This window comes from Nostoc sp. DedQUE04 (genome assembly GCF_034530995.1).
Classification (GTDB): domain Bacteria; phylum Cyanobacteriota; class Cyanobacteriia; order Cyanobacteriales; family Nostocaceae; genus Nostoc.
The window spans coordinates 43953-101623 of the sequence record NZ_JAVRCA010000021.1; the positions used below are offsets into that span (position 1 = coordinate 43953).

Consider the following 57671-nt stretch of genomic DNA (forward strand, 5'->3'; position numbering starts at 1 on the left):
TTCTGAGCATGAACTTCCGAGTTCTGAACTTGAACTTCCGAGTTCTGAGCTTGAAATTCTGTGCTTTCGTCAAGGGCAGTTCCCCCTGCCCCCTGCCCCCTGCCCCCTTCCTCTTCTTCAGGTAGCCAACGTAAGGCTTCTTCAACAAAAGCGTTTGCAGTTACAGCCGACGATGCCAGTGTAGAGGCAACCCAAATTTGGTCGGCGGGTAGATGGGCGATTCCGGTGGGGATGGTGACGGTGAAGGTTGTGCCTTGGTCTACTGCGCTCGTAACCGCGATCGCGCCGCCGTGCCGCTTGACGAGTTCCTGCACCAGAGACAAGCCAATGCCTGAGCCTTCATAGCTGCGCCCCTTCGCGCCTTTGACTTGATAGAACCTCTCAAAGAGGTGAGGCAGTTCGGAAGCGGCAATACCTACGCCCGTGTCGCTGACCATCAATTCAACTGTGTTTGCTTTGGATTTGAGCGAGACAGAAATCATACCCTCGAAGGTAAATTTTAAGGCATTGGAGAGCAGGTTTAGCACAATCTTTTCCCACATTTCGCGATCGACGTAAATGGGATCGGGCAGGGGAGGACAATCGACGACTAACTGCAAATTGGCATTCTCGATCGCCGAGCGGAAAACACTTGCCAGTTCCGCCGTGTAGGTGGATAAGTCGGTGGGTTCGTAGTTTGCCTTCAGGCGATCGGCTTCGATGCGAGAGAAGTCGAGCAGGGTATTGACCAGTTTCAGCAAACGCAAGCTATTGCGATGTGCTAGTTCTAGCCGTTCCCGTTGTGAAGAAGTTAGGGGATTTACCGAATCGCTCAAGGCATCTTGCAGGGGAGCGAGTATCAACGTTAGCGGTGTGCGAAATTCGTGGCTGACGTTGCTAAAGAAGAGGGTTTTGGCGCGATCGAGTTCTGCCAGAGATTCGGCGCGTTGGCGTTCTTGTTGAAGGGCAGCTTGTTCCTGAATCAAGCGAATTTGATCGGCTTGTGCCTGTTTGCGATCGGTAATGTTGTTGAATACGACGACAATGTGGTATTTATCTTCGTCGATGCGCGACACCAAAATATCGAACCAGCAATCTACACTGTCGATGTAGTGTTCAAACCGGGCCGATTCCCCTGTTTGAGCCACTGTGCCAAAGGTTTGCAGCCAGTTCTGATTCAACGGTTGATTCAGTTGAGTGGCGTTTTTACCTGCGACATCGCGCAGTCCGGTTAGGGACTCGAACGCTGGGTTGACCTGCAAAATTTTCCAGTCGATCGCCTTTTCATCGTCGTCATACAGCAGTTCGCAGAGGGCGTAACCTTCGTTGATCGAATTGAACAGCAGCCGATATTTTTCTTCTGATTCGCGCAACCCTACTTCGGCGCGGGCGCGTTCAAGCCGCGTCCAGATGCGGTTGGCGAGTTCGCGGGTCAGTTCGATTTCGTCGTCGCGCCAGTCATGGGGTTCGCTACGATAGATAACGAGCAGGAATTGCCACTCGCCATTGCGTATAAGCGGTATGCTGAGGAAAGAGCCGATATTCAGAGTCGCAAACTGCTCGCCATCGGTCAGGGGGTCGTCGAACACGTCGCGGATGACGATATCAACTCCTGCGAGACAAAGTTGCATAACTTCGGGCGTTAAAAACTCTTGCATGCGATACGTGCCACGCAGGCTCGGCACGTCGCTGCGATGCCAGTTGTAGTCGATGACTGCAATTCCAGCCGACCCATAAAGTTCGGCAAAGGCGCAGGCTGACAGGCCGAAATGTCTGCCGATTTTTTCGCCCAGCGCATTCATCGTCTCGTCAATGTCCGTCAGACGCGCAAGGTCTTGGCTGACTTCGGCTAAAAAGGCGAGATTTGCATCGTGCCGTTTGCGATCGGTGATGTCATTAAAGACAGTGCAGATTTGACGACTGCCCGCTTTGCCGACGCGCGAAGCGTAAACCTGATACCAACGCCCGGTAAATTGGTTGTAATTTTCAATACGCTGGGGTTTTCCCGTCTTTACCACATCGTTGTATGCTTCAAGCCAGTAGCTTTCAGTGTTCGGGGCAATCTCGCTTGCCAACTTGCCCACCACGTTTTCGAGTCCCGTCTGCTGCTCGAAGACTCGATTCACTTCCAAAAAACGGTAATCAACCGCCTTTGGGATTTCGTCATAAATCATCTCGAAAATACAGAAGCCTTCGTCAATCGAATCGAACAGCGATCGATATTTTGCTTCCGATTCGCGTAGGGTGACTTGGGCTTGTTTGCGATCGATGGTATCTTTGTCAAGTTGCTGCGCTTCTTGCAATGCTCGTTGTACCGATGGCACCAACCGCCCTAAGCGTTGCTTGAGTACATAATCTGTCGCGCCTTGCTCGATCGCTTCAATCGCTAATTCTTCGCCCAAACTGCCAGAGATGAAAATAAACGGTATCTCAGGACGTAGGCGACGGGCGATCGTTAGTGCCGCAATCTCATCAAAATTAGACAAGGCATAGTCTGCCAAAATCAGGTCGATGGCGTTGCTCTCCAGTGCCCTAATAAAAGCAGCGCGAGTCTCTACCCGCAAGAGTTCACAGTTAATACCGCCCTCGATCAGCGTGGCTTGCACGACTTCTGCATCGGTTAGATTGGCTTCGAGCAAGAGAAACTGAAATGCTGACATTATTTTCTTTTTACTGTTTTGGTAGTACCCAGTGACCAAAAGGCTCTTGAGCAGGGGGCAGGGGAGCAGGGGAGAAAGATACGCTCATTCCACATTTCATGGTTTCAGAGCAAATAAATTTATATATATTTTGCCAATTTAATGCAAAATTTTAGAAGCTGTAACTAATGATTTTGTGTTGTTATTTCAAGGTTTTCTCAATTTAAACAAACCATTTGACTGGACTTCCCACGATTGTGTAGCGCGGGTGCGAAAGTTGTTGCGCCTCAAACGTGTAGGACATGCAGGAACCTTAGATCCAGCTGCTACAGGAGTTTTACCGATCGCACTTGGTAAAGCCACAAGATTATTGCAATATCTCCCAGAAAACAAAGCTTACAAGGCTACAATTCGTCTGGGTGTGCGGACTACAACCGATGATTTAGAAGGTGAAATCATTAGTTCTCAAGCTTGTGCTGGATTGAGTTTGGCAGAGGTGAAAACTGCACTGGCACAATTTGAAGGCAAGATTGAGCAAATCCCACCGAATTATAGTGCAATTCAAGTGGATGGGAAACGTCTTTATGACTTAGCGCGCCAAGGAAAAATAGTGGAAGTTCCAGTGCGAACAGTGGAAATTTTTCAGATAGATATTTTGGACTGGAGAGAAGGAGATTTTCCCGAATTGGATGTGGCGATCGCCTGTGGTTCTGGTACATATATTAGAGCGATCGCTCGTGACTTAGGTGCAATCTTAGAAACTGGTGGCACACTTGCGGCTTTGCTCCGAACTCAAAGCAGTGGTTTCGATTTAACAAATAGTCTCACTTTTTCCGACTTAGAAGCTAAATTGCAAGGCGGGACGTTTCAACCTCTTGCCCCTGATGCAGCGTTACAACATTTGTTGTCTGTGACTTTACCAGCAATACCTGCTCAAAAATGGTGTCAAGGTCAGCGAGTTTCTCTGAACTCTGATGTTACTGGGATAGTAAGAGTTTATCAAGAAGAGACTCGCTTTTTAGGTATTGGACAATTACAAGATGAAGTGTTGATTCCGCAAATGGTTTTTGAGCCGATTTCTTGAAGAAGAATTCAGGAGCAGAGCCGGAGACGCTTTCTACCAGACGCACAGAATTCAATTCTGAATTCTGACTCCTCACTCCTGAATTCTTTCTGTTATGTCATGTCCGCTTGATTGCTTATTAAACCCGAAGAACCCCACCCCACCAAAGCTATGCTTTGTCTCCCCTCCCCGCAGGCGGGGAGGGGTTGGGGGTGGGGTTCTTTTATTATGGGTAATTTGGCGGACATGATATTAAACCAAATAACTCGTATTAGGTACGATCGCAAAGAAAGCATACTCATACCAAGCAGTCCAGATGAAACTGCGAATCCATCGCTGACGCTTGTCGAAACTCAATTCATATTCAAACGCCCCACGAGATACATCAATGGAAGATAAATGAGAATTGCAACCGCAGCCATGCTGATAAGTAAAACCATATTTAGAAGCAATACTTTGCACCTTCATTTGAATAGCAAATACCTTACCTGCATGGAGTATGGCATCCCAAGCACGTTTATGCTCAATATCACGTTTATCGAATCGCAAAGCACGTTCTTCAAAAACATGATCGCGGTAAATTGGGGCTAAATGCACCTGATAAAAGCTAGCAGGTAGTTCATAACCAAATTCATTAAATAAATCTATGCCGATGCGAGCCACTTTTACTTCATCAGCGTAATCGATTCCTTTTGACTCCAGATCGCAAAGAATTTCTGCAAAGTTCGGATAGCTGTGTTTGAGAAAGTCTTGTCCAAAAAACTCTAAGGTTTCCCATGCTAGTTGTGCAAATAGCTGAGAAAATGATGGTATTAGGTGAGCTAGTTGGGGGCGATCGCTAAATAAATCAACATCACCACATTCTAATTTATACAAAAATAGCTGTGCCATCTCAACATAGCTTTGGGGCTGGGAAAGTCCGACACTCGTGGTTCCTCTAGCAATGTCTTGCCATATAGAAGGTAGTTGAGAAACATGAACCGCATTTTCTCCAGCAATGACTGCAACAGGAGGACATTCGAGAAGTTGCATCGACAATCTCCTTAAATACTTTAATGTGTAATTTACCTTAAGCGATCGCTAAATCTATCTTCTGAACACAATAAAAAATGTTTGACAGACTGTCTTTTGACAACGAGCGCAATTTTATTCCTAATTTTCGGGGTATTGGTTATTAGTTATTTTAGGATAATTCATAATTGATAATTCAATTATCCATTTCAAGCATTCTTTTCACTTACCTGCTATTTTCCTATATATTTTCTCTCCCTTGACTAACTCTTCATAGTAAGGCTCATAAGAGGTGAATCTGATAGATTCTTGTCTTCCTAAACCCAAGATACCAAAGGTGCAAAGGCTATTATAAAACAGTTCGTGTACGCGTTTTTGAAGTGCCTGATTAAAATATATGAGGACATTACGACAAAGAATCACATTAAACTCATTAAAAGAACTATCAGTGGCTAAATTGTGCTGGGCAAAAACAACATTTTCTCTTAGGGACGCTCGAAAAATAGCATTGTCATAAGCTGCTGTATAATACTCTGAGAAAGATTTCTTGCCGCCTGCTTTTAAATACAGGTGAGTATATTCCTGCATCATTTTCAGGGAGAAAATCCCACTTTTGGCATTTTGTAATACCTTCTCATTCGTATCAGTGGCATATATACGGCAACGGTGATAAAGTCCTTCTTCTTGCAGTAAAATTGCCATTGAATAGACCTCTTCACCAGTTGAACATCCAGCGTGCCAGATCCGAATAAACGGATAGGTTTGTAAGAAGGGAATAACCTGATTTCTGAAGGTATTATAAAAGCTGGGATCGCGAAACATTGATGTGACATTCACCGTCAGAGCCAGCAAAAATCTTTCTAAATAAGCGCGATTATGTAGTAATCGCTCTTGCAATGCAGAAATATTTGCTACCCCTTCTAATTGCATGAAGCCCTGAATACGGCGCTTGAGTGATGAAAGAGCATAATTGCGAAAGTCATAACCGTAATATTGATACACACCTTCCAAGAGTAGGTGTATTTCTATGTCCTCTAAGATCGGTTTGGGCAGAGGCATGATATTCATAATTCATCGGTTTCAGTTTAACCAAGTGGCTTTTATTACTAAAACAGCGATCGCAATTATTGAAATTCCAGCTAGCCATCTAACCTGATAGCGCAGATTTTTTATCTCTTGGCTCAGGCTTTCTCTTTGTGGGATGGAATATGGTTCTAGTTGTACAACTTCAATAGCTACTTGTTCGGGTGTCTTTTGGAGATTTTCAAACGAGACTTGCGTGTGTAGCCAATTAGTAATCAGTTGCGGACAGTTCTTTTTAAACCAATTTAAAGCTATGATTCTAAAAACTGGTTTAGACATTCGGGCAATTAATTTCATCACCCTGTTTAAGGGTTTCAGGCGAAGCTTTTGATTAATCAAATTGACTGAACCAACATCATAAAGACAATCCAGAATTAGTTTTACAGTGGCTTCTTCACTGTTAATCAAGTTTTGCAGTAAAAGCACAACATCACGCATCCGCTCTGCTTCTGCATACTTTTCTGGCAAGTTTTCTGGAGGATTTACTGAAGGATTTACAGTTGGATTTAGGGTGTTTTGTCTTACTATCGTCATATTGGTAACATACCAGTCATAATAATATCAGTACACCTATCTGCCGAGAGAAAGGTTTTTTATCTAGAGAGAGAACCTAAAAGCCAAAATTTATTCGTGAGAAACATGACTATATCGTGTTTGTAAAAAATTCGTTTGTCTAGTTCTAATAAATCTTTTATCTACTTCTGGGTAAATAAATTTTTTATGTAGATGCTAAGACTTCAATTTCCGAAATCACCCGTTCTAACTCCTCAATTATTAGAGTGCTTTCAGTTTTTTTAAAAGCCTCTAAAAGCGCCCGATAATACCAAAGAGTACCTTCTTTACGCCCATGAAAACGTTCCCAAAGTGATTCGCCCAAAATGCGATAATCTTTGAGAATAGACTGGGCATTGTAAAGTTTATCAGCGGATGACACCAGCAGTACTGATGGGGAAGCTGTAGGAATATGAGCAATGTATGCCTCCTTGCGCTGTCGCCAAGGGGGTTTTGGAGTTGTATCAGCGTCAGTACAACCATCTACAATTGCCGTTACATTGTCACCAAAGCGACGGCGAATTTCTTCTCGTGTTGCAGCGCCGCCTTGATCTTCGATCGCATCGTGTAACAGAGCTGCGATCGCTTCATCTTCATTTGCGCCGTATTCTAAAGCAATACTGGTGACACCTAATAAATGGGCAACATAAGGGACACCTGAACCTTTACGAACTTGGTTAGCGTGTAGTTGGGTGGCGTAGATCAAGGCTGCGGTAAAACGTTCTGAGAGCATTGTATAAATAAAAAAGTTTTAGCAGTCAGAATAACTCAACTGAAATATTGGGTTTGTGTCAATTTTATAACAAATCGCTCCAAGTGCAGAGGCAGTAAAGGATAAAAGTAGTATATAAGTAAAATTTAAATTTGAAATTAGATAGATAACATTTAAATCTATATTCCATCGACAGATAGATAAAACTCTGCTGTTAGTTTATTAAATTTACTCAAGGATGTGCTTTTAACTAGGAGTTAATTTACATAATGCCAGACAATCCTGGATTAGGAGAGCAAGCTCTCAATAAAGCGGCAGAAATAGGATTATCTAGTCAATTAGATGAAGTAGAAAATTTAGATGTAGACATCAAAACAGACCCGCTGAAACTGGTTCAGGGAGAGGTGGATGAAGTCACGATTGCAGGTGAAGGTTTAGTTATGCAGAAAGACCTCCGTATGGAGGAATTGGATATGAAAATGACTAATGTTGCCATTAATCCTCTAAGTGTGGCTTTTGGTAAAATTGAACTAACTAAACCGACAGAAGCTAATGCACAGGTTGTGTTAACCGAAGCTGATATTAATCGTGCTTTCAACTCCGAATATGTGCGATCGCAACTGCAAAGTCAAAAAATACATATTAACGGACAACTAAAGACAATTGAACCTCAAAATGTAGATTTTCGATTACCGGGTGATGGAAAAGTAGCACTAAATGCCAGCATAAAATTAGTAGAAACTGGGGAAAATCAGCAAGTTGCTTTTTCCGCAGTCCCCAGGATTAGCAGCAATGGAAAAAGTGTTGCTTTGGAAAATGTCGAGTATGGCGAAAGTGAGGAAATATCGCCAGAGTTGACCAAAGCTTTGGTAGATCAAACTAGTGAAATTTTGAATCTAAGTAACTTTGATTTAGACGGCATAAGTTTGCAAGTCAACCAACTAAAAGTAGAAGTAGGTAAACTAATATTACAGGCTGAAGCTTATGTGGAAAAAATTCCTTCAGCTTAAAATAGTAAAGCAAGGTTCATAAATTCAGGATACTAATAATGGAAACTACAGAAACAACGCAAACAGGTTCAACACCTTTTCCAAATATTCCACCAGTTATTGAAAGTAACGACAGTGAGTATCGTGATACCGGTGTACCCAGTACAGTTGCGATCGCCGGACATCCCCTACACCCCTTGAGTGTGATCTTTCCCATAGCCTTTTTAGCCGCCGCCTTGGGTAGTGACATTGGTTACTGGTTAACTGGCGATTTCTTTTGGGCTAGGGCTTCGCTATGGTTAATCGGACTTGGATTAGCTGGAGGCGTTCTTGCATCTGCGATCGGTCTGAGCGACTTTGTGAAAATTGAACGCGTCCGCAAGCGCACCGCCGGTTGGACGCATTTGATACTTAACGTTTCTATACTAGTTTTATCACTCGTTAACTTTCTTTTACGTTTAGGTGACGCTGAATCCCGAATATTACCTTGGGGACTGTTAATCTCGCTTGTTGTCGGTACGCTAACCAGTGCTTCTGGTTGGTTCGGTGCTGAACTCTCCTATCGCCACAAAATTGGTGTAGTGGGTGGAGGTAGCAGAAGATATCCTTAAAAAAGGTGTAAGGCACTGTTTCGACTACGCTCAACAATCAGACAGGAGGCAGAAAGCAAGTGGTCACTGAGCGTAGTCGTTGCCACAGCCTCTTGTAAAGAAGTTATGCAGAAGATAGGAAAAACGCAGCACTTAACAAGATAGTTACCTGAAGCTAAAAACCCAGTGACAGATTATTATTTACAGCTTCCGCTAAGAATATTTAGTAGTTATCCTTTGTATTTGATACAGTTTTGATACATCTTGTGGAATGGATATAAGTCCGATCTAACGTTTTTATAAATCAAAATTTGGGAAGATATTTCCCTTGTCTAGCAAGGCTTTTGAACTCAAATTACAATCAAAAATATAGTTTGTTTAATTAATAACTGTATACTTTATCTGTGTGGTGAAAAAAATTACATCCTGTTAAATACTAAATAGTTATATACACAAACTTATAAAAATTGCAATTATACAAAAGAGTGAAATTGCAATATTGAATTTCATACTAAATTAAGTTTAAAAAAGTGCGCGAACGGTAACTTTCAGACTTTAAAGTGTTTTAATAAAGTTATTACCGAAAGTTTAGAGAAGCAAAAACATGAAAGGTTTCAGGAAGTTATCTTCAATAGCAGTATTGCTATTTGCCTTTGTGTCTCCGCCTTCATTAGCTGAAGCGAAAGATATTTCTCTAAGTAATACTCTGAATGAACAGAGCGTTGCACCAGATGCTAACCTGGTTGGAAATAAAACCGGAGAGCTTTTGATTGCTCAACGGTCGTCAAGACGATACCAGAGAATCCGAGGACGGCAGAGAATCCGAGGACGGCAGCCCTATGGACGATACCAGAGAATCCGAGGACGGCAGCCCTACGGACGATACCAGAGAATCCAACGATGGCAGCCCTACGGAAGACGGCAGATAATCCAACGACGGCAGGGCTTTGGACAACGCCAGATTATTGAACGACGGCAGCCCTACGGACGATATCAGATTATCCGCCGACGCTATTAGAGATAGAAGTGAAAATGACGTAGGCATAATACCCTTCTCCTAACGGAAAGGCTACGCGTAGCTTGCTTGCAGAAAGTGCTATGGGAAGCCTCCAGCTACATGAATTTTGCCTACTAAATATTTCGGATAACACATATTTAGTTCACCAGATGTCTAATGGTTAGTAATGGCGTGACAAGACTAAAATGTTGCAATAAATTTTCTTGTGGGGCGGGCATCTAGCCCGCTAATTAGGACGGGCTAGAAGCCCATCCCACAAGAGTTTGCTAATGCACAAATTTAGCCTTGCCACGTTAGTAGTTGTTCTATTAACCACTAAACATTAACTATGGTGGCTCACTTCAGCCTGGGATTAATCGCTGATATCACCTTAAAATTGGCGATTTTCCAAGGTTGTATCATCAAATTTTGTTGCTGAGATGAAAATTCAGTACTGGCGGAGCGCTCTAATAAATCTACTGTATTTCCAAGATTTAACCCTAAATCACTTTGCAAAGATAACTCGGCTGTTTCCCCGTGAGATTCATAACATCGCAGAATTAATTGCTGTGGATCGTCTTCAGATGGCTTCAAGGCCATTAAGATTAAATTTTCAGCTGATAAATCTAGGAAACTTACTCCTTCAATAGTGCCGATAGCGGAGGGTTTAGCCAGTGGTCGATTGAATATCACTTGCAACGGTATATTCAATTCATAGCCACGCCGTACTGTGTGGGCTGATTCCCAACTATCAGCATGAGGATACAAGGTATATTTGAACTCGTGAAAGCCTCGGTCAGCTTTTGAGTCTGGCCAATTAGAACTGCGTAGCAGTGTTAGACGGAGTTGATTTGGTTTGCTGTCATAACCGTATTTACAATCATTGAGCAAACTGACACCATAACGATTTGGGATTGCGGTATCTTCTGTCTGTGTGTTTTCTGCTGTTAAATCAGCCCAACGCAAAGCAGGAACTTCCCATTTTGCTTGTTCTGCGGGAGTTTGCGGTTTAGTTGGGCGGCGAATCGCGCCACAGGGAATTTCATAAGTAGCAAAGTCAGCTTCAATATTTAGAGGAAAAGCAGCTTTCACTAATACATGATTTTCTTGCCAATTGACAGTTGTAGCAATGTTCAGCAGAGGTGAACCAGCTTGCAAAATATAGTCTTGGCAAAATTCCGATTCACCCAACTGACGCACTACGCGCACACGACTTTGCACTGGGCCTTGTTCTAACCACTGAATAAATTGAAGATTTGTTGAGGGTAAGGGATGTTGAGCATAATTGGGGTCTATATTCCAAGCATCCCAATATTGCCCACTGTCTTTAAAAGCTTGCAGTTGATTCCCCGCCCCACTTAAAACTTCTCGCTGATAAGTTTTGTCAAAAACACTTGATAAATCTCCGGTGTCGGGATCTATAACAACTCGCAAGAATTCATTTTCTAAAATCCAGTCTGGGAAGAGTGCGGGAGATGAGGGAGAAACACGATTCATCTCGTCTGGATTGGAGAGTGAAGGGGAAAGCCAAAATATGCGGTAGCCTACGGGTGGAATTTCGGTGGCAAGAAATAGTAGGGTTGATGGTTCAGATAATTGGGAGACAAGCTGGTTTCCAGAAGCATCGTAAATCTGCCATTCCTGGTTAGTTGCTGGTGGTGTAGGTAAGGCTACAGAGATTACCTCAGAACGTTGCCAATTGAGAGAATTGAAAACAAAAATAGGCAGACTATCGGGTTTTGGTGGTTCTGATAGGGTAATGTGAGATGCGATCGCTAAAAGTGATTCCTGTAATATTTTCGTTCCCATTTGTTCCACTTGCTGCCATTGAGGCAACGCATCTGTGTAAACTTGGGTAATTGAAGAACCGGGTAAAATATCGTGAAACTGTTGAAATAAAACTAATTTCCAAGCTGCTTCAATTTCTGCTTTTGGATATGTCACACCACAGCTTACAGTTGCCAAGGTAGCAAATAGTTCAGCTTGATATAATAAATTTTCACAACGACGATTCCAGCGTTTTTGATCTCCGTGGGTAGTGTAGCAACCGCGATGAAATTCTAAGTATAGTTCGTCATTCCAAGTAGGGAATGAAGGGGATGGGGAAGCAGGGGAAGAATCATAATTATTAACAGACGCGATGAATCGCGTCTCTACAACTTGCTGTAAATACTTTTCAGGCGTCGTAAATTCTAAGTCTGGGAACAAAGGTGACTTTTGCCAGCGTTGGGCGGTTTCTAACATATCACGGGTGGGGCCGCCGCCGTGGTCGCCGACACCGGGAAGCCAGAGGGATTCTGGTAAACTAGTTTGGGTTTGCCACTCAAGAGCATAAGTTGCCATTTTAACTGGGTCTATAGCTTCACCGATGGGTGCAGACATCAAACTAAAGACTTCGCTGCCATCAGGCGATCGCCACCAAAAAGCCCCATAATCAAATTTAGTAGTATCATTCCACCGCAACTTCTGCGTCACAAAATACTCAATTCCGGCATTAGCGAAAAACTGCGGTAAAGTGGCACAAAAACCAAAAGAATCTGGAACCCATTCTACAGTTGAAAGCTTGCCAAATTTCTCCTGGATGTAGCGCTGACCATACAATAACTGACGGACTATTGATTCACCTGCAATGATGTTGAGTTCTGGTTCCACCCACATTCCGCCGACAACTTCCCAACGCCCGGTGGCTACCTGTGCTTGAATTGCCCTAAACAAATCCGGGCGATGTTCTTCAATCCAAGCATAAAGTGCGGGGCTTGAATGACAGAAAATTAACTCAGGAAAATCTGCTTGCAACTTCAAAACCGACTCAAAAGTATTTTGCGCCGCATTCCAAGTTTCACTTACAGGCCATAACCATGCTAAATCTAAGTGAGCATGACCCAGTAAAAAAATTTTAGATTTTTGATCCCCCCAACCCCCCTTGAAAAGGGGGGCTAAGATGTCGGATTGAATTAGGTTTTGACGTAGAGACAAAAACGATCTTACTAACTCTTCCTTGGCGTCCTTGGCGCCTCTGTGGTTCGTAACCTCCCCCACCATCGCTGCCAAAACATCCAACTTCTCCGGCGCAAATTTTTCCAAATAAAGTTGCACCACAGCTAACTCATCAGCCACAAAACCCGGATCGGGATTATTATCAACATAAGACTCATAAACTAGGAGCGATCGCACTAAAGCACCATCACAATGTCCCGGACTCACTAACCGCAAAGCCACAGTAAATTCTTCCCCTGGCGTCACCCCCTGACACAGAAGCACTCTCGGCGAACAATCAAATAAATCACCCTCCAGCACTAACTCGCCATTTACATAAATCTCAGCAGAATCCGCCCACCAAACCAGCGCCAGCCGCAAAGATAACCCAGCTAAGGGATAACCCTGTAAATCTTGGGGAACCACCAATCTTTGCACTAGCCATAGCACTTTTTTCCCGCCCGTCCAAGCAATATGTTCTTTAGCATTCAACTGGACAGGTTGCCAATCAGACAAATCAGCAGCTACAACATCAGTAATAACTAAGTCAGATTCCTGATACAGCCACGTAGACTGGATATTAACTTGACAAAAAGAGCGCAGTTGCTCAATTGTTTGTGAGATAAGTTTGGTCTGGGATTGAGAGACAGTCGGGGTCATATATTCGCTAAGATGGGGTGTTGGTCGTTTTTATTGTTTGGCGCGAGTCTCACAACTTAACAAGACTTGAACTAAAAAATTACTACTATGTCTTCTGGTTCCTCTGGTCGTTATCAAAGCAGACTATTTAACTTTGTCCACCAGCAATCTCGGCGGGTGACACAACAGTGGGAACATACCTTTCGGCATTTGCAAGTCGCCACTAAGTGGGGTGTCGAGGTACTACTTTACCCAGTGTATCTACTGTTTCAGTCATCTGAATCATCTGGGAAAACGCTACATACTAGAGAACCACAAACTAGATTAAAGTTACAACCAAATGATACCGATTTCCAGCCTGAAACTCTACCCAATGCTGATAGTCCCATTCAAAATGTACTAGAGGCAGTCAATTACCTGTCACCAGATGAACCCGCCTCCACTCCTACGAAAGCATCTGAACATTTCAATCCCTTGGCTTTATTGGGAGTTTTTCGGCTGAAATTCGTTGAAAAGAACTCTAATCTTACTCAATCATCAAATATTACGGCTAATCAAGCTCTCAGTCTCAACTCTTCACAATTAGACAATGCCCTTCAACAGCGTCTTCCAATAGTGCAAGGAATCGCCACAAATTTGATGAATCGAAATTTAGTACTTGTTACTGCCGACAATGAAATTCTAGATATCTTAACACGGGAACAACAGGCAAAATTAGAAGACCGAATTATTAACGAAGTTGCTAATTACTGGCAATGTTGGCGTTTGATTATAGCTAAAAAAGAAACGCAGTTATTACCACAAATTGACCGATTATTAGCAAAACTCACTGACGTAAATCCAGCTAAAATTCCAGTTTTAGCCGAGAGTATACCAAAAAATTTACTTAATACAGATAGATTATTAGCATTTCTAGATATAGCCGTTGCTAAGTTGGAATCGAATGCTTTAGTCCCAGCGCAAAAACGTAGCCAGGAAGTTATCCAAGTTGCCCAAACCCAGTTAAACATATTTCTTTATGGCAAAGATCAATTAGCTGCCAAAGGAGAGATTGCCCCCAACGCTGATGCTTTAGAAACTCATTCACAGAATTTTCAGGCTTTGATTGAGGCAGCGCTTAATTACTTTTTTGGTGTTGGTAATAGAAAAACACTTGAGACAACGATTAGTAATGAGATGCCAGGTAAACTCTTTTCGTCACGCCTTAGAAAAGCCTTATCCAAAAGCCCTCTAGGAGAGAACCAGGATTTCACAAACGATCCTTGGCTAACGTGGAATGATTTATTTGGTGACACCGAAACCACTGCTGACAAGCCAGTTACACTTTCTGAAGAAAAAAATCCTGCTTTAGCCCCAAGTTTATCAATAAAGCATTTTCCACAAAAGAATTTGAGTGTAAAACAACCTAAATTTGGATCGGGTTTGATACAAAGAAAACAACCAAGTAGTAATCTCGCCTCAAGTCAAAAAACATCTGGAAAAGTCGCCTCTGTAAAACAAATTAAAACCCGTATTTCCCAAACTAAAAGCGAGAGTCGTAAAGGGGAAATGTTGAAACAGCAGTTTCACCAAAGCAGTCAAGTTGAGGCGCAGCCAGACTGGATAGAAACCACAGCAACTTCAACTGGCTATGAAAAGCACCCCTTAGAGCAACTTTTGGAATGGCTTGATTATATTATGGTCTGGCTAGAAGAAAGATTTGTAAAGGTTTTTCAGTCGTTGCGGCAGCTATGGCAAGGGAAATAAGTTAAGAGATATTTTTTCAAAATTTACTATAATATTCACAATTTTCCAATTCAGATTTTTGGAATAAACGTAGGGTGCGTTAGTAAAACGTAACATACCCTACATTTACTCTTAAATTTTGAATTTTGAATTTTGAATTCTTATTGGTGGTTGTCTAAGTGAAAATTATTGTTTACTGTAAATACTTCAATTTCAAAAATCCATTAGATAAACCGAAAATTGAGACGTTTGTGGTAAATCTGCCTCAAATCCCTAAGATAGGTGAAACAATTGTAGTCGAAAGAATTTCACCGCAAAAGCAGTTTGTAATTATCTTTGAATACATTGTAACGGCAGTGCAATTTAATGCATCTAGGGAATCGGCTGATTCAGTAGATGCCCAGGTAAGTGCATTTCTGAATCACTGTTGGGAGGGAACATCAAATTTCAAAGTTACAAACTTTTTAGAAAAATAATCTCTTACCACAATAGATGATTGAGTAAATATTGTTTGAATTTCCTCATACTTGTAGCCTTGATAAACCAGCTTAACTTGCCTTACGCTTTTCTCACCTCACGGGCATCTGGGCGATTATCTATAAATTCTTGTAGTTCTGCCTTAGCGAAGCTCACCGTTCGCGTAGCGTCTCGTAGAGAAGGTATCGCAGGTTGTAGATGCTGGTCTATCATTGTTCGCTCTTAGACAGATATATTCCTCCGTATTATCTCGTACATTTTTTCAGAAATCAAATATGATTCCTATATATTCAATTAAAAACTACTATAGTTGTTTATGAATAATATTTCGACAAGCAATAATTGGGACACTTCGCTTTACGAAGATAAACACGCCTTTGTTTGGCAATATGGCGAAGACTTGTTGCAATTACTCAACCCTCAACCAGGAGAATCCATTTTGGATCTCGGCTGTGGTACTGGACAACTCACAGAAAAAATTGCCCAAGCTGGGGCTGAAGTAATGGGAGTTGATTATGCATCTGAGATGATTGAGAAGGCAAGACAAAACTATCCCCATATTCGCTTTGATGTTGCTGATGCTAGAAACTTTCAAGTAGATAAGCCATTAGATGCTGTATTTTCCAACGCTGTACTACATTGGGTAAAAGAAGCAGATAGCGCGATCGCTTCTATCCATCAATCCCTAAAACCGGGAGGGCGTTTTGTCGCAGAATTTGGTGGTAAAGGGAATGTAAAGGCGATCGCCACAGCTTTATACAGTGCTTTAGAGTCCATTGGTATCCCTCAAGCACAAGTAGAGAATCCTTGGTATTACCCCAGCATTGGCGAATACGCCAGCCTTTTAGAACATCAAGGCTTTGATGTCATTTATGCTATCTTGTTTCCTCGCCCAACTCCTCTAGCAGAAGGAGAAGCTGGCATCGCAAACTGGATTAAAATGTTCGCCAGTCCATTCTTAACCGGACTTTCACCTGAGCAACAAATACAAATAATTCCCGTCGTTGAGGAATATCTGAAGCCAACACTATATCAACAAGGAACTTGGACAGCAGATTATCGAAGAATTCGTATAGTTGCCATTAAACTTTAGATTGTGCCCTAATTACGAATTATGAATTACGAATTACGAATTAGTATCAGTTATGCATATACCTAAATTGTGCGATCGCCCTACAGCCCTTTGGGCATCCTACGGCAGGCGTTGGCTGTGCCATCGCCAAACATCATTTTCATTACTATTAACTATTAGTCTCACCACTTTACTAGTCCCACCCTCACTAGCGCAAACCCCCTCAATACCGTCGCCTTCTAGTGCGCCTTTAGAATTAGACTTATTGACCAAGCCAAAAGACTATATAATCACAGCCACCACCATTCATCCAGAACGATTGACCGTTCCCAGTTTATGGTGGGCACAACAAAACTCTGAAAAAAAGCTATTGGATAATTGGATCGCATATCCACCTTCTAACAAAGAACCTGCACGAGTAGACTTGATCGTAAATCAGCAAATTTGGAGCTTACTAGAGTATATAGAGCGCTACGACTTCGTAAATCGCTTGGGTAGCGCTGCACGGAACTTTGGTTACAACGTCCGGGTATTTAATTATCAAAAAGAACCCTTGGCAAGCTACACTTGCAACTTTAGTATAAGTCCAGCTTTATGCAGTATCCAAACCACTATTAAGAACAAGATAGGGTTACAGCGTTCTTTGTAGGGACTGGGGACTGGGGACTGGGGACTGGGGAAGATGAGGGAGATGAGGAGGATGAGGGAGAAATAATTAATGCCCAATGCCCCATGCCCAATGCCCCATGCCCAATCCCCAATTAAACTTTAATTTTGGCGAATAAAGACTCGTATTGTTTTATTGCTGATGGAGGTAAAGGAAGTAAAAATTCACTCTTATCGAAAACTTTGCGATCGCTCTCTAACAAACTCCATAATGGTTCTTGGATATCGGAAGCGGCAATATTTGTAGAAATTGGCGAATTAGTTTTAGTCAGCACCGAAATTTGTTTAGCTGTGCTTGGTTGCCAACAAAAATCAATCCATTGATCTGATAAACTATCCTTAGTAATCCCTGCGGGACGTACCCATAAGTCCGCCCAAATTGCTGTTCCTGACTGGGGGATAACTGCGGCAAGCTGCGGATAACGTCCCAAAATAGGCAATACATCGCTTGACCAACCAACCGCTAGCCAAGTGTCTTCCATAATTAGAGGTTCCAAATAATTATTAGAACTGTAAAACTTGACCTGTTGGTTTAAAATCTGTAATTCCTTTTCCAAGTCTGGTACTTGGTCAAGATTGTCTGTATTATAAGATTTTCCTAACTTTTTTAAGACCAAACCAATAACTTCTCGTGGTTGATTGAGTAGAGAAATACGCTGCTGCATTCCATCTCGCCACAAATCACTCCAATCTTTGGGTGTCCATCCCAATTTTTGCAATTTGTCACGGTTATAAACAATTACTGTACTACCCCACCTGTAAGGCGCACCCCATACCTTCCCTTGAGTATCCAAAATACCCTGGTCGTTGCGCGTTACCAGTTGTTTCCACCTTTCATTTAAAGTAGACCACTGCTTTAATTGGTTTCCCTGCATTTCTTGGAGTGGTTGAATCAATTTCTGTTCAATAGCTGCTTGTAGCCAGTAATCTCCCAATGTCACTAGGTCTGCGTCAGCGGCTTTTTGACCTTGCCTAAAAGGTATAAAGCGTCTCCATCCCTGCTCATCGCTGGTCTTTGGCTTCTGCTGCCAATTTTGTAATTGGTGAAATAAATCCTGTATATGCTCAACTGGAGCAAACTTTAACTGCACCTGTTGCTGCAAACCTTTGTGGAACCGATTCACCACCTGACCAGGTATAGAACCTTTTAATAACTGTACTTTTAGTTGCGTTTGCTTGTTTCCACCACAGCCAAAAAGCAGTTGTGAAAGCGCCAGTGTGCTTGTACCCAGCAAAAAAGACCGTCGATCCATTGATTTTGGATTTTGAAATTTTTGATTATACCTAATATTAAGCAGAGATTCACCAGTGGCTGACTAGCTGAAAAAGTGAATCTGGAGAATTATCAGGATTTTTTCTTGGTAATACGGGTAATTTTGAATATTTGACTCAAATTAGCGAGTTTTTAGCAAATTTATACCTCAAGATTAATTATTATCCATAAATTTACTTCGTGGTACTTATGGTGAAACCTTACTTGTATTTAGAAGTAATGATTTAAATGTCACATTTTCACCAAAAATTATCAATACTTAAATAATCCATAAGTATCGTTAAGTTTGAGAGTAAATTGAATAACATAGAGAAAATGTACGAATAAAGGTATTAAATGGAGCTATTACAGCAGCAGATCCTGACTTTAAGCCAAAAGCTGGATGACCTGTGCCAAGTAATTGAGCAGCTTGATGGTAAAGTCACTCAAACTTTCTCAGAGTGTTCTTTAGCCAATACACAAGCAAAGGATAATTGCCAAAAAAATGACGCGGCTGGAGGCTACCAGTTTAAAGGACGTAACAATTTAAATCCAGAAATGGAACACAAGGATGTATTGACAGATGGCATTTATCTAGACATGCATCGTCAAAGTGGAGATAATATAACACCAGAAATTCAAATACAACGACTGACAGCGCAATTAACAGCAGCGTACAATCGCATTGCTGCTTTAGAAGAACAATTACTTAGAGAGAGAATTCATTAAATTTAACCTGAAGTTCAACGAATTAAAAAAATGGATTGAGGTAGGTCAGACAAGCCTTTAGGTTCAGTTTCGAGTGATGGTTTGATAAGCATATACTTAGATACAAGTAAGTAACCTAGCCATCAAATTGATAAAAAAGTTAAACATTTACGTAGTAAAACCGTCCCTCTCCGAGCCGGAGAGGGAAAAACAAACTTTAATCTTTAGTTCAAGGCAGTACTTAGGCGTTCAAGTTGGGCTTCAATGGCTGCCAAAAGTTGGTGTTGCTGCCAATCTTGGCTAAGATGAGCGGCTATGCAAGCAGCTCCAGCGCCCATGCCTTCTTTCACAAAGCCCTGCTCATATGCTCTCAGTTGAGGATAACGAGAATCAGCAAAGCTCAGATAAGTTGCTAATAAAGGAGGAGTTCCTCCATTCTGAGTTAAGCTGTTTTTTCCTAAGTTAAGGGCTAAGTCAACTGTAGCGCCAGTTGGATCTTCTGCTACCCAGCGGGTTGTGCCTACAACTACTGCTTCTGGTTGCCATGATAAAGCGTAAGCTTGAGCGATCGCACTCATTAGCGCATAAACCGCCAGCATTTGCGTCCCTCCAGCCAGCATTACACCACAACTACGGCTAGCAGCGATCGCCATCCCAGCTACCACCACTTGCATCGGATCGCCTACGGCGGCGACGAGTTGTAGCGGATCGACAGAATTTTGGATTTTAGATACTTCTCTACGAGAGGCTGCGCCAACGACTTCGCTCAGTACAAGTTTTGGATTTTGGATTTGAGATTGGAAGTTTATCTCCCCCTGCCCCCTGCTCTCCCTCATCTTCTCCAGTCCAGCTTGCACTAGTGCCCACTTTTGCGCGTGGTTACAAACAGGGTGGCTACTGTTAACTTTTCCGGCAGCATCTATACCTAAACCAGTTAATATTGCCAGGGCAGTTGTAGTACCTCCGACAACGCACTCACCGACAATCAGATACTCCTGTTGGATATTGGCAGCTAGGCGTTCTCCCCAAAGTAATCCTTGTTCAAACAAGTGATGTACTGTTGTAATTTCCATAGCAGCCCCTTGACTTAAACACTTAGCAGGAGCGCCACCCAAATCAATTACTGGCACAGCAGGAGCTTGGGGTAAACCAGCATTAAATAAATAAATTGGTATCTTTAATGACTCAAATACAGCGCGAGAAATCAGCACAGGTGAAGCGCCAGCGGTCAATGGTGGTAGGGGATATTGGGCTTTATGTTCTGGGCCGTAATACAAAAACTCTGCATCGGCACAAGCTGTATATTTTCGATCGTCTGGAGTGCGACCAGCTGCTGAAATCCCTGGAATTAAACCAGTTTCAGTAAATCCTAAAATACAAGCAAATACGGGTAGACAACCACGATACCTTCGCAGCCATTGTTCACCTAGTTCTTTTTGAGTATAAATACTAATTTGGGAATTGGGCATGGGGAATTGGGCATCGGGCATTGGTTATTAATTAGAACCGATCGTTTAACCAATGACAAATGACAAATGACAAATGACTAATAATTATCCTTCATAATCCATGAGAACTTGTACCCAGTGTGGTGGGCGGGGAATAGGGTTGCCCAAGCGGTCAAAAAGCAACCATGCTGCCAGGTGTACCACAAAAAGGTAGATAAAGTTGTTGAGTATAATTAAAGCGATCGCTCCCACTTGAATCAAAAATACACTGGGACTCGCCAATAAACTCAAGTTAAAAAATACCCACTCAATGAACTCAGTCACTTGGGTAATTACATAAATCCATAGGTCTTCACCCGACAAAACAGACAACAACCACAGCCTAAAAAAGACTCCTAAAGTACCCAATAGCGTACCCAAAGTGATAGAAACAATCCAGGGAAGACGACGACGACACCATGTAGCGCCTAAAAGGACGCCCATGAACCCGTAGGGCATGACATACAGCAAACTGCGGGCTGGCCCCATCAGTACCGTCAGCAGTAACCCAGAGGTGAGTGCTGCCATCCATGCCGCACGTTTGCCCCAACGCAGATAAACTAGAGCGATCGGCACTGGAAAAAATATCCGCAAAACTGGGCCCAAAGGAAAGTAAAAATTAATAAACCAAATTAAGCTAGCGGTACTGGCTAAAAATGCTGTTTCCACCATCCTCAAGGGCGCATCAGCTTTGATTTGAGGAGGCATTAACTGCTGTTCTTTATCTAACCAATGATTCTGAGGAGTTGGAGATTCAGAGGATGGATCTTCCTCCGGTTCATCTGGGAGAGAATCTAAAATACTCATATCTGACAAGTTTTTAAACGATCATTCTTTCTAAGGCTGACAAATCGGGAATACAAATAGTGTCTTGATCCCGTTTAATCAAGCCTTTTTTTTCTAGCCTTGTCAATACTCGTGTCACCGTTTCCCGCGCCAGTCCGCTCAAACTACTCAATTCCCGATGAGGTAAATTGGGAATTTCGGTTCCAGTTTGCCCTTTTTTTCCCTGTCCTTCTGCCAAAAATAACAACGTATCTGCTACCCTTGACTGGCTATCAGATTCCCGCAACCGCAATCGGCGATTTACTTGCCGTAAACGTCGTGCCATTAGTTGCGCCAATCGAACTCCCGCCAAAGGTTCTATCTGAAGTAATTTGACAAAATCTTGAGCAGGCATACTACCAATTACCGTCGGGGCCAAGGTAATCACATCGGTGGATCGAGGTGCTTCATCTAGCGCCGCCATTTCACCAAACAATTCACCTTTGCCGATAATATTCAGCGTTACCTCTTTTCCTTCCAGATTGTAGGTGCGAATTTTTACCCATCCGTCCATAATAAAATACACAGAACCACCCCAGTCATTTTCCAGTAGAATCACCTGATTGGCTGGGTGAGTGCGGGTAACGAGATGGGTGAGGGCTGATTCTACAGCAGTTTCTGGCAACCCTTGAAAAAAGGGAGCGGAGGCGATCATCCAGGAATTAGCCTGTGCTTGCAAGCTATATCGATCTTCCATTACGACATCTTTAATTCAAGCTGCTATGTACACACAAAAAACAGGAGCGCCATTTGTAGCCTAAGCTATCATTGCACAGCTCCCTTTCAAAGAAAAAACTAAACTATGCTACACAAGAAAGCGACAATAAGTTTTTCTAAATAATCTTTACCTATAAGTTTAAACGGGGTAAAAGTTTTGCAAAAAGTAGTTTATAGCCTGCGGTTGGATTGCTTAGGGGCTAGCTGCACTGCAAACTTGATTAGTTATGAATATAGGCAAACAACATTAATGATACTAAAGGGAGTAAATTATTGCTCAGGTATTTTAGCGATTTTCAAAAATAGGCAACCAATGACCTGCAAAATTAAGCTTTTCGAGCAAAGGCTGTCTGAAGAGGACAAGGAGAGGGGGAGACAAGGAGATGGGGGGATAAAGAGAAACTTTTTTCCTTGTTTTCTTCGATGATTGAAGATTGCCACGACTCCCAGTAATCCATAACATAATGACTAGTCACAATTCCAAGTAGCGGCTTTGGCCACTCAAAATTTCTTCTATGGTAGATGCTGCACGTGAGCAAGATCCCCATAGGGATACGGTGATTGTAAATTAATTGTCACATTAGTTGACATACATTTTTAAGTAAGGTAATCAAAGTGACTTTTAGTACAGATGAAATTCAAAAGCTGATCGCAGACATTGACAACTTACTTGCCAGGGGTGGCAAGCGCCTGTCTAAATTTCTGTCTGGTCAGGCGCAAGAGCCTAAAGAAGTTTTAGAGCGAATTCGCGACTTCTTGATGAGGTTACAAGAAAAAGAAGCATTAGAGAGCAGCATCCCAAATCAGTCTTCTGAAGAACCGCGATCGCCCTTGGGGGAGCCATCGCCTTTGTTAACAAAATTTATCGATCGTGGTAATAACCAGTATCCACTACCACCGCTCGAACCTAGTCAGGAAGAGAATACTGTTGGCGCAGAACAATTAAAAAATGAATTTTCGAGATTGATTCAGCCGTTGCGATCGGAATTAGAATTGCTTTTGCAAGAGCGAGCCACTCTCATACAAGAAATTCGGCAACTAGAACAAAAGCGATTGCAAAACTACTCCTTAGCGCAGCAGTTGACAAACCAGGAGCAAATGATTAGCGAGTTTTTACAGGTACTCATGAGTCGCCTTGTGCCAACTTTAACACCACTGCTTGGACAGACGAGGGAAAATTCCGCCAGTTCTTCAGAAGCTATTAATTACGCAAATTCTGCAACTCAATCTTTATTAGAATCCTCTGACGATGTGGAGCGCTTAACCCAGCTAGCTAGGGAGTTAGATCGACGCCTATTATCACTAGATGGGACAGTGAATGTAGTCTTTGAAGCACTACAGCGCAATATTAATACTTATTACGAATCCTTGTCCCAAGCACTGGCAAGAATGCATAGCAAGGGGATGCAAGGCGAACAGCTGATGGCCAGCTTTGTCAACAATTTGACCCAGCATTTGCAACAAGAATCTCCTAGTTCGCAGTCATCTTTCCTGGGAGGAGAATCTGAGACACTACCATCATTAACTGAACCAAGCGAGATGGCTGCTGGAATTGCGCCCCAACCATTGGAGCTTATCCAGCCAGAAACTTCATCTCTACCCGCAATTGAGCAACAGGAAAATACGCTCACAGAGGATCTAGATGCAGTGCTGTTGCAGCTTGGTGTAGACTCATCTGAATATTCTCAAACCCCGACCGAATTACCGGAAGATATTTCTGCGGCAATTGGTGATGAAGTAGACCAACTTTACGCCAGTTTGTTTGATGCTGGTGATGTTAATAATCCCAGCCTCGATATTCCCACAAATGACTTATCTGCTTCCACAGCCTCTGCATCACAGTTGAACATCGCCCAGACCCCGCCTGTCTCTCCAACCGTGGATTCTGCGGTTATTACTCCAGATACGGATCTTTCAACCCCAGAGACTTTAGGAGAAGAAAGCACAGATTCATCAGAGCCACAGGAAGAACTATTTTTTGAAGAGGAAACTGATCTAGATTCGCCTCTTAGCTTCTCTACTCCACAAATAGACAGTTTGTCAGTACAAATCGGCACTCAGCCAGCTAGTGTTGATACAATTAATACCCTAACTGAGTTATTACCTGATACCGATAGTGAACTGCAATTGCTGGAAGTCTCATCTTCTTCTGTGGATAATGCCACAGCTACAGGAACTGACCTATTGCCTGATAGAGATAGTGAACTGCAACTGCTGGAAGTGTCATCTTTTATGGATGATGCCACAACCACAGCACCAGTGACTCCAGAAGTACCAGAAATTGCCTTGGCAGAGCCTAGCGAAAATATCGCCACATCGCAAGTATTAATTAACAGCGATCGCTCCGAACTGTTTTCAGATAACTATATTGCTGCTTCACCCCAAGAAAACTTACTTTCTATTGAGTCAAACCAATCTCCAGTCGTACCAGATATTTCTTTAGATGAAGAACAGTTGCAGCAATTAGATCGGGATTTGGCTAATTTCGATCGGCAGCTAAATTCTGAGTCGCAGCCAGCTAATAACTTGGATGTTTTCTCGGAACTATTTGATAATACTCAAGACACAATCCCCACAACTTCCCCTGAAAATACCCAAATAGCAGAGAATACATCAACAAATGATTTCTCAAGTTTGGCAGTTACCCAGGTAGAAACTGAAAAAAAAAAGGAAGTCACAACTCCCGTACCAGAAAGTTCTTTACCTCCAATTGCCAACTCCATAAATAATCCAGAAGTTTCGTTAAATACTTTAGAATCAGTCTGGTATTTAGGAATTGATTTAGGTACAACAGGAATTTCCGCTACATTATTAAATCGCTCGACTTTTGTTGTACATCCTATCTACTGGTCAGCAGAAAATCCGCCAGGAACAAGTTCCTTTCAGCAATCGTTTCGTTTACCAACAGAGGTTTATCTGCCTACAGCTTCTGTACCCCACGGTGAAAACGAAACTATCGAAGCACATGAGCAGACAGCACCTGCGGCTGTTGCCCAAGATAAAGCACCCGATCGCTCGGCTACTACTCCTGCAACACCAAAATCGACAGCAGATCCGACGAAAAATAACCTCTACTCGGCGCAGTTGAAGCCTTACTTACAAGTAGCCATTCCCTACAAGAGCGAACGACAGAAATGGGAACCTGTTTTGCAATTAAATGAATTTTCGGCAGGGCCTTTGATTTGGGTTGTGCGATCGCTCTCTAAATTACTATTAACCCTCAAATCCGAAAAAACAAGTACCACCCCTAGTTTAATGGCTGCCGCTGTTGGGATCGGCGAACAAGATTTTCCCCAGATTATCAATAATATTGCTGGTGTAATTTGTACCTGTCCATCTAGCTGGTCGGAACAATACCGCTTTAATGTGCGGGAAGCTTTACTCACTAGCAAACTTATTCAACATCCCCAGCAAGTCTTTTTTGTCGAAGAAGCGATCGCTAGCCTACTTTCGGAACTTGATGCTGCTAATGGTGAGCAAGTAAAACTAAGCGATGCTCAAGGTACTCATCCAGCAAAAACTAGCGAACATCCGATTGTTGGCAACACCCTGGTGATTAACATTGGGACAACTGCCACAGAAATGTTGCTGGTGAATCTACCAGAAACCTTGCAGCAATTGACATACAATGATTTCATGCTCCATAGTTTTGCTTATGCTGGCAAGGGTATTGAACAAGATATAATTTGCCAACTGCTATTGCCACCGAAATCTCGGCAATCACGCAGAGAAACACCAAGCGATGGCAAAACTACCACGAGTAATTCTTGGCAATGGCAACCGTCAATTCCCGGTTTAGACCAAATGCATTGGCAGACTTTAGGGTTGGAAGAATTAGAAATACCTAGAGTCGGAGAACCAGATATCACCGCTCGAATTCGTCTCCAACAGCGTCTAGAAAGTTCTTTACTGGGACAGGCGGTATTAGATGCGGCATTAGCCTTAAAGCTGATTTTGCAACACCAAGACTCTTTTACCCTAGAATTAGCCGATCAGCGGTGGGTTTTGCAGCGACGAGACTTAGAAAGCCAAGTATTTATTCCCTTTGTGCGCCGCCTGAACCGAGAACTTAACAAGTTATTGGTAGCTCATGGTATCCCCACAGAAGCCATTAATCAAGCGATCCTGACTGGTGGAGTGGCTTGTATTGGGACGGTGAACCGCTGGTTACGCCAAAAACTTCCCAGCACTAAGATTATTCAAGATTTATATCTTGGCGAAAACGGTGCTCCCAATTGCAGCCGGGTTGCTTATGGTTTGGCGATGCTGCCTCTGCATCCGCAGATTTTAGATATACCCAGGCAACAATACACTGATTATTTCTTGTTTACAGAATTGTTGCGATTGCTACCAGACCGTCCCTTATCTTTCGGTGAAGTTATCCAGTTATTTGAGGGTCGTGGGATTAATACTCGCATTTGTCAGCAACGGCTGCTGGCTTTTTTGGAAGGTGAACTGCCTTCCGGTTTGATACCTTCAGTCACAGAATCAACCTGGCTTACCCAGAGTTCGCAAGAAAATCCTGACTATCAGGCGATCGCCACAGCACCACTTTTTGAAAAACAAGGAAGTCTCACTTATCGTCCCAATTCTCAACAACTGTTGTCTTTACGTCGCTATCTAGATGCAATTAAGGCTAGTAATCAGCAATCACTGGAGGAACCATATACGGTGAATTTTGCCTTAGAGGTCGATCGTTGAGACTAGCAGATCGCGCTAGAAATAAGAATACTACTCAAAATTCCAAATGCTTATGTTACGAGCATTTGGAATTTTGCGAATTACTACTAGTACTTCAGCACAGTAATTTTTGGGATATGTGGGATATGTACGATAGTATTATCTTTTTATTAGTTTTTATTAGATGGATAAAATACCGTAATTTTACAATCTATCACTTGAATTGAAAGATTCTGTAAATTTTTGGTTTTTGGTTTTTATATCAGCTAAAATTTGTGTACATTAACACTCGGTAGTATCGACAACAGTAGAAAAAATCGCCTAACAATCATGTCTATGTCTACACTACTAATGTAAAAATTCCTGTTATAAAACTAAGTTAGTTCTTGTGAATAATCTTTATCTTTATTCAGTTAATTGTTTGCAACAGCCTTCACACCCGTCAACATTAAGCGTGAGAAAACGATTAATTGACATTGTTGGAGCCATTGTCGGGCTGATTGTTACATTTATAATAGCAATTCCTGTAGCAATTGCTACTTTTATTCATGAGCCAAGTCCAATATTTTATTCTCAAATTCGCTGTGGTTTAAACGGAAAAACTTTCCGCATCTGGAAATTCCGCTCAATGATAGTCGATGCTGATAAATTCAAGCATTTGGTTGAGAACCAAGCCAAAGGTCATATTTTTAAATCCGTTGACGATCCTCGCATTACTCCTGTTGGTAAATTTTTGCGGCGTACTAGCTTGGATGAATTCCCTCAATTTTGGAATGTTTTGTTAGGGGACATGAGTTTAGTTGGTACTCGTCCACCTACTCCTGATGAAGTCAGCAATTACGATCCACATCACTGGGATAGATTGCGAGTCAAACCAGGCATTACCGGCGAATGGCAAGCTAATGGGCGTTCCAGCATTACAGACTTTGAAACCATTGTCAAAATGGATATAGATTATCAACGCAAGTGGTCTGTAACTTACGATCTGAGTCTGATTATTAAAACTATCTGGGTAGTCTTGAAAAAGACTGGGGCTTATTAAATTAGAGCATTGGGCATTAGGAGTACTGTTAGCGTCAGCGGGGCGTTTAGCCCGTGCTGAGTTAAGAGGTAAGAGTTAGGAGTTTTGTTTATCTCCTTGTCCCCTTGTCTCCCTTGTCTCCCTTGTCTCCCTCATCTCCCTCATCTCCCTCATCTACCACTTTCTTGTTCTGACTTCTGACTTCTGAATTCTTCTTCACCCCTTGACTCCGCTACCTGTTTCTGTGGGTACAATGTAACGTTGTAAAAACAAAAATAGTAATAATACTGGAGCGATCGCAATCACTGAGCCAGCCGCTACTAACCGCCAGTCAAGGGAAAATGTACCTGCTAGCTTTGCGACTCCCAAGGGAAGAGTATATAAATTTTCGTCTTGGATGACAATTAAAGGCCACAAAAAGTCACTCCAAGCACCAATGAATACAAAAATAGCTAAAGTTACCAGTGCTGGGCGAACTGCTGGTAACATAATATGCCACCACAAACCTAACTCTGAGCTGCCATCCATCCGGGCGGCTTCTTCTATTTCTTTGGGGACACTCATGAAAGCTTGGCGCAACAGAAAAATGCCAAAAGCAGAAGCTAAACTCGGAAAAATCATCCCTAAATAAGTATTTCTCAAACCCATCTGGACTGTCAAAATATAAAGGGGAATCATCACGATTTGGAAGGGAATCATAATCGTAGAGACGATCGCTACAAAAATCCAGTCTCGCCCGACAAACGATAATCTTGCCAAGGGATAGGCAGCTAAAGCGCAAAACAGCAGATTTAAGCCCACAGTCAGCACTGACACCAAAATACTGTTATACAGGTATTGTCCAAAAGGTAGGGAGTTCCACACACTAGAGAAGTTATTGAGTGTCGGTTGACTGGGTAGCAATTGTGGCGGCGACTGAAAAATATTTTCCGTTGGCGATTTCAAGGATGTACTGATTAGCCATAGTAAAGGAAAGAGCATCAACAGTGCGATCGTTCCCAACAGCGCATACATTAATAGATTTTGCGATCGTGACTTTTTCCAGTTCAGCATTTGATTAATAACTTTCCCAGTTCTCTAAATATTTATTACAACTTTCTTGATAACGCTATAACTTGCTTTCAATATTTTGCACTTGCTCAAATATTTCGTGGATGCTCACCCATTTTCACCCACATTTTCCGCACACGAGTTAATTGCGGACGATTCATTTTTAAAGTATAAATTGTTGCTCTACCAATGGTTGTAAATCCTATAATTTCTGTAGCATCTTCACTCCAAGTAAAATGGTTTGATATTAATACAATTAAGTCTCTTCACTTTTTGAACTCCCTAATTCTTCCAGTACATCAAAGAAGTCGTTCATTATTTTTTCATCAACTTCTTTTACATCACTCCATGTTTGACTATTGTGAATGATATCTTGTGCCTCATAATAAGAAATGCTCAAAGCATTTTTTAAAATTTTAATTGATTCGGTTTTTGAATAATTACTCAATCTCAATAAATTAATAACGGATTCTCGATCTGCGGATTTAATCAATATATTATTCAGTTTTTGAGTTAGTTCACTATCTTTATTCATCTTGGTCTCTAATAAAGAAAAGGCATTGTGTTGTACAAATTAAATAAATATTTATCAGATTTTTTAAGCTATTATCCACAAAAGAATCATCTACAACAGTCCTAAAATTATTCGTTAAAAACCAGATTCCTGACTTGTTAGAAAATTCGGGAATCTGGGTTTATCAAGTTTTACTAGTCAGATATTATTGCAATAAACTGAGATACTGTGCACACCGCTTTCAAAAATTTATTTTACAGTTTGAAACCAATTTATAGTCGTTAATCTTCAATCGCTACATAAGGTTGTGGTTCCCGCGATCGTTGGGCAATTTGTTCTCGCCGATACTTTGCAAGTTCGCTGTAAAGCCTCTTACGAGAAAGATTCACACTGCCAACAGGCTCATGCTCTAGCAGTGTATGCCAAGGGGAAAACAGCGAACCCTCATCTAAACGTTTGCGTTCTTCAAAATCAAATTTCTGACTGGGAATACGGACAGTTGCAACTTTAATAAACGGTGAATCTGCTTCTTGCCATTCTTGAACGTGGTCTTCAATCGGTGTTTTGTCGTCATCTACATAAAACTGAATTAGGAAGTCAAAAGACGCTTCTCGACCTTCTTCAGTCAAATATTTGACCAGCGTTTCTCGAAGGTAATTTTCTGATTCTGGAAGTGTTTCTGGTGGTTTTTCAGGCTGTTGAGATTTGACAGATAATTTTACAATCCGCTCACCAAATTTAAACGGAGCCATACTCCAATATTGAATCAAAAGTGGATTTCCTAACTTTTTGCTACCAATTTTTTGCAAGATTGCAAAGGCGTAACCAAGTTCTTCCAGCCGTTCTGGGGAAAGTTTTCCACTACCTGCTTGGGAAAGATCGGCGTAATCACGAACATCTTTAGTCAAGAAAATAGGATAATTGTTGAGTATAAAATCTTGAGTTTTTTCTTCATCATCCAAGACTTTTTGCCCGTCCACATTCATCACCTTGATGGCGATACCGCGAACATCAGGCTGGCTATCAGAGTGAAATTTACCACGTTTTTCAGGCGAACCACCACTAGAGAAACGAATCCACGCAGGATAGGTTTGAGGCGTTTTGAACAAACCTACTTTTAGGTCTTCAGGAAGATTGGGTTCAATAATAAACTCTCCCCAAACGAGTCCATGACTTTTGCTATGAATTTGGCGGAGGTCTGGGCCTGTTTTTTGTTGAGCTTGGAGACTACTTGCTATAATTTCGTCAATTATTGCTTCCTGCTCAGTGGTAGATGACGTTGGATTAGTCATAAAACATTTGATAATGTGTCCTCATTATCCTGAATCCTGGAACCTTTATGAGTCAATCCGGTTTCCGTACAAATAACTTGTAGTGGTTTATCCCAAGGTTCAATAGGTATATGAGACAAATAGGCAAAATCAAAGACAATTCCGATAGTCGGCTTTGTCTGCCATTGCGGTAAACTGAGCAAGCGATCGTAATATCCGCCGCCATAGCCTAAGCGATATCCTTGATAGTCACAAGCGACACTAGGGACGAGAATCAAATCTACTTCGGCAGCATCTAAGATTGGAGCGTCGGGGTGTGGTTCACTAATCCCATAAGCGCCACTTTGGATAGGAACACTCGGTGTCCAAATATGCCAACATAGGGATTTATCAACGCAGCGAGGAAATCCCCAACGGTATTTTGTGTTTGCAAATAGTGGAGTGAGATCGGGTTCTTGGCGAAAGCTGAAATAAGCGAGTATTGTTTTTGCTTGGGTAAACAAAGTAGAATTTTGTAAATGAAAGCATAAGCGATCGCTTTTTTCTCTCCATTCTCCAACGGACATTGATTTACGTCTTTTAAGTAGAGTGCGGCGCAGTTGTGCTTTATTTAGTTGATGATTAACTTTGTCCATATAAATAAAAATATTCAAAAAAATAAGCTGGGCATCGCCCAGCTTGTATCACTCTACATTCAGCAGTACATTGTTATGCAGCGTGTTGACGATACCACTCAATGGTATTCTTTAGCCCTTGCTCAAAGCTCACCTGAGCCGTGAAATTAAAGGCAAGATTTGCCCGTTCAGTATCTAAACAGCGGCGGGGTTGACCATTAGGCTTATCAGTTTGCCACACAATTTCCCCCTTAAACTCCATCAAGTCGCAAATTAGAGTTACTAAATCAAGAATGGAGATTTCATAACCTGTTCCCAAATTAACTGGTTCCGATTCGTTATAGAATTGAGTCCCCATCACAATCCCCCGCGCTGCATCTTCTGAATAGAGAAACTCACGGGTAGGACTGCCATCACCCCAAACTGCAAGTTGTTTTTCTGCATTAATTTGGGCTTCGTGAACTTTGCGAACTAATGCTGGAATGACATGAGAACTTCCGGGGTCAAAGTTATCTTCTGGGCCATATAAATTTACTGGCAGTAGGTAAATCCCATTAAAACCGTACTGCTGACGGTAAGATTGCAATTGAACTAAAAGCGCTTTTTTTGCAATTCCGTAAGGGGCGTTAGTTTCCTCTGGGTAACCATTCCACAGATCGTCTTCTTTGAATGGTACTGGAGTGAATTTAGGATAGGCGCAGATTGTGCCAACACAAACAAATTTTTCTACTCCAGCTTGATACGCAGCGTGAATTAGCTGGGTTCCCATGATCAAGTTATCGTAAAACAACTCTGCGGGTTTTTCGCGGTTTAAACCGATACCACCGACATGAGCTGCTAGATGGATGATTATGTCTTGCTGGTCAACTGCACGCTGACTATTTTCCCAGACACGCAAATCGAAATCGCGCGATCGCGGTATTGTAATTTTCTCGCGATCGGCTCCTGCTTTACACAATTGATCTATCACCTGACGGCCTAGAAACCCCGATCCACCAGTGACTAGAATCCGTTTATTTTTTAGTTCTAAGGCGGTCATATTTTATCCTCTGTGATGCCAAATCAGAAGTGCAAAGCGCCCAGTGTTTGACGAATAGTCGCAATGTCATCTGGAAATTGCGAACCTTTTCCATTGGGTGAAGTATGACCCAATGCTTGTAAGTCTGCTTCTACCATTAGGGAAACTAGTTCTTCAAAGGTTACTGATGGTGCCCAGCCCAAGTTCTGCCGTGCTTTGGTAGAATCGCCAATCAACAACTCTACTTCAGATGGACGCAGGTAACGCTCATCAAACTCTACATAATCTTGCCAATTAAGATTCACATAACTAAATGCCAGTTCCAAAAACTCTCGTACCGAGTGGGTTTCACCAGTAGCAATTACGTAATCGTCTGGCTGGTCTTTCTGCAACATCAACCACATTGCTTTGACGTAATCCTTCGCATAGCCCCAATCTCGCTTGGCATCTAGATTACCCATATAAATCTTTTTCTGCTTCCCAGCAACGATACCAGCTACCGCTCTAGTAATTTTGCGGGTTACAAAGGTTTCACCCCGCCGTGGTGACTCGTGGTTAAAAAGTATGCCATTACAAGCAAACAAATTATAAGATTCACGATAATTTACAGTTTGCCAGTGAGCGTAAACTTTCGCACAGGCATAGGGACTGCGGGGATAAAAGGGCGTTGTCTCAGTTTGAGGTATTGCTTGTACTAAACCATACATTTCTGAAGAACCCGCCTGGTAAAATCGCACCTGAATTCCGGTACGATGCTGGTAGTCTCGAATTGCTTCCAACAGACGCAATGTCCCCATTCCTACTGCATCTACTGTGTATTCTGGTGAATCAAAGCTGACTCTGACGTGGGATTGAGCGCCGAGGTTGTAAATTTCTACTGGCTTTACTTCTTCTAAAATACGCCGTAACGTTGTACCGTCTGTCAAGTCACCGTAGTGAAGAAACAAGCGCACTCCCTCTTTGTGGGGGTCTTCGTAAATGTGATCGATGCGGTCTGTGTTGAAGGTAGAAGTCCGGCGAATTACCCCATGAACCTCATAACCTTGTTCCAACAAAAACTCACTTAGATATGAACCATCTTGTCCAGTAATACCAGTAATCAACGCTCGCTTCTGTTGCGTCATGCTCAATTATCCCTTATTGTCTTTGATTAAAAAGTTACAGCCAATCTGATACAACCTAGCAACTAATTGCTGAATTGCCTAATGGGAAACCTACGAGTTCTTGTTTTTATGAGACTTTTTCCGTAAATAAATATACTGAAGAAAAAGCAATTTAGCACGTAAGTCCAACATTTAGATAACTCAAAATTATTTAATTATGTATATTTTCTTTTACCAGACGATCGAGATTATTTTTTTATATATTTTTTGTCAAAACTTCATATATCTCTAGTTATGTGAAGACTTAATAAAATAGCCATTTGAAATTAGACTTCTGGCAAAAGTACCAAATATCCACACTCACAGAAGTCTGAATTAAGTAGAAAAGCACAAATGATAGAAATAAACATGAGCAATCCTGTGAGGGGAGAATTGGTACTTAGGGGCATTAACTGCCCCACAGAATCCACCCTAAGTATTTACTTAGTATGCGCCGTTATTTTTGGGTAGAATTACTACATCAACAGTTTTCAAGATGATCCATAAATCAAGCCAGAAATTCCTAAATTTGACATAATGCAGGTCTATTTGGACTCTCCGAGGATAGGGAATGTCATTACGCCCAGATACCTGCCACAAACCAGTAATTCCTGGACGGATTGTTAAAATCTCATCAATGTGATAACCGTATTTTGGAAGTTCTTCTCTTACCAAGGGTCGGGGCCCGACTACACTCATATCCCCTTTTAAAACGTTCCAGAACTGGGGAAATTCGTCTAAGCTAGTAATTCGCAAAAATCGACCAATTTTGGTAATCCGGGGGTCTTGTTTTAGCTTAAAACTGCTCTCAAATTCTTGTCGCAATTCGGGCGATGTTTCCATCATTTGCATGAGGATTTCATCCGCATTGCTTACCATTGTTCGGAATTTAATACAATTAAACGCTTTGTAATTTTTCCCTACCCGTTCCTGGACATAAAATATTGGCCCTTCTGAGCTGAAGGCAATCAGCAAGGCCAAAATTAAGTAGACGGGGAAGAACAAAATCAATACCGACAGCGAAAACACTATATCGAACAGTCGCTTGGCAAACTCTCCGTTTAAACCCTGAAAAGATAAACCTTTGGGCTTAACTTTTGGCGTCTTCGTTTTTTGACCGCGTTTTAAGAAACGCACAGACGCTCTAGTGTCTTGCCTTACGCCTCGCTTGCCGGAGAGGAGTGAGCTCTGGGCAGTCATCATACTCCTTAATAATCCACACCACACATAGTCCCAATATTAAAGCCAAAATGAGATGCTTCTGGGGGAAATTGCCAAAAGCCTAAAAAAATAAGACGTTAATCAAGACCATCATTGCAAAAATGGTCTTTTTTCGTTGCACTTGTTTACAAAATCTAGATAACGATCTGCAAAGATTTGCGGTGAAAACTGCGCAGCGTGCGATCGCATATACTCAGAATTGAATGAACCCTCATACATTTCAAATTTTTCTACTGCCTCCACCAAAGCCGCCTCTGTTTGCGTCTTGAAAAATATACCTGTCCCTGTATCCGCATCAGAGCGAATATCTCGCACTGTTTCTAAAGCACCCCCTGCACCATAAGCAATCACTGGCGTGCCGCAAGCTTGTGCTTCTATTAAGGCAATACCAAAATCTTCACAAGCTGCATATACAAACGCCTTAGCCCTAGACATATATTTTTTTACCACATTATCGGGTTGCCATCCCAGTATTTGGATATTAGAGTTTGCCATCTCGCGAATCTTGTTCATTTCATCTCCTGTACCAATGACTACTAACGGTCGTTTTAGTTGATTAAAAGCCTTGACAATCAACGATATTTGCTTGTAACTCACTAACCGGGAAACTGTCAGGTAGAAGTCTTCTTTCTCAGACAGAAACGGAAATTGAGCAATATTCACTGGTGGGTAAATGACTGTTGCTTCTCGTCGATAGCAACGCCAAATCCGCCGAGCTGTATGTTGCGAGTTGGCAATGAAATAATCAACGCGATTGGCACTCAATACATCCCACTGGCGCAAACGATGTAATAAATATCGCGTCACCCATCCAGGTAAGCCACTACCTAGTTTGCTGTGGTGCAGATAATCAAAGGTCAAGTCCCAGGCATAGCGCATAGGGCTGTGACAGTAGCAAATATGCATCTGTTCGGGAGTGGTAAGGATTCCTTTGGCAACAGCATGGGATGAAGACAGAATGACATCATAATGCCGCAAATCCATTTGTTCAATTGCCAAGGGCCACAAAGGCAAGTATTTTTGTATACCGTTGCGGGCATAAGGAAAGTTCTGGAGAAACGTCTTACCAATTTGACGCTTATATAAATAACTTTCAGGATTGCTGGATTCAAAATCGATGAGAGCATACAAATCAGCATCAATGTGATTCAAAATTTCTCGGACAACGAGTTCTGAACCACCGGTGGCTTTGGGTGTTAGCCACTCATGAACCAGAGCATGTTTCAAGGGCACAGCTAACTTGAATAAATGGAAAATACAAAGGCCAACTTGATGACGTTAACTTAAAAGTTTCCTCTTGTGATTAATTAACGGGAAGCGCCCCAGATTAGCACATAAGACGGAATCTTTCCCTTAGAGGTTCCAGATGGATACTACAACCTGATAATCTCAGATTGGGCATGGGGCATTGGGCATGGGGCATTGGGCATTAGTTATTTCTTTTTGTCTCCCTAATTCCTAGTCCCCAGTCCCTACTCCCTCAATGAAAACTGATATGAAAGGGTGAATTTATGCGAATTCTGATTATGGGTGGTACTCGGTTCATTGGTGTTTATTTGACTCAATTACTGGTGGAACAAGGACACGAGGTGGTGCTGTTCAATCGTGGAAATCGGCCAGCACCTTCTTTAAAGGGAGTAGGACAAATTATAGGCGATCGCACAGATGCTACTCAATTAAAAGCAAAATTATCACAAGAAAACTTTGATGTCATTTTTGACAATAACGGACGAGAACTTACTGATACTCAACCATTAGCAGAAATTTTTCAAGACCGAGTGCAACATTTTGTGTATATGAGTTCTGCGGGAGTGTATCTCAAATCCGATCAATTGCCCCATGTAGAAGGCGATGCAGTAGATCCCAAAAGTCGTCATAAGGGTAAACATGAAACAGAAGCTTACCTGACTCAATTGGGATTACCTTTTACTTCCATTCGTCCTACTTATATTTACGGGCCTCGTAATTATAATGAGTTAGAAGGCTGGTTTTTTGACAGAATTGTGCGCGATCGCCCCGTTCCTATTCCCGGAAATGGGTTGCATATCACCCAACTAGGTCATGTTAAGGACTTAGCACAGGCAATGACTCAGGTTTTGGGCAATGAAAAAGCCATAGGACAGATTTATAATATCTCTGGCGATCGCTTTGTCACTTTTGATGGTTTAGCCCGTGCTAGCGCTATTGCGGCTGGCAAATCACCCGATGCTGTCAAAATCGTCCACTACGACCCGAAAAAGTTTGATTTCGGCAAACGCAAAGCTTTTCCGATGCGGGTGCAGCATTTCTTTGCTTCGGTAAATAAAGCGCAAACAGAATTAAACTGGCATCCTGAATATGATTTGATTTCTGGGTTACAAGATTCTTTGGAAAATGATTATTTGGCTAATGCAAAAGACAAAGCTGATGTTGATTTCTCTGTAGATGAGGAAATTTTACAAGCTGTTTCATAACTAGATTCCCGACTTATTTAAATAAGTCGGGAATCTGAACCTTATATTTCAACTGGATTGATACCTAATTCACACGTTTTTGTAAATCAAAAATATATTGGAAAATGAACGAACGCGAAAATATTCAACAATCTTTCAGAAATCTCCTAGAAATTATTGAAAAACAAAGACCTGGATACATTGCTGTTTTAAAAGAAGGTTTACTCGATGATGAAATTCATAATAGCATTACAACTCATCCAAGTTCTGAAGGTTTAATTGCTATATATTCATGTGTGAAAGGATGTTGTTTTGAACTTCCTAATAATTTTGATTTTCCTACATACTTACTTCCTGGATATAATTTAATCGAAATTGATAAAATAGATAGCGTTAGAAATCGTTTGTATAGCGTACATAAAAATCCAGACTGTTGGGGATGGCAACCAGATATGATTCCTTTTTTATACGGTAGTGGAGGTGATTACTATTGCGTTAGAACTTTGTCAGACGATCGATCAGTTGTACGGATTCCTAAAGATGATGTTTTAGATATAATTTGTCAAAGCATTAAAGATTTTATTTTAATAATTACTGAATGCTATAAACAAAATGCTTATTTTTTGGATGAAGATAGATATCTGGAATGTAATTATAATTTAGAAGAAAAAATTATAGTAAGTTTCAACCCGAATTATTATCAAAATGGTTGAAAATAAAAAGAATGATAATCAAGTAGAAAATCCAGATTTTATTAAGTTAAACCAATAATTTAATAGTACAGACTAAGCAGATACGAAGGAAAAAAATATACTTTAATTTCATCTTTAAATTAACTACTTATGGGACAATATCCACTCCACAATGTTCTAGAAGCCCGTGCCCGCTTGGGTGAAGGGCCGATCTGGGACTCTACCCAAAACCTACTGTATTGGGTTGATATCTACAACCATCGGGTGCATCAGTTCAATCCTGCTACGGGGGAAAATCGCTTTTTTGATGTGGGAGATGTGGTAGGTGCGATCGCAACAGCAGGTGCAGATAGATTAATTATGGCACTACGTCATCACCTAGCATTTCTCAACACCCAGACAGGCGAAGTTACTCCCATTTTGGAGATTGAAGCAAATCTGCCAGAGAACCGTCTCAATGATGGCAAATGTGACCCTCAAGGCCGCTTTTGGATCGGTTCAATGTCTTCTTCAGAAAAACCCCATGCTAGCCTCTATCGTTATGATGCTGATGGCTCATTACATGTGATGGAAACAGGATTGACTATCTCTAATGGGTTGGGTTGGAGTCCAGATCAGAAGACATTTTACTTAGCTGATTCTCCTCACCAAAAAATATATGCTTATGACTTTGATTCAGTAACAGGTAATATTATCAACCGCAGAACTTTTGTTGATTTAACTCATGAATCTTTCCATCCAGATGGGTTAACAATAGATAGTCAAGGAAATATTTGGTCAGCGATGTGGGATGGGTGGTGTGTGATTCGTTTCAATCCCAAGGGTGAAGAAATATTGCGGATTAATCTACCCGTTCCACTCGTAACGAGTTGTACCTTTGGTGGCAAAGATTTGCAAACACTCTACATTACTACCGCTTCAGTTGGACTCAGCCAAGCGGAGATAGAAAAAAGTTTCTACTCAGGTGATTTGTTTGCTCTCCAAACTGATGTTACTGGATTACCTAGCTATGATTTTGATAAATAAAGTATTAGCTGTGTAAAAGTGAATCGCTAAATTTGCCTCTCGTATTCGTTCAACTCAACTCTTTACTTGTTTGCGAATTCTAAAAATTCCGAGTTCCGAGTTTTGATCTCGAAGTTTCCAGTTCTGATCCTGAAGTTTCGAGTTTTGAATCTCAAGTTTCGAGTTCTGATCTCGAAATTCCGAGTTCTGATCTCGAAATTCCGAGTTTTGATCTCGAAGTTTCCAGTTCTGATCCTGAAGTTTCGAGTTTTGAATCTCAAGTTTCGAGTTCTGATCTCGAAGTTTCCAGTTCTGATCTCGAAGTTTCCAGTTCTGATCTCGAAGTTTTGAGTTTTGATCTCAAAATTCCGAGTTTTGCTCTTGAAATTCTGAGTTTTGAGGTTGTTGCCAATATTCCTGTGTAGCTTATTCGTGGTTCACTTTACATCTAATATGGTATTTTCCTTAATTGGATTTTGCGGCAAAAGATAAATACCACCAGAAATTAAAGTTAGGGCAACAGAAACCCAAAAGGCAATCAGAGAGGGAGTTTGCCACACTTCAGGTAAGGGTGCAATTAAAAGTGCGATCGCCACTATTTGACTAACAGTTTTGAGTTTACCCCAAATATTCGCCCCGGTAATCGTCGTTTGATTCACCCGCCAACCAGCGATCGCTAATTCCCGCGCTAAAATCAAAAATACTCCCCAAGTCGGTATTTTTTCTAGTTCAATCAAAACCATCAATGGCGCTAGTACTAGAAATTTATCCACTAAGGGGTCGAGAAATTTACCCAACTCACTAATTTGGTTGAGTTTCCGCGCCAAATAGCCATCTAACCAATCAGTTAACGCCGCAACGATAAAAATCGCCAAACATATCCACCTAGCTTGTGGTGTGGGGTTGTACAAGCCATAAAGCAGAAATGGTACACCTAGAAGGCGAGAGAAGGTAATCCAGTTGGGTAGCGTCATTGAAAATTCAAAATTCAAAATTAACAAGTGTAAAGCAACAACCTGGCAAGCAAATATGCAAAATATATGCAGATTAGTGTATCTGAGTGTGCCTGCGTGGGAAAATCTGTTTTCTGAAGCTCTCTTAAAACAATACTATGACTGAACACACAGACTCTCAATTCCGCATCGAACGCGATTCGATGGGCGATCGCCAAATTGCTAGTAGCGTTTATTACGGTATACAAACGCTACGAGCCATAGAAAACTTCCCCATTAGCGGCATTAAGCCTTTAGCTACCTACGTAGATGCAGGATTAATCATTAAAAAAGCTACAGCAATTGTCAATGGAGAACTAAATTGCATTCCCCAAGATATTAGTCAGGCGATTGTCCAAGCAACTGATGAAATCTTAGCTGGGAAGTTCCGAGATCAATTTGTTGTGGATGTTTATCAAGCGGGTGCTGGAACATCCCATCACATGAATGTCAATGAAGTTCTCGCAAATCGCGCCTTAGAAATACTTGGTGAAGAAAAGGGCAATTACAAACGTGTTAGTCCTAATGACCACGTTAATTATGGGCAGTCTACCAATGATGTGATTCCGACTGCAATTCGGATTGGTGGATTATTGGCATTATCTAAAACATTACACCCAGCAATAGATGGTGCGATCGCATCTTTAGAAAACAAAGCTGTAGAATTTCAAGATATCGTCAAATCTGGCAGAACTCACTTACAAGACGCAGTACCAGTGCGCTTGGGCGACAATTTTCGCGCATGGGCGCAAATTCTTACAGAACACCAAAACCGGATTTATACCGCCTCTGGTGATTTGATGGTGCTGGGTTTGGGAGGTAGTGCAGCCGGAACGGGATTAAATACTCATCCTTTGTATCGCGCCCGCGTGGTAGAAGTTCTTTCAGAATTGATTGATACTCCTTTAGAACCTGCACCCCATCTCATGGCAGCTATGCAAAGTATGGCGCCATTTGTAAATGTTTCTGGTGCTTTGCGGAACCTAGCCCAGGATTTAGCCAAAATATCTCATGATTTACGGTTGATGGATTCGGGGCCGAAAACTGGTTTCAAAGAAATTCAACTGCCTCCAGTGCAACCCGGTTCCTCGATTATGCCAGGGAAATATAACCCAGTGATGGCAGAGATGACATCAATGGTGTGCTTTCAGGTGATGGGTTACGATAGTGCGATCGCTTTAGCCGCCCAAGCCGGACAATTAGAATTAAATGTGATGATGCCGCTAATTGCCTATAACTTGATTCACAGTATCGAAATTCTCGGCAATACCATCGCTGCACTCACAGAACGCTGCATTGAGGGAATTACTGCCAATCAGGAACGTTGTTTAGCTTATGCTGAAGGCAGTTTAGCTTTAGTAACCGCCCTAAATACCCACATCGGTTATTTAAATGCCGCAGCTGTCGCCAAAGAATCTTTAGAAACTGGTAAATCTTTACGGCAAATTGTTTTAGAACGCGGATTAATGAATGAAACAGATTTAGCCACAGTGTTAAATCTAGAACAAATGAGTGGTATCGTACCACTCAAAACAGAATAATAGATTATGGGGCATGGGGCATGGGGCATTGGGCATTGGGCATGGGGCATTGGGCATTGGGCATTGGGCATTGGACATTGGACAATAATTAATAGTTCTTCTTCCCCTGCTTCCCCTGCTTCCCCTACTTCCCGTGCTTCCCCTACTTCCCCTGCTCCCCCTGCTCCCTCTATCCCCTACCTATACCATGCAGACTCAAAAACCAGCTGTTAGTCTTATTCGGGCTACATCTTACGAACAAGAGGCTTTAAGAGAATCCTTAGTCACGCTGCTGGAACCTTTTGGAGGAATGGCAGCGTTTGTAAAAAAAGGCGATCGCGTTTTACTCAAACCGAATCTACTTACCGGATCGCGTCCTGGTAAAGAGTGTATCACCCGTGCCGAACTAGTTTATGAAGTTGCCCAAATGGTAATTGAAGTTGGCGGTAAGCCATTTTTGGGCGATAGTCCTGCTTTTGGTAGTGCCAAGGGCGTAGCAATAGCAAATGGCTATCTGCCTATTTTAGAAGAACTCAATCTTCCCATCATCGATTTTCACGGTCAGCGTTACCAAACCGTCAGTGACAATTTTAACCATCTGCGACTGTCTAAAGAAGCAATGGAAGCAGACGTAGTGATTAACCTACCGAAAGTTAAATCACATGCCCAGTTAACATTAACACTAGGCGTAAAAAACTTGTTTGGTTGCGTTCCCGGCAAAATGAAAGCTTGGTGGCACATGGAAGCGGGAAAAGACGCGAATAGATTTGGTGAAATGTTAGTAGAAACTGCCAGGGCAATTAACCCTAACTTAACGATATTAGATGGCATCATCGGTCACGAAGGTAATGGCCCCAGCAATGGGGAACCTCGCCAACTGGGTATTTTAGCAGCCGCATCAGATATATTTGCCTTAGATCGGGCAATGGTAGAAATCCTCAATGTTTCTCCTGAACAAGTGCCCACAGTTGCAGCTTCTCAAAGGCTAGGAGTTTGTCCAGAACTTGCTGCCATAGAGTTTCCACATTTAAATCCTGACTTATTAAAAATAGAAGATTGGCGGCTACCAGACAATTTAATACCCATTGATTTTGGTATGCCCCGCGTCATTAAGTCTACCTTTAAGCATCTTTATACCCGATTTATCAAGGAACCAATCAGTGTTTATGGAAGGCAGTAGGGGGTGGGGAGAAATCAATTCAAAATTCAACTTGCGCTTCTAGCGCACCAAAGGTGCGACTCAAAATTCAAAATTGTACCCTTACAGGGAAGCAAGCTACGCGCAGCGTCTGTCTGCGACACGCTGCGCGAACGTAGAGAAGAAAAAGACAAGGGGAGAATAACCCATGCCCCATGCCCAATGCCCAATGCCCAATGCCCAATGCCCCATGCCCCATGCCCCATGCCCAATGTCCAATCCCCAATCCTCAATTTAATGCAAACGTCGTTACAGCAATTTCATTTATTAGCAGAGTAATCTGTAATTACCCTCCGATTGCTTAACTAAACCGCCCTATTATATTTAGTGGCGGTTTTTTTAGCTGATTAATTTGTTATACAATTTCTCGTCTGAGATTTTGATTTATTCAAAAAGTTATACGGATTTAGAATCTGGAAATTGGGATTGGGTATTTTGTTCAGATATGGGGATTTGGTAATAACTTACTACACCTCTAGGCTACCTTCTAAAACTTGTTTACTCTATCTTTATATAGATTGACAAAACGGCTGTAATATTACACAGATTGCAAAATTTAAATTCTTAAATATTTGTTTAGTGATATCACTGAATCCATTCAGCCTTATACAGTTAATGTATCTGTGTTTATTCGGTAGTTATCATTGGTTACAAAAATCATTACTACTATTTCTTCTCTGGTGTCAAATATTTTGTGTATAACTACTATATAACAATCAAAAGCACTGAATATCTATCAGTGCAATTGCGGTTTTGTGTCCTGTATCACAAATTAGCAATTCCAGTAAAATGACCTTATCAAAAGCTTTATAGAATGTTATAATCATGAAGTATCGGATAAATATGTTTTGCTAATTAATCTTTAATCAGCGAAAAAATGTAACTTATGATGCTGTCAAAGTTTGCTTTACGTATGCAACCCGTTACACCATACAAGGAAACACCTGAAAATATTAATTACAAAATAAAACATGATTTGCTTGTTTGTAACTTTGTATTAAGAATTCCATGTATAAAAAGGCTATTATGACAGTTGTATAACTGATTTAAATTGTAGAATGCTACACATTTTACAGTTTAAAAATAGCTAAAATAGCATTAATACTCTCACTCAGAGAGTAAACCTACACAGTGTTGCGAAGAACTTCAATTTTGTATGAATTCAAATAGCCAGTCTGCCAATGCCGATACATATTCCCAACGTTTGGCAGACATTGTGGGAACTGCGATCGCTCTGTTGACTCTTACCCTACCCGTATTTGTCATCGCCCACTATTCTTCAACTAATGTTCAAAATAACCAGCAACCTTTGATCCAAAATATACAAACAAATCAAGATTGATCGAGCTTTCCAGTCCCATTTCCTCATAAGGATATCTACAAAAAAGCAGAACACTGATTTTGTAGACAATCTCTGTAGATGTGGCTGTAGTTAGTCAAAAATAAGCTAAATCTGGATTGTGTGACCCAGATTTTAGTTGTCTTAAACATTGTTAGGACAGAAATCCCTCTAACAGTAATTAAGGACGGAAGATATCCATCATACCCTCTTGGAAAAAGCGTTGCGAAGTTTGCTCGTAACGCTTTTTCTATTTTTTGGCTAATTCAAGGGAATAGGTTACATCTGAAAGTTTCTTCCCCAGTGCCCTATGCCATAAAACAAATACCTTGGGAAGAGATCCATATTGCCCTAAAATTCTACACGGGGAGCGAAGCTGACAGAGTGCCCCCATGATTCACAGTTATCAGAGGAGTTTTTTGTGGACTTATCTCGTATTCCTGCCCAACCGAAACCTGGTCTAATCAACGTTCTGATTGAAATTACTGGCAAAAGTAAAAATAAATACGAATACGACAAGGAACTACAAGCTTTTGCTCTAGACCGAGTACTTTATTCCTCAGTACAATATCCTTATGACTACGGCTTTGTACCCAATACTTTGGCTGATGATGGCGATCCCCTAGATGGTATGGTCATAATTGATGAGCCGACCTTTCCCGGCTGTATTATTGCTGCGCGACCAATTGGCTTTTTGGAGATGATTGACGGTGGCGATCGCGATGAAAAAATCCTTTGTGTTCCTGACAAAGATCCGCGCTACACTCAGGTAAAATCTCTGAAAGACGTATCACCACACCGCTTAGATGAAATTGCTGAATTTTTCCGTAGTTATAAAAATTTGGAAAAAAAGGTGACTGAAATTCTCGGTTGGCAAGATGTAGACAAGGTTGCAGCTTTAGTTGAAAAATCCGTCAAAGCTTATAGAGGATAATAGAGGAGTTAAGAGTTAAGAGTTAGGAGTTAAGAGTTAAGAGTTATGAATTTTTATTCCTAACTCCTCACTCCTAACTCCTCACTTCACTTTGCTAACTTTCCCTTGTTACGGATTTTAAAATCTGCCACCAACCCTAAACCAGAATGCAGCGTACTCTCCTTTTGGCAAAAATTCATAACTGCACCCTTACAGGGGCAAATATCAACTACGTAGGTAGTATCAGTATTGATGAAATCCTTTTGGAAAAAGCTGGTATCTTACCTTATGAGCAGGTGCAAGTAGTTAATAGTGCCAACGGTCAGCGCTTTATTACTTATGCGATCCCCGCTCTAGCTCATTCAGGAATCATTGAGCTAAATGGGGGTGCGGCACGTCTAGGCATTATTGGCGATCGCTTGATTATAATGACTTACGGGCAGTTCACTCCAGAAGAGTTAAAAAGTTACTCTCCTACGGTAGTCATTGTGGACGAAAAAAACAGGCTGTTAGAAGTGCGGCGCTACGATGACCTGCTCACTAAGGTCTAATTTCAAGGAAAATGTCAAATTTTGAGTTGTCGGATTCTCAGAGCTACATAAGAGAAAAGTCATCTACCCTGCCAAGTAGCCCAGCAGGTGAGTTTATCGTGCAATTCTGGGGTGTAAGAGGTTTAATTCCTACTCCCAGTAGCAATACCAGTCGTTATGGTGGTAATACCGCTTGTGTAGAAATACATGTAGCTGGGAAACGCTTGATTTTTGATGGCGGTACAGGCTTACGCATATTGGGTAAAACTTGGCAAGAACTGCAACAGCCACTAGAAGCCCATTTATTTTTTACCAACTGCCAATCAAACCGAATTCAAGGATTTCCCTTTTTTGCTCCTGCATTTATTGGAGAAAATTGCTTCCATATTTACGGCACAGCCGCCTCAAATGGAGCCTCAATCAAACAATGTCTGTACGATCAGATGCTCCAGCCACACTTTCCTTACCCTTTACAGGTAATGCAGTCAGAATTGCAATTTTACAATCTGACCCCAGAAAGTGACGTAAAGTTAGATGATGTCACCATTACAATTGCATTAATTAATCAAACTCAGCGGTCAGTTGGCTACCGAGTTAGTTGGCAGGAGTATAGTGTTGCTTATATCACAGATTTGCACCAAAATGCCGATCAAGTGGAGCGAGAGCGGATTTTAGAGTTTATTAAAGGCGTTGACTTGCTGATTGCCAATGCCACTTATACTCCGCCGACATCTCACAACCATGATTCTGCTGATTTACTCTGGCAAGCTGCGGTAAATGCAGCTCTGAATGCTGGCGTCAAACGGCTAGCCATTTCTCATCATCACCCAGATGACCATGATGATTTTCTCGATCGGGTGCAAGTCGATATTAAATCTGCTTTTCCTCAAGCCCTATTAGCCCATGAAGGTCTAGTATTAGTTGTTGGTAAGTGATTTCACGATCGAGTTTCTAAGAGCAGTTGATAGTCTAATTCGATCGTGAGTACTCTCGATCGAGTGCTGAAAGACGCTTTGCAACTTTCCCCCGAACAGCAAGAAATGCTGCTCAAGATTCTCCAAAACCGCTACCACGAAAATCGTCGTGCAGAAATAGCGACGGATGCTCAACAAACGCTAGCTAATTTCCATACAGGTAAATTTCGGCCTCAGTCAGCCCAAGATGTTATTTCAGCATTACGCGGGGTTAGCTAAGATAGATGCTTTAATGATTACAGCAACTTTCATTACTATGCCAAACTTTGATGCTGTCATTAAATGCATAGCTGACAATGGTTTTCCCATCTAGGCTAATTGTGAAGAATTCCATCTGGGCTTAAGCTCAAGCTGTTTAAGTACTCTGAATGAGGTTCATCAAAGGTATGAAGACATGGAAACATAAACAGACTCTAGAAAAGAGTTCAGCGATAATAAATTTTTTAAATTACATATTTGGGTGGAAAAGAAGGTAGAATCGGGAAATCTACGTTATTGGGCTGCTGCCGCTAGTAAACGAGGCAAAGCCTCACAGAGGGCATTCCCAGCCAGAGGCTGGGAACGAGAGAAAGCTTTTCTAGACTGTCTAATATGCTTAAGTTGACACCAATAACAGATGTGTTCTACGAAGCATTTTGCAACTCGGCTGTGCGGACTGAAAGCTGCTCTGTCTTATTACCTCGTTGCACTTTTACCTGTAATACTTGACCAAGGCGACTGTCTTCCACAACATTCTGCAATTGTTCGGCACTGGTAATAGCTTTACCATCAATTTGCAGAATTACATCCCCGCGCCGGATACCCGCAGATGCCGCTGGAGAATTGGGAACAACTCGCATCACAAAAACACCATTGATTTCTGGTATCTGAATCGGAGAGTTGGGATCGGTGTTATTTTGCTTGGCGAGATCGGGTGTCAAAGTTAGCATTTGCACACCTAAATAGGGGTGAGCAACTTTGCCATCGCGTTGCAGTTGCGTTGCGATCGCTTTAGCTTTATCAATAGGAATGGCAAACCCAATACCCATTGCATCAGGGCGAATGGCTGTGTTAATCCCAATTACTTCACCTTGACCATTCAATAGTGGGCCGCCAGAGTTACCAGGGTTAATAGCGGCATCTGTCTGAATGAAATCCAAACGTTTGTCACTAATGCCAACTTGGGCGCTGGAACGTTTGAGGGTACTGACAATTCCCAAGGTAACAGTATTATCGAATCCCAAAGGATTACCGACTGCGATCGCCCAGTCTCCTACTTGGACATTACTGGAAGAACCCAAAGGCGCAACTGGTAAATCGTTACCAGCGTTAATTTTGACTACTGCCAAATCTGTAACTTCATCAATACCTTGAACTTTTCCTTCAAAGGTGCGACCATCTTTGAGTCGGACTGTTACTTTATCGGCCTTATCGACCACATGAGCATTAGTCATAACTAACCCGCTCTTGTCAATAATGAAACCTGAGCCTAAACCGCGTAACTGCTCAGACGGCGGCATCTGTTGGGAGAAACCGTCACCAAAAAACCGACGGAAAAAGGGGTCTTCCATAAATGGATCGACGCGGCGAGTAATTGTTCGCTCAGTATCAATGCGGACAACTGCTGAACCAACACGATTCACTGCTGCTGTCACAAAGCTACTGCTTCCGATCGCAGCACTAGCTGGTGATTGCCGTTGAGCAATTAGATTTGAAGTATCAACAGTTATTGTGGGTGCTGGTTCGGCTTGAGAGGGTAACACCTGCAATGTGCTAACCGCTAGCACAACTCCTAGCGCGATCGCTAAAACATGAGTACTTAGTTGCCGTAAAGACCGAGATATTTTGGGAAATCGCATAATCACAACCTAATTTATAAGCTTAATTGTTGCTTAGTCGTGACAAATCTATTTACAGTTATTTTTATTTCAGGTTTCGCTTGCTCTTTACCCTACAGGGGTTAGGGCATTTTGCGAACTACCTGTAATCAACTTAATAGAAAATTTAACCCAAAAGCTATTATGGACATTACCCTTTCAAGTTCGGTTTTTACCCATCAATAAAACTTTTGGATTGCGAATAACATTAGTCCGCTCTCTGTTCTAACTGTAGATTATGGAAGTCCCTAACTTTTGTATAAAATTTCATTCCGATTAACTGCACCTAGTTGGGGTAAAGAGTTAATGGCTGAGTGGGGAGTGAGGTTAACAGGAACGGTTGGAGGTAATTGTAATTGTTTAACAACACTTTGCAAGAGTTGGTCTTGTCCAGTCCGCAAACCCCAGACATTTGTCCCACGGTTGATAATCGCAAACCAAACCAAACCGCGATCGCGTGTGGGCATCACTCCCGCTAAAGCGCTCACATCCCGGAGAGTACCAGTTTTGATCACAGTCGCCAGGGGAATATGTCTAGTGTGTAGTGTCCCCCGGTGGTCGAATCCAGACATCGGGAATAAGTCAGCTAGATTCAGTTGATGGGCAGATGCTTCAGCTTGAATAGCCATAAACATGGCACACACAGCCCTGGGGGAAATGCGATTTTCCGGCCCCAATCCAGAACCATTGATTAACTGGATTTCCGCTTGTGGCACTCTCGCTAGATTAGCAGCAGTTGATTGGACTACAGGCGCTCCCCCTACTGAATCTGCCAGCATCTCTGCCATATCGTTGTTACTATAAACGTTCATTTCCTTGAGTAATTGCTTCAAAGGCAATGAGCGATGACGCAGTAACAAAGTTTGTTGAGGGTTTGGTTGCGCCTCAACTTTCACTGCACCCGCAATCACAACTTGAGGCTTGGGTGTTCCCTTGGGCATGATTGAGTGGGTGTAAATCGCAGGGCGTCCCCAAGTGGCCCGATTTAGCGTTTGCTTGAGCATCAGACCGGCTAGCATTGGCTGACGTTGAAAATTCATGGCAAAACTGCCAGTAATAATCAAATTTCCTTTTACTTGCTTGATGCCCATTTGATTGAGAGTATTACCAAGAGCGATCGCTTCTTCCCAAACAAACAAAGGATCGCCACGGCCTGTAACCACCAAATCGCCCTGCACAACTCCATTTACCACTGGGCCAGTGACACTCACCAAAGTATCAAATTGGTAATCTGGCCCCCAAGTTTTCAAAGCAACTAGTGAAGTGGCAATTTTGGTTAAAGAAGCAGCCGGCAGCGGTGTCGTACCTTGGTGATTTGCCATCAGCATTGGTCCCGACTGCATCCAAATTCCCTGACTCTCAGCCAGATTTTGCGCCACCACTTTTGATGTAATGAGCTTTTTCAAATATTCCTGCACTGTAGTCGCCCCAGTTGGATTTGGATCGGGGGCAAGAACAAAGCCAGGGCTACTTTGCCAAGTTAGTGCATCTAAGGCATCTAGAGGTTTGATTTGTACTCCAGCCATTTCCAGCCAAAGCGACACCAAACCTGAACCCAATAATTCCAGCATTTTTTATTCCTCTGTTAGGATCTCAAGCGTTGTTTACTGTGCTAATATACAAGCTTTTTTACAAAAATCAGTATTGAGTCATAATAACTGGTGTTTTTCTCATCTGTAAGTAGGGTGAATAATATTGTTTTCGCGCTAAAGACACGATAAATCGCCGCCTCTATAATAATCAGCCTTTTGTCTTGACAGCGATTCATCGCATCTCTTGCCTTAACCTACGCGCAGGGTGTCGCAGCCTGATAATAAAAGGCTTTATGCTGTGCGATCGCTCTTGGTAATTCCATAACCTTGAAACAAGGAAAGGGAAAGTATTCAAAATTCTCTCCCTTTTTTCCCTTAATACACTAATCAGCATTCAAGTTGCATAATCAGGGCGGACATCTTATCCGCCCTACAAGATAGTGAGAAAATTTTAATATGCAAATTAGATGTGTTTTAGCTTACCTACTTTCTTTCTGGATGCGCTGCATCCTCTGGTGAAGGAGTACCCATCCGGTTAATTGTGGCAATCATCTGATACAAACGTCCCAAATCGCGTTGATTGAAGTATAAAATGAGGCGAGGTAATCCAACAGTTTCATCTTGTGCTTCTTGAGGTAATGCCTGACTTTTTTCAATTCTTCCTTGAATAATAATGTCGCTGAAATCAGCATTAAGTTGTTCTAAAAGAGCGTCTGATATATCTGTCTTCAGGCGGATGACTAACTTATTGCTTACATAGCGGCTGGAATGATAAACCTGGTAAAAACGGGTGATAGCGTCACAAGCCACATCCAGGTTATCTGTCACCGTGTAAAGGTTGGGGTCTTCAGGATTGACAAGACCGTTTTGCACTAATTGCTTATCAATATATTCGCTCCAAGAGCGCCAGTAATCACCACCAGGGCGATCGATTAAAACTAAAGGTACTGGCCCAAATTTACCAGTTTGGCTTAATGTCATACATTCAAAGGCTTCATCTTGAGTGCCAAAGCCTCCCGGAAACAAGGCTACAGCATCACTTTCTTTGAGGAGAAACAGCTTGCGGGTAAAGAAATATTTGAAGTTAATTAGCTTGGGATCGCCCTCTATAAAAGGGTTTGCTTGTTGTTCAAAGGGTAACTGAATGTTTAATCCAAAGGAATTTTCTCGTCCAGCACCTTCATGACCCGCCTGCATGATTCCACCACCACCGCCAGTCATCACCATAAATCCTAATTGAGAAACAGCGCGAGCAAACTCAAGGGCCATTTGGTATTCTGGCCTATCTGGCGCTAGACGAGCAGAACCAAAGATGGTGACTTTGCGAACGTGTCGGTAATCATAGAAAAGCTGGAAACCGCGCTCCATATCTGCTAATGCAGCGGATAATATTTTCCAATCGAGACGCTCAATTTCAGTATCAGCTAGACGAACAATAGTAGTAAGTGCTTGCTGAATAAATTGCCGATTTTTTAATGTCGGTAAACGAACGATCAATTCAGCGATATCCGCCTGTAAAGACTCTAATATGTCAAACGACGCAGATGAGGTCATGAGAACTGCTGCAACAATGGCACTATATTTTACGTGAACTACTCACACTCTAGCAAGCGAGAATAGCCTTCTGATGTGCAATTAGCAAATTTATAACTGGTTTTGAAGCTAGGAAATTCTAAAAATCTTTTTGATAAGGCTTGTTGCAATATTTCAACTGTTGGACACCATAACAAGTTCTCTTAGTAGATAGATTGACATAATTTACCTACTAAGGATAATTGCGATCGCAATACATAGCAGATTTCAAGGAAGGTGAGGTACACAACGATTTGTCTGACCCAGGTATAAAGCTTGTTTTACTCCTGAATTCTGTATTCTGCGGTATATCGGAGTTTGTGTAAAATGATATAACTTACATCTATAGCGTATATCAAAAGAAAATTTTGTATCTTATTGCCAGATTTTTTGGGAATTAATGTCCATAATAAAAGCACTCTAACCCTAATCTAAAAAAGTAAAAAAGCTCTTTAGATCGCAATACCGTTCAGTTCAACCTAAAATCCTTGGTAGAGACACGAAATGGGACTAGGCTTCTCTACAAGACGCTGCGCGATCGCCCCACTATGCTAATGTCCCGCTGGCTAACGTGTCTTTACAGGTCAAAATCAGTACCAAAAATCCTTAACCCAAGCTTATTTCTCTAAAGGATGTTTGATCGCAAATTATATCAATTACGCTTAGACACATTAATTCATAATGTGAGTTATTTATATAGTGCCTAAATCTTATAGAATATTTTCGCAAATCTAAGTAGGAAGATAGATGGAAGTTTCTGGACGCATCAATTACCCACTGAATCCTCCTCCCCCTCTTGAAGATTTTCCCGTCCTTCAAACTGAAAAATATACCCTACGGCTGGCTTCAACTGAAGAAGAATTAGAATCAATTTTTCGGTTGCGCTTTGAAGTTTTTAATCTTGAACTAGGCTTGGGGTTTTCTGCTTCTAATTTTACCCAGATGGATATAGATAAGTTTGATGCGGTTTGCCATCATTTAATCCTAATCTCCAAACATACGGGTAAAACGATTGGAACTTATCGGATGCAGACCTATATAATGGCTTCTCAAAGACTAGGCTTTGATGCTACCGATATATTTAATCTTAATGGAATTCCCAATTCTGTGCTTCAGGTATCAGTGGAAGTTGGGCGTGTATGTATAGCTAAAGAATATCGCAATAGTCAGGCACTTTTACTACTCTGGGAAGGGCTGGCAAATTATCTCATCTGGAGTAAAAACCAATATTTCTTTGGCTGTGCATCATTACTAACACAATGTCCTGGGCAAGCTACTTGCGCTTATGATTATTTTCGGCAGAATAACTTGATGCATCCAAGTATTTTGGTTTACCCAAATTCACAATTTTGTTTAGAATTGACTCAAAATTATCCAGGTTCATCTAATATTGAAATTCCTAAAATTTTGCAGGCTTACTTGAATATTGGAGCTAAAATATGCAGCCTTCCTGCTATTGACCGACACTTTAAAACTATTGATTTTTTAACTATATCTAATATTGCAGACTTTGGCAGATGGCGTTATCCAAACCTTCTCAAAAAACCCTTACCACAAATATAGCTAGATTTAGTGTATTTTATACTTTATTGACATCTCGGTTTCAAAACAAAATCCAGTTTTGCGGGATTTGATACAACCTTGCCCATTTCTTTTTGTAGTTAATAAAGGAGAGGTGTTGATTGCCAATCTTTCCAATCAAATTAAAGTCCAGTTAGCGATGTTTAACAAATAGGCTTTGCTTGAAGTCTTCGCTATGTCTACGATGGGCGTAGCTGCGACACCTCATCCAGTCCACTTAATTTAGATAATTTGAGAAAACTTTTTAGGAAACCCACTTATGCGCCATCTCAAATTTGCTCCGAGTTGGTTGCGATTTTTAACTATCTTCTTATTGACGATGGGTATATTATTTCGCTTTTCTAATCTTGATGGTAAAGTTTTTTGGCACGATGAAATTTATGCCTCATTGCGAATTTCTGGTTACACAATTAATGAAGCTAAACAGCAACTTTTTAATAATCGTGTGATTGGTAAAGAAAGTTTTGCTCAGTTTCAAGGTGCAAATCCAGAAAAAAGCTTAAATGACACAATTATGTCTTTAGCAAAACAAGATCCTCAACATCCGCCATTGTATTACATAATAGCTAGATTGTGGATGGAAATCTTTGGTAATTCGGTGACGGCTATTAGAAGTTTATCAGCCTGCATTAGTTTGCTGGTGTTCCCTTGTGTTTATTGGCTATGTCGAGAATTATTTAATGTGCCATTATCGGTTCCTGGTGTTGCGATCGCATTCATGGCTATCTCTCCAATTCATCTAGTATACGCCCAAGAAGCACAAGAATATATTCTTTGGTTAGTCACCATTTTACTATCTAGTGCGTCTCTGCTGCGAGCCATAAGGCTAGAAGATGAGCTAGCAGAAGAACGACAAAAACCAGATTTATTCGCTATTTGGAGCCTTTATGCAGTTACTTTAGCGATTAGTCTTTATACATTTCTTTGGAGTGCATTTGTAGCAGTTGCTCACGGAATTTATGTAATTACCGCTGCCAAATTTCAGTTTAATGAAACTGTTAGAACTTATCTGATAGCATCACTGGTAGCTTTTTTAGCTTTCATGCCTTGGATAACAGTTGTGATTGGTGAATTTTTTCAATTTTTGATTTCAGCAGATAAAACAACGATCCAGTCAGAATTGATACCTATATTTTCATTTTTGCTAATGCAGTTAAGCCGGATTTTTTTTGATATAGACCTTAGTTCCGAAAATTCTCTAGGCTATGTAATTGCACTAGCTTTTTTAACTTTAGTAGCATATTCAATTTATTTTATTTGTCGAGCAACTAACTATAAAGTCTGGTCTTTTATCATCACATTAATTGTAGTACCAGCATTACCCCTAATACTGCCAAATTTAATTGCTGGGAGTATACGAGCGTCTATCGAACCATATTTAATACCATCTTATTTAGGAATCCAAATAGCTGTTGCTTATCTATTAGCTACACAACTATATAATGAGAGCGGGGCACGTCGGAGCTTTTGGTACATAATCATGGCATTAGTGATTATTTGTGGTTTAATTTCTTCTAAGGTAAGTTTTCAGGCAGAAACTTGGTGGAATAAGGGTATAAATTATAGCAGCCCACAAGTTGCCCAAATCATCAATCAGAGTAATCGTCCACTTTTGATCGGTGATGCTTTGGGTAATAATTATGGTAATATCTTTTCTTTAAGCTATCTTTTGGAACCAAAAGTACGATTTCTGTTGGTAAATCAAAAAATTCCTAAAATTCCTGATGGGTTTACTGATGTGTTTTTACTTAATCCTTCAGACACTTGGGGCAAAACAATAGAAAAAAAGTATAAATTAAAGACAGATATTGTTTATAGCGATCGCTATTATTCGATTTGGAAATTGGCTAAAGCTCGTAATGTGCGCCGACGTAATATCTCATCTAATAATAAATTATCTGCTAATTTATAGCGTGCTATAGCTGTTACCAGATGCTTTAATGACAGCGATTAAACATGATGTAGTTGTTTCATTAAGATACATAATTTTTGTAAAACTTATTGTGAAATTTAGTTATGCAGCATCTCCAACTTGCTCCGAATAGATTGCGATTTCTCATTGTAGTTTTGTTAATGGTGGGTATATTTTTTCGTTTTTTTAACCTTGACCGCAAAGTTTACTGGCACGATGAGACTTTCACTTCATTACGAATTTCTGGTTATATGTCAAATGAAGTTAAGCAGCAAATATTTAATGGTCGCATAATTAATAAGGAAAGTTTTGCCAAATTCCAAAGTCCCAATATGGAGAAAGGCTTACGTGACACAATTATATCTTTGGAAGTAGACGATCCACAGCATCCACCACTGTATTATATACTCGCTCGGCTTTGGGTAGGAATCTTTGGTAATTCGGTGACAGCAATCAGAAGTTTATCTGCGTTTATCAGCTTGTTGATTTTTCCGAGTATTTATTGGCTATGTCGAGAATTATTTAAACCATCGGTATGGGTATCTGAGGTTGCGATCGCACTCATAGCAATCTCCCCTATTCACTTAGTATACGCCCAAGAAGCACGAGAATATATTCTCTGGATAGTGACTATATTGCTATGTAACGCTTCATTACTACGAGCATTACGATTGGAATCACAACATGGAGTACTACGTATACTAAATTGGGGAATATATGCAGTCACTTTGGTGCTTAGTCTTTATACATTTTTGTTCAGTGGATTTGTTGTAGTCGCTCATGGAATTTATGTAATTGCCACTGCAAAATTTAGGTTTACTAGAACAGTAAAAGCTTATCTATTAGCATCTTTTGCAGGGTTTTTAGCTTTTACACCTTGGATACAGGTTGTGATAGTTAACTTGTTGCAATTAAAAAGTTCAACAGCTTGGACAAAAAGACATTTACCCTTAGATGCTTTGATTAAATCTTGGCTTTTACAGTTAAATAGGATTTTTCTGGATTTAGATTTAGGCTTTGAAAATCCCTTTACCTATGTAATTACGCCATTTTTTTTAGTTCTTGTTGGATATTCTATTTATTTTATTTATCGAAAAACTAACTATAAAATTTGGTTGTTTATTGTCACGCTAATTCTGATTCCTGCATTACCTTTAATGCTACCAGACTTACTTTTTGGGGGTATACGCTCACTTGCAGAACGTTATTTATTGGTTTCTTATTTAGGAATTCAACTAGCTGTTACTTATTTACTAGCTATGCAGCTATATAATAAGAGTATTGTACGCCGAAGAATCTGGCAAACAATCATGGGACTAGTGATTATTTGTGGACTAGTTTCTTATGGAGTGAGTTCTCAGGCCGAAACTTGGTGGAGTAAGGTTATTAGCTATGGTAATCCACAAGTTGCAAAAATTATAAATCAGGCAACTCATCCACTTTTAATTAGCAATGATTCTGGTATTAATTATGGAAATGTCTTTTCTCTCAGCTATCTTTTACAGCCAAAAGTGCAGTTCCAATTAGTAAGAAATCTTTCTATCCCTAATATTCCTGATGAGTTTACTGATATTTTTTTACTAAATCCTTCAGATACCTGGCGTAAGCAAATAGAAACAAATTATAATTATAAAACTTTTGTAGTATACGGTGACAAAAATTACTTGCTTTGGAAAATAGAAAATCCACGTAGGTAGCGATGTATTTTTTGAAAAAATTAGGACTTAACCAAAACTAGACACTGTAGTTATGGGCAATTCATATAAATGAATTCGCCTCAGATAGAGAAGGAACTTAATTGTTTTTCAATTATTATTTGTATAATTTTATATTAAAAAATATTTCCATATATTCAAAATTATATGGAAATATTTGCTAAAGTCATTATCTTTTATAAGATATTTAAATAGTTTCTTGATTAAAATCAGCTAAAAACAACAAAAATAAATATTAAACAAATTCTCATCTGAAATTAATTTAAGTAATGGTACGATGCTTTAAATTATCCTTTGTGATGAATTCAATGATTCATTGAAAGGTGTTCTATGCAAATAACAGATTTTCTTAGTCTTTTACATCCTGCGATCGCAATTATATTCGTCTTTCCACTTATTGGTACAGTAGTTAATTTTGCTTGGCAAACACGCCAACGCAGATTGCAAATTTTAGCAGGTAGTAAGAGTAAAATTCCTCCAGTGGTGGGTGCAGAACATAAGCAGTTAGGTGAAAGGCTCACAAGTGCAGTTGTTGGATTAACTTTAATCGGATTAAGCTACCCTATTGGTAAAAATATTATCAAAAATCAATTGTGGAATCAAACACCTTTCCAAGTTATTTTTATACTGCTAATATTTGCTGCCACCATCGCCTCATTAGTATTTCTTTATCGGGCAAAACAGCGGGTGTGGCGGGCAGTTTTTGCAACTTTGACTGGTGCAGGTTTAGTAATTATCGGCTGTCAAGATGGAGTCTATCGCCGCACCAATGAGTGGTATTGGTCACATTATTATATTGGCATTACCGCAGCACTGCTAATGATTTTTTCATTAGCAATTGTTCAAGATATTTATCAAGATAAGTCCAATCGCTGGCGTCTTGTCCATACGATTTTAAATTGCATTGCTTTGTTGCTATTTATTGGACAAGGTATGACAGGAACGCGAGACTTGTTAGAAATTCCTCTGAATTGGCAAGAACCCTATATTTATCAGTGTGATTTTGTTAATAAAACTTGTCCAACACCAAATTCCCAAGCACCAAAATAAGCAGGGGAGCAGGGGAGACAAGGGGACAAGGGGACGGAATTATTGAACAAGCCTCTTCCTTGTCTACCTTGTCTCTTCTCCATACCCAATGCCCAATGCCCAATGCCCAATTATAATAATTTATTTGTCTAATCATTGTAGTGGTAAAGTGACAATTACTGTTGTACC

General features: G+C 41.2%; 49 protein-coding genes (1 of these 49 only partly in view). 25 read left to right on the plus strand and 24 right to left on the minus strand.

Annotation, left to right across the window (positions count from 1 at the left end):
* Positions 1-2639, minus strand: a 2639-nt coding sequence (locus RM049_RS16530) for an ATP-binding protein (protein ID WP_322704954.1), incomplete at its 3' end; no start/stop codon positions are given.
* Positions 2640-2817: 178 nt separating this feature from the next.
* Between RM049_RS16530 and truB the strand changes: the two genes are divergently transcribed.
* A complete protein-coding gene (gene truB / locus RM049_RS16535; protein WP_322704997.1) occupies positions 2818-3702 on the plus strand; it encodes a tRNA pseudouridine(55) synthase TruB in 885 nt (294 codons plus the stop codon).
* A 231-nt stretch (positions 3703-3933) separates the two neighbouring features.
* Here truB and RM049_RS16540 read toward each other — a convergent pair whose 3' ends face one another.
* The 4 genes from RM049_RS16540 to RM049_RS16555 form a co-directional block, all read right to left on the minus strand.
* A complete protein-coding gene (locus RM049_RS16540) occupies positions 3934-4713 on the minus strand; it encodes a hypothetical protein (RefSeq protein WP_322704955.1) in 780 nt (259 codons plus the stop codon).
* 201 nt (positions 4714-4914) lie between these two features.
* Positions 4915-5751, minus strand: coding sequence for a protein-glutamate O-methyltransferase CheR (locus RM049_RS16545; RefSeq protein ID WP_322684009.1), 837 nt, complete (start codon positions 5749-5751; stop codon positions 4915-4917).
* Between the two features lie 21 nt (positions 5752-5772).
* Positions 5773-6309 carry a hypothetical protein gene (locus tag RM049_RS16550; RefSeq protein WP_322704956.1) on the minus strand — a complete coding sequence of 179 codons (537 nt, stop codon included), beginning with the start codon at positions 6307-6309 and terminating at the stop codon, positions 5773-5775.
* 184 nt (positions 6310-6493) lie between these two features.
* Positions 6494-7060 carry an HD domain-containing protein gene (locus RM049_RS16555; protein ID WP_322704957.1) on the minus strand — a complete coding sequence of 189 codons (567 nt, stop codon included), beginning with the start codon at positions 7058-7060 and terminating at the stop codon, positions 6494-6496.
* Between the two features lie 248 nt (positions 7061-7308).
* On the opposite strand from RM049_RS16555, the gene RM049_RS16560 reads away from it, so the two are divergent.
* The 3 genes from RM049_RS16560 to RM049_RS16570 all read left to right on the plus strand — a co-directional run bounded on the left by RM049_RS16560 (position 7309) and on the right by RM049_RS16570 (position 9636).
* Positions 7309-8049, plus strand: a complete 741-nt coding sequence (locus RM049_RS16560) for a DUF2993 domain-containing protein (RefSeq protein ID WP_322684006.1) — start codon at positions 7309-7311, stop codon at positions 8047-8049.
* A gap of 38 nt (positions 8050-8087) precedes the next feature.
* Complete coding sequence (locus RM049_RS16565; protein ID WP_322671183.1) at positions 8088-8639, plus strand: DUF2231 domain-containing protein; 552 nt, start codon at positions 8088-8090, stop codon at positions 8637-8639.
* A 583-nt stretch (positions 8640-9222) separates the two neighbouring features.
* Positions 9223-9636 carry a hypothetical protein gene (locus RM049_RS16570; protein WP_322690543.1) on the plus strand — a complete coding sequence of 138 codons (414 nt, stop codon included), beginning with the start codon at positions 9223-9225 and terminating at the stop codon, positions 9634-9636.
* Between the two features lie 336 nt (positions 9637-9972).
* On the opposite strand, the gene RM049_RS16575 is transcribed toward RM049_RS16570, so the two are convergent.
* Positions 9973-13251 carry an alpha-mannosidase gene (locus tag RM049_RS16575; RefSeq protein WP_322704958.1) on the minus strand — a complete coding sequence of 1093 codons (3279 nt, stop codon included), beginning with the start codon at positions 13249-13251 and terminating at the stop codon, positions 9973-9975.
* A gap of 87 nt (positions 13252-13338) precedes the next feature.
* On the opposite strand from RM049_RS16575, the gene RM049_RS16580 reads away from it, so the two are divergent.
* The gene (locus RM049_RS16580) at positions 13339-14976 is read left to right on the plus strand and encodes a hypothetical protein (RefSeq protein WP_322704959.1); all 1638 of its coding nucleotides are present in this window, start codon (positions 13339-13341) and stop codon (positions 14974-14976) included.
* Between the two features lie 158 nt (positions 14977-15134).
* On the plus strand, positions 15135-15431 hold the full coding sequence (locus RM049_RS16585; RefSeq protein ID WP_322671179.1) for a hypothetical protein: 297 nt from the start codon (positions 15135-15137) through the stop codon (positions 15429-15431).
* An 82-nt stretch (positions 15432-15513) separates the two neighbouring features.
* Here the strand turns inward: RM049_RS16585 and RM049_RS16590 are convergent, their stop codons facing one another.
* Entirely contained in the window at positions 15514-15645 is a 132-nt protein-coding gene (locus tag RM049_RS16590) for a hypothetical protein (RefSeq protein WP_322704960.1), read from the minus strand.
* A gap of 103 nt (positions 15646-15748) precedes the next feature.
* On the opposite strand from RM049_RS16590, the gene RM049_RS16595 reads away from it, so the two are divergent.
* Positions 15749-16525: a class I SAM-dependent methyltransferase gene (locus RM049_RS16595; RefSeq protein ID WP_322690539.1), complete on the plus strand. Its 777-nt coding sequence runs from the start codon at positions 15749-15751 to the stop codon at positions 16523-16525.
* Positions 16526-16577: 52 nt separating this feature from the next.
* Positions 16578-17153: a hypothetical protein gene (locus RM049_RS16600; protein ID WP_322704961.1), complete on the plus strand. Its 576-nt coding sequence runs from the start codon at positions 16578-16580 to the stop codon at positions 17151-17153.
* 112 nt (positions 17154-17265) lie between these two features.
* Here RM049_RS16600 and RM049_RS16605 read toward each other — a convergent pair whose 3' ends face one another.
* Positions 17266-18423 carry an extracellular solute-binding protein gene (locus RM049_RS16605; protein WP_322704962.1) on the minus strand — a complete coding sequence of 386 codons (1158 nt, stop codon included), beginning with the start codon at positions 18421-18423 and terminating at the stop codon, positions 17266-17268.
* Positions 18424-18779: 356 nt separating this feature from the next.
* On the opposite strand from RM049_RS16605, the gene RM049_RS16610 reads away from it, so the two are divergent.
* Complete coding sequence (locus RM049_RS16610; RefSeq protein ID WP_322671173.1) at positions 18780-19151, plus strand: hypothetical protein; 372 nt, start codon at positions 18780-18782, stop codon at positions 19149-19151.
* Between the two features lie 203 nt (positions 19152-19354).
* Here the strand turns inward: RM049_RS16610 and RM049_RS16615 are convergent, their stop codons facing one another.
* The 3 genes from RM049_RS16615 to RM049_RS16625 all read right to left on the minus strand — a co-directional run bounded on the left by RM049_RS16615 (position 19355) and on the right by RM049_RS16625 (position 22139).
* Complete coding sequence (locus tag RM049_RS16615; protein WP_322690556.1) at positions 19355-20599, minus strand: nicotinate-nucleotide--dimethylbenzimidazole phosphoribosyltransferase; 1245 nt, start codon at positions 20597-20599, stop codon at positions 19355-19357.
* A gap of 84 nt (positions 20600-20683) precedes the next feature.
* Positions 20684-21424 (minus strand): DUF2232 domain-containing protein, encoded by a 741-nt coding sequence (locus RM049_RS16620; RefSeq protein WP_322690536.1) that lies wholly within the window; start codon positions 21422-21424, stop codon positions 20684-20686.
* A 13-nt stretch (positions 21425-21437) separates the two neighbouring features.
* Positions 21438-22139: a Crp/Fnr family transcriptional regulator gene (locus RM049_RS16625; protein WP_094349203.1), complete on the minus strand. Its 702-nt coding sequence runs from the start codon at positions 22137-22139 to the stop codon at positions 21438-21440.
* Positions 22140-22774: 635 nt separating this feature from the next.
* On the opposite strand from RM049_RS16625, the gene RM049_RS16630 reads away from it, so the two are divergent.
* Both RM049_RS16630 and RM049_RS16635 read left to right on the plus strand, forming a co-directional pair.
* On the plus strand, positions 22775-26860 hold the full coding sequence (locus tag RM049_RS16630; RefSeq protein ID WP_322704963.1) for a hypothetical protein: 4086 nt from the start codon (positions 22775-22777) through the stop codon (positions 26858-26860).
* 367 nt (positions 26861-27227) lie between these two features.
* Positions 27228-27881 (plus strand): sugar transferase, encoded by a 654-nt coding sequence (locus RM049_RS16635; RefSeq protein ID WP_322704964.1) that lies wholly within the window; start codon positions 27228-27230, stop codon positions 27879-27881.
* A 195-nt stretch (positions 27882-28076) separates the two neighbouring features.
* On the opposite strand, the gene RM049_RS16640 is transcribed toward RM049_RS16635, so the two are convergent.
* The 8 genes from RM049_RS16640 to RM049_RS16675 form a co-directional block, all read right to left on the minus strand.
* Positions 28077-28913, minus strand: coding sequence for a carbohydrate ABC transporter permease (locus tag RM049_RS16640; protein WP_322704965.1), 837 nt, complete (start codon positions 28911-28913; stop codon positions 28077-28079).
* Positions 28914-29166: 253 nt separating this feature from the next.
* Positions 29167-29445: a hypothetical protein gene (locus tag RM049_RS16645; protein WP_322704966.1), complete on the minus strand. Its 279-nt coding sequence runs from the start codon at positions 29443-29445 to the stop codon at positions 29167-29169.
* 260 nt (positions 29446-29705) lie between these two features.
* On the minus strand, positions 29706-30716 hold the full coding sequence (locus RM049_RS16650) for a catalase family protein (protein WP_322704967.1): 1011 nt from the start codon (positions 30714-30716) through the stop codon (positions 29706-29708).
* Positions 30713-31330 (minus strand): 5-formyltetrahydrofolate cyclo-ligase, encoded by a 618-nt coding sequence (locus RM049_RS16655; protein ID WP_322704968.1) that lies wholly within the window; start codon positions 31328-31330, stop codon positions 30713-30715. Before RM049_RS16655 ends, RM049_RS16650 begins: the two co-directional genes overlap by 4 nt.
* 73 nt (positions 31331-31403) lie before the next feature.
* A complete protein-coding gene (locus RM049_RS16660; RefSeq protein WP_322690528.1) occupies positions 31404-32348 on the minus strand; it encodes a GDP-L-fucose synthase in 945 nt (314 codons plus the stop codon).
* 23 nt (positions 32349-32371) lie between these two features.
* Positions 32372-33451, minus strand: a complete 1080-nt coding sequence (gene gmd / locus RM049_RS16665) for a GDP-mannose 4,6-dehydratase (protein ID WP_322683489.1) — start codon at positions 33449-33451, stop codon at positions 32372-32374.
* Between the two features lie 462 nt (positions 33452-33913).
* Complete coding sequence (locus RM049_RS16670; RefSeq protein ID WP_322671249.1) at positions 33914-34669, minus strand: sugar transferase; 756 nt, start codon at positions 34667-34669, stop codon at positions 33914-33916.
* Between the two features lie 111 nt (positions 34670-34780).
* Positions 34781-35923 (minus strand): glycosyltransferase, encoded by a 1143-nt coding sequence (locus RM049_RS16675; RefSeq protein WP_322704969.1) that lies wholly within the window; start codon positions 35921-35923, stop codon positions 34781-34783.
* A gap of 278 nt (positions 35924-36201) precedes the next feature.
* Here RM049_RS16675 and RM049_RS16680 point away from each other — a divergent pair, with 278 nt between their 5' ends.
* From RM049_RS16680 to RM049_RS16690, 3 genes are all read left to right on the plus strand, one after another.
* Entirely contained in the window at positions 36202-37143 is a 942-nt protein-coding gene (locus tag RM049_RS16680) for an NAD-dependent epimerase/dehydratase family protein (RefSeq protein ID WP_322704970.1), read from the plus strand.
* A 104-nt stretch (positions 37144-37247) separates the two neighbouring features.
* Positions 37248-37835 (plus strand): SMI1/KNR4 family protein, encoded by a 588-nt coding sequence (locus tag RM049_RS16685; protein WP_322704971.1) that lies wholly within the window; start codon positions 37248-37250, stop codon positions 37833-37835.
* A 129-nt stretch (positions 37836-37964) separates the two neighbouring features.
* Positions 37965-38840 carry an SMP-30/gluconolactonase/LRE family protein gene (locus RM049_RS16690; RefSeq protein WP_322704972.1) on the plus strand — a complete coding sequence of 292 codons (876 nt, stop codon included), beginning with the start codon at positions 37965-37967 and terminating at the stop codon, positions 38838-38840.
* 416 nt (positions 38841-39256) lie between these two features.
* Here the strand turns inward: RM049_RS16690 and pgsA are convergent, their stop codons facing one another.
* Entirely contained in the window at positions 39257-39793 is a 537-nt protein-coding gene (pgsA, locus tag RM049_RS16695; protein WP_322704973.1) for a CDP-diacylglycerol--glycerol-3-phosphate 3-phosphatidyltransferase, read from the minus strand.
* Positions 39794-39930: 137 nt separating this feature from the next.
* On the opposite strand from pgsA, the gene RM049_RS16700 reads away from it, so the two are divergent.
* The 7 genes from RM049_RS16700 to RM049_RS16730 all read left to right on the plus strand — a co-directional run bounded on the left by RM049_RS16700 (position 39931) and on the right by RM049_RS16730 (position 46504).
* Complete coding sequence (locus tag RM049_RS16700) at positions 39931-41352, plus strand: aspartate ammonia-lyase (protein ID WP_322704974.1); 1422 nt, start codon at positions 39931-39933, stop codon at positions 41350-41352.
* 187 nt (positions 41353-41539) lie between these two features.
* The gene (locus RM049_RS16705; RefSeq protein ID WP_322704975.1) at positions 41540-42511 is read left to right on the plus strand and encodes a DUF362 domain-containing protein; all 972 of its coding nucleotides are present in this window, start codon (positions 41540-41542) and stop codon (positions 42509-42511) included.
* A gap of 1174 nt (positions 42512-43685) precedes the next feature.
* Positions 43686-43871: a hypothetical protein gene (locus tag RM049_RS16710; RefSeq protein ID WP_322683497.1), complete on the plus strand. Its 186-nt coding sequence runs from the start codon at positions 43686-43688 to the stop codon at positions 43869-43871.
* Positions 43872-44289: 418 nt separating this feature from the next.
* The gene (locus RM049_RS16715) at positions 44290-44802 is read left to right on the plus strand and encodes an inorganic diphosphatase (protein ID WP_322690521.1); all 513 of its coding nucleotides are present in this window, start codon (positions 44290-44292) and stop codon (positions 44800-44802) included.
* A 146-nt stretch (positions 44803-44948) separates the two neighbouring features.
* Positions 44949-45332, plus strand: a complete 384-nt coding sequence (gene panD / locus RM049_RS16720; protein WP_094349223.1) for an aspartate 1-decarboxylase — start codon at positions 44949-44951, stop codon at positions 45330-45332.
* 11 nt (positions 45333-45343) lie between these two features.
* Positions 45344-46246, plus strand: a complete 903-nt coding sequence (locus RM049_RS16725) for an MBL fold metallo-hydrolase (protein ID WP_322704976.1) — start codon at positions 45344-45346, stop codon at positions 46244-46246.
* A gap of 45 nt (positions 46247-46291) precedes the next feature.
* Positions 46292-46504, plus strand: a complete 213-nt coding sequence (locus tag RM049_RS16730; protein ID WP_322704977.1) for a hypothetical protein — start codon at positions 46292-46294, stop codon at positions 46502-46504.
* 404 nt (positions 46505-46908) lie between these two features.
* Here RM049_RS16730 and RM049_RS16735 read toward each other — a convergent pair whose 3' ends face one another.
* The 3 genes from RM049_RS16735 to RM049_RS16745 form a co-directional block, all read right to left on the minus strand.
* Positions 46909-48123 carry an HhoA/HhoB/HtrA family serine endopeptidase gene (locus RM049_RS16735; protein WP_322704978.1) on the minus strand — a complete coding sequence of 405 codons (1215 nt, stop codon included), beginning with the start codon at positions 48121-48123 and terminating at the stop codon, positions 46909-46911.
* 266 nt (positions 48124-48389) lie between these two features.
* Positions 48390-49712, minus strand: coding sequence for a D-alanyl-D-alanine carboxypeptidase (locus RM049_RS16740; protein WP_322671151.1), 1323 nt, complete (start codon positions 49710-49712; stop codon positions 48390-48392).
* A gap of 444 nt (positions 49713-50156) precedes the next feature.
* Complete coding sequence (locus RM049_RS16745) at positions 50157-51227, minus strand: LOG family protein (RefSeq protein WP_322671150.1); 1071 nt, start codon at positions 51225-51227, stop codon at positions 50157-50159.
* 765 nt (positions 51228-51992) lie between these two features.
* Between RM049_RS16745 and RM049_RS16750 the strand changes: the two genes are divergently transcribed.
* The 4 genes from RM049_RS16750 (at position 51993) to RM049_RS16765 (ending at position 57503) form a co-directional block, all read left to right on the plus strand.
* Complete coding sequence (locus RM049_RS16750) at positions 51993-52808, plus strand: GNAT family N-acetyltransferase (RefSeq protein WP_322683502.1); 816 nt, start codon at positions 51993-51995, stop codon at positions 52806-52808.
* A 277-nt stretch (positions 52809-53085) separates the two neighbouring features.
* Positions 53086-54738: a glycosyltransferase family 39 protein gene (locus tag RM049_RS16755; protein ID WP_322704979.1), complete on the plus strand. Its 1653-nt coding sequence runs from the start codon at positions 53086-53088 to the stop codon at positions 54736-54738.
* 104 nt (positions 54739-54842) lie between these two features.
* Positions 54843-56435, plus strand: a complete 1593-nt coding sequence (locus RM049_RS16760; RefSeq protein WP_322704980.1) for a glycosyltransferase family 39 protein — start codon at positions 54843-54845, stop codon at positions 56433-56435.
* 348 nt (positions 56436-56783) lie between these two features.
* Entirely contained in the window at positions 56784-57503 is a 720-nt protein-coding gene (locus RM049_RS16765; protein ID WP_322704981.1) for a DUF4079 domain-containing protein, read from the plus strand.
* Positions 57504-57635: 132 nt separating this feature from the next.
* On the opposite strand, the gene RM049_RS16770 is transcribed toward RM049_RS16765, so the two are convergent.
* Positions 57636-57671, minus strand: the 3' end of a protein-coding gene (locus tag RM049_RS16770; protein WP_322704982.1) for an ATP-binding protein. The gene runs 1143 nt beyond the window's last position; the window shows 36 of its 1179 coding nt (coding positions 1144-1179); its start codon lies beyond the right edge, outside the window; it ends in the stop codon at positions 57636-57638.

Excerpts from the sequence above, each read along its gene's own strand:
- RM049_RS16540 (WP_322704955.1), bottom strand. The coding sequence starts at position 4,713 with ATGCAACTTCTCGAATGTCCTCCTGTTGCAGTCATTGCTGGAGAAAAT.
- RM049_RS16545 (WP_322684009.1), bottom strand. The coding sequence starts at position 5,751 with ATGCCTCTGCCCAAACCGATCTTAGAGGACATAGAAATACACCTACTC.
- RM049_RS16550 (WP_322704956.1), bottom strand. The coding sequence starts at position 6,309 with ATGACGATAGTAAGACAAAACACCCTAAATCCAACTGTAAATCCTTCA.
- RM049_RS16555 (WP_322704957.1), bottom strand. The coding sequence starts at position 7,060 with ATGCTCTCAGAACGTTTTACCGCAGCCTTGATCTACGCCACCCAACTA.
- RM049_RS16560 (WP_322684006.1), top strand. The coding sequence starts at position 7,309 with ATGCCAGACAATCCTGGATTAGGAGAGCAAGCTCTCAATAAAGCGGCA.
- RM049_RS16565 (WP_322671183.1), top strand. The coding sequence starts at position 8,088 with ATGGAAACTACAGAAACAACGCAAACAGGTTCAACACCTTTTCCAAAT.
- RM049_RS16570 (WP_322690543.1), top strand. The coding sequence starts at position 9,223 with ATGAAAGGTTTCAGGAAGTTATCTTCAATAGCAGTATTGCTATTTGCC.
- RM049_RS16575 (WP_322704958.1), bottom strand. The coding sequence starts at position 13,251 with ATGACCCCGACTGTCTCTCAATCCCAGACCAAACTTATCTCACAAACA.
- RM049_RS16580 (WP_322704959.1), top strand. The coding sequence starts at position 13,339 with ATGTCTTCTGGTTCCTCTGGTCGTTATCAAAGCAGACTATTTAACTTT.
- RM049_RS16590 (WP_322704960.1), bottom strand. The coding sequence starts at position 15,645 with ATGATAGACCAGCATCTACAACCTGCGATACCTTCTCTACGAGACGCT.
- RM049_RS16595 (WP_322690539.1), top strand. The coding sequence starts at position 15,749 with ATGAATAATATTTCGACAAGCAATAATTGGGACACTTCGCTTTACGAA.
- RM049_RS16600 (WP_322704961.1), top strand. The coding sequence starts at position 16,578 with ATGCATATACCTAAATTGTGCGATCGCCCTACAGCCCTTTGGGCATCC.
- RM049_RS16605 (WP_322704962.1), bottom strand. The coding sequence starts at position 18,423 with ATGGATCGACGGTCTTTTTTGCTGGGTACAAGCACACTGGCGCTTTCA.
- RM049_RS16610 (WP_322671173.1), top strand. The coding sequence starts at position 18,780 with ATGGAGCTATTACAGCAGCAGATCCTGACTTTAAGCCAAAAGCTGGAT.
- RM049_RS16615 (WP_322690556.1), bottom strand. The coding sequence starts at position 20,599 with ATGCCCAATTCCCAAATTAGTATTTATACTCAAAAAGAACTAGGTGAA.
- RM049_RS16620 (WP_322690536.1), bottom strand. The coding sequence starts at position 21,424 with ATGAGTATTTTAGATTCTCTCCCAGATGAACCGGAGGAAGATCCATCC.
- RM049_RS16625 (WP_094349203.1), bottom strand. The coding sequence starts at position 22,139 with ATGGAAGATCGATATAGCTTGCAAGCACAGGCTAATTCCTGGATGATC.
- RM049_RS16640 (WP_322704965.1), bottom strand. The coding sequence starts at position 28,913 with ATGCTGAACTGGAAAAAGTCACGATCGCAAAATCTATTAATGTATGCG.
- RM049_RS16645 (WP_322704966.1), bottom strand. The coding sequence starts at position 29,445 with ATGAATAAAGATAGTGAACTAACTCAAAAACTGAATAATATATTGATT.
- RM049_RS16650 (WP_322704967.1), bottom strand. The coding sequence starts at position 30,716 with ATGACTAATCCAACGTCATCTACCACTGAGCAGGAAGCAATAATTGAC.
- RM049_RS16655 (WP_322704968.1), bottom strand. The coding sequence starts at position 31,330 with ATGGACAAAGTTAATCATCAACTAAATAAAGCACAACTGCGCCGCACT.
- RM049_RS16660 (WP_322690528.1), bottom strand. The coding sequence starts at position 32,348 with ATGACCGCCTTAGAACTAAAAAATAAACGGATTCTAGTCACTGGTGGA.
- gmd (WP_322683489.1), bottom strand. The coding sequence starts at position 33,451 with ATGACGCAACAGAAGCGAGCGTTGATTACTGGTATTACTGGACAAGAT.
- RM049_RS16670 (WP_322671249.1), bottom strand. The coding sequence starts at position 34,669 with ATGACTGCCCAGAGCTCACTCCTCTCCGGCAAGCGAGGCGTAAGGCAA.
- RM049_RS16680 (WP_322704970.1), top strand. The coding sequence starts at position 36,202 with ATGCGAATTCTGATTATGGGTGGTACTCGGTTCATTGGTGTTTATTTG.
- RM049_RS16685 (WP_322704971.1), top strand. The coding sequence starts at position 37,248 with ATGAACGAACGCGAAAATATTCAACAATCTTTCAGAAATCTCCTAGAA.
- RM049_RS16690 (WP_322704972.1), top strand. The coding sequence starts at position 37,965 with ATGGGACAATATCCACTCCACAATGTTCTAGAAGCCCGTGCCCGCTTG.
- pgsA (WP_322704973.1), bottom strand. The coding sequence starts at position 39,793 with ATGACGCTACCCAACTGGATTACCTTCTCTCGCCTTCTAGGTGTACCA.
- RM049_RS16700 (WP_322704974.1), top strand. The coding sequence starts at position 39,931 with ATGACTGAACACACAGACTCTCAATTCCGCATCGAACGCGATTCGATG.
- RM049_RS16705 (WP_322704975.1), top strand. The coding sequence starts at position 41,540 with ATGCAGACTCAAAAACCAGCTGTTAGTCTTATTCGGGCTACATCTTAC.
- RM049_RS16710 (WP_322683497.1), top strand. The coding sequence starts at position 43,686 with ATGAATTCAAATAGCCAGTCTGCCAATGCCGATACATATTCCCAACGT.
- panD (WP_094349223.1), top strand. The coding sequence starts at position 44,949 with ATGCAGCGTACTCTCCTTTTGGCAAAAATTCATAACTGCACCCTTACA.
- RM049_RS16725 (WP_322704976.1), top strand. The coding sequence starts at position 45,344 with ATGTCAAATTTTGAGTTGTCGGATTCTCAGAGCTACATAAGAGAAAAG.
- RM049_RS16735 (WP_322704978.1), bottom strand. The coding sequence starts at position 48,123 with ATGCGATTTCCCAAAATATCTCGGTCTTTACGGCAACTAAGTACTCAT.
- RM049_RS16740 (WP_322671151.1), bottom strand. The coding sequence starts at position 49,712 with ATGCTGGAATTATTGGGTTCAGGTTTGGTGTCGCTTTGGCTGGAAATG.
- RM049_RS16745 (WP_322671150.1), bottom strand. The coding sequence starts at position 51,227 with ATGACCTCATCTGCGTCGTTTGACATATTAGAGTCTTTACAGGCGGAT.
- RM049_RS16750 (WP_322683502.1), top strand. The coding sequence starts at position 51,993 with ATGGAAGTTTCTGGACGCATCAATTACCCACTGAATCCTCCTCCCCCT.
- RM049_RS16755 (WP_322704979.1), top strand. The coding sequence starts at position 53,086 with ATGCGCCATCTCAAATTTGCTCCGAGTTGGTTGCGATTTTTAACTATC.
- RM049_RS16760 (WP_322704980.1), top strand. The coding sequence starts at position 54,843 with ATGCAGCATCTCCAACTTGCTCCGAATAGATTGCGATTTCTCATTGTA.
- RM049_RS16765 (WP_322704981.1), top strand. The coding sequence starts at position 56,784 with ATGCAAATAACAGATTTTCTTAGTCTTTTACATCCTGCGATCGCAATT.